Origin of the sequence: Amphritea sp., from assembly GCF_048266285.1 — a bacterium.
Lineage (GTDB): Bacteria > Pseudomonadota > Gammaproteobacteria > Pseudomonadales > Balneatricaceae > Amphritea.
Window position 1 is genome coordinate 607567 of sequence record NZ_JBLWZV010000001.1, and the last position, 57066, is coordinate 664632.

A 57066-nucleotide genomic window follows, 5' to 3' on the forward strand; every position below is an offset into this window, starting at 1 on the left:
GCATCTGTTACTTGACTTTGCCCATGAGCAAGGGTTGCAGCATGCCTTAAAGCAGCGCTTATTTGCTGCGTTTTTCAGTGAACGTAAAGATATATCTGATCGTGCCGTGTTATTGGCAGAAGCGGAGTGTGTCGGTTTAGCTCCGGTAGAGGCCGCATTAGCTTTAGATGACGATGAACGTCTCCAGCGGGTTGTTAATCTAGAGCGGCAATGGCAGCAACAGGGGATTTCAGGTGTGCCTACCGTGATCTTCAATCGCAGTAGTGCCATGACGGGCGCGCATCCCCAAAGCACCTATAAAGAGGTGTTAGGCGAGTTAGCGGGGCTTTAGTTAGCAAACCTAAACGGTTATCGGTGTTCTATCCAGTATTCTTAGTCGTTATCCTCGCGCTCGGTGTTGACTCGCCAGAGCGCGTTTTTGTTTCTATGACTTAATGGCCAAGTGGTTGGCGCAAGCTATTATCTAAACAACTTATCGGTGTCATTATCCATTCGTTTGGTGGCGCTTTTGAGTAGTTCTCTTAACCAGATGAGTCCCGGATCTTTGGAACGGTATTGATGCCATTGAATCGATTGGCGCATGGTCCCGATATCGAAGGGCAGTGGCTTGATCTCTAACGGTAGCACTCCCACCATTTTTTTGGCCAGCCGGGCATGGATAGTGGCGATATTATTGGTGCCAATCAATAAGGCGGGTAGGGAGGTCAGGCTATAAGAGGTCACGGCGACATCCCGTTGCACATCATATTTTTTGGTTAACACCAGTTCGATATGATCTTTGCGATCATCCGCTAAGCACATGACGATATGCCGGGCATCGAGATAGATCTCCTGCGTCAACGGCTGCTGGGCAAATTTACTTTGATCCCAGACTAAGCAAACAAAGTCTTCAGTAAACAGGTTCTCATAGGGGTTATAAGGCGAGACAAACTCTTCAGGAATGATCAGCAGGTCAGCTTCGCCACGCTCTAGATCTTTGTGAGGGGTGTTAATTTGCCGCAGGAAGTTGAAACGTGCTGTACTCGATTGCTCTTCCGCCAGCGCCAGCAAATGTGGAAAGAGCACCAACTGGGTGTAATCCGATACGAAAATACTAAAGGTTCGGTCGGTTTTATGTGGCTCAAACACAGGTTGTAGCAAAATTGTACTGTCAATGCGGCTAAGAATATCCCGTACAGGGTCTTGAAGACTCTCTGCTCGTGGGGTTATTTCCATCTTTCGCCCGACCTGAGAGAGAAGCTCATCGCCAAAATAATCCCGCAACCGTGAGAGCGAACTACTCACCGCCGAAGGACTCAGCATCAATTGTTCTGCTGTCTTGGTGACACTTTGCTGTTTTAACAGCGTATCTAGCACCACGAGTAAGTTAAGGTCGAGGTTTTTAAAACGCATAACGCTGGCTCCTGTTATTCCTATAGATGACTTAAATGGGTTGATCATTCGATGCCATCGAATCGTTGATTCATTCTAAACCGTTTTACTGAAAGGTCGACCCCTATTATTCTGGCAGTGTGTTGATTTACCCATTTAGTCGGTATTAGCAGGTTTATCCTGCTAGGCTTGCTTTAAGGTTGATCTGCCGGTCCTGATAATAAAAACAAGACTCCATTGATGGGGGAGTGACAAATGAAGATAGTTTCAACGAAAGGGGTGATCCCTTTCCGACCTACGGTTCTAGCCTGTGCCATACTTGCCTGCACCACTCAAGTTCATGCTTTTCAGATCGATACCGGTGATTCAGAACTGAAGCTTCGCTGGGATAATACCGTGAAGTACACCACCGCCTTTCGTCTTAAAGACCAGTCGCCAGGTTTGAATACGTCTCATGATGATAACCAAGATGATGGTGACCAGAATTTTGATAAAGGGTTAATTTCTAATCGTGTCGATCTATTAACCGAGTTTGATGGCTCTTATAAAAATCTCGGTTTTCGGGTGAGCGGTGCGGCCTGGTACGACGATGTTTATCATCAAGATACTGACAACGATAGCGGTACATCGAACCATACCCCTGCAAGTGAGTTTTCTGATGAGACAAAAGAGGTCATGGGTGGCGACACAGACCTCCTTGATGCCTTTGTGTATGGTCGATTTGATTTTAATGAGGGTACCGCGACGGTACGTTTAGGGCGCCACACTCTGCTTTGGGGTGAAAGCTTGTTTTATGGTGCCAACGGTATCGCCGGCGGCATGGCGCCAATCAATGTTGTGAAACTGCAATCGGTTCCCAACACCACCTTTAAAGATGCGGCGTTGCCCATAGGTAAACTGTCGGTTGACCTGCCTCTGAATGATCTCGTTTCTGTCTCGGGCTATGTTGGCTATGAATATGAAAAAACGCAGCTTCCGCCAGCTGGTTCATATTTCTCGGCGAGTGATGCCCTTGAAGGTGAGCGTATTGTTGTCGGTGGGCCTTTAGGCTTTGAACGTGATGCTGATATGGAGCCTTCCGATTACGGTCAGTATGGTTTGAATGTTCGTTGGTATGATGAGGATCTGGATTCAGATTTCGGCCTTTATGCTATTCGTTATCACGCATTCACGCCGAGTCAGAATAACTTAAGAGCAAATCCACCGTCGGGACCTGGGGCTCCAGATTTTGATTCTTATTCATGGGCTTACCATGAAGGTATTCGGGCATTCGGTGCCAGTATTGCCACCAGTATTGATAACTGGAGTGTTGCGGGTGAGATCTCCTATCGTGAGAATCAACCTTTGGCGAGTGGCCCTAATGCGCTTACCGTTAACCCTGTTCCGGGTTACTACACCTTCAATAATACCGATAACCCCGGATATGCGGTTGGTCGCACAGCGCATGCTCAGGTTTCATGGATCGCCAGTCTTGATCCAAACTTTATCTCTGATGAAACCAGCTTTATTGGCGAGATTGCGTGGAATACGCGGATCGGTGTCGATAAAAACGAATATTTGTTGAATCCCTTTTCCGACCGTTCGGCGGTTGGTATCAAGATGGTCTTTACACCAACCTATCGTCAGTTGTTTTCCGGTGTTGATATCTCCGTACCGGTGGGGGTGAGTTACACCCATGGTAAATCCTCAGCCCTAGGTAACTCATTTGGGGTTGATCGCGGCGGTGACTTTAATATTGGGGTCAATGCGCTGGTTCTGAATGAATGGAAAATCAATGCGAAATACGTCACCTATTATGGTCCAGAAGGCGGAACATTGATTGATGCGCCTAACCCATCGGGTACTGATCAGCCAACGGTTTCATATCGACAGAACCTCGCTGATCGTGATTTCTTCTCGCTTTCTATAAGTACTACCTTCTGATTACTCCGGAGAAACAATATGTATAAAAATAAAAACCGGGCTCTTAAAGCTATTTTTTCTGTGGCGGCACTTAGCTGTCTGTCAATGACGTCCGTGGCGGGGGTGACGGCAGAAGAAGCTGCAAGACTAAACACCGATTTGATGCCATTAGGTGGCGAAAAAGCAGGTAATGCTGCAGGGACTATTCCTGCCTGGACAGGCGGCTATAGCCAAGCTATTCCTGCAGCGGCAGATGGTCGTCGCGGCGATCCTTTCAAAGATGAAAAACCGCTTTATTCGGTGACAGCGCAAAATATGGGTGACTATGCCGATACCCTTAGCGACGGTGTTAAGGCGATGCTAAATAAGTATCCTGATACTTATCGTCTGGATGTTTATCCAACTCACAGAACGGCGATGGCGCCGCAGTGGGTTTACGATAACACGGCTAAGAATGCTGTTAATGCTTCTCTTGATGGACATGTGCTGAAAGGAGCCTACGGTGGTATTCCTTTCCCTATTCCCAAAACGGGCCTAGAAGTGATACGCAATCATACACTGGCTTGGCGTGGCTCTAGCTGGGAAGCGACGCTTAATCAGTATCAGATTACTAAATCGGGTAAACGAGTACTGACGACCGATGGTCATATTCGCCAACGTATGCCCTATTACTTTGAAGAAGAGGGGGCTGCTGAGAAGTTTAAAGGCTTCTTCTGGGAAGTTAACTTAGTTAACCAAGGGCCACCCATCCGTGCGGGTGAAATGATTGTCGGTCGTACTAACCTCGATGCGGATAAATCAGCAGCGTATGTGTATCTCACCGGCCAACGTCGGGTGCGTAAGTTGCCAAATGCATGCTGCGATACACCGACCCCTGCAACAGCGGGTTTGATGTCATTCGATGAGCTGAGCGTTTTCTCAGGTAGCACCGATACCTTCGATTGGAAGCTGCTGGGTAAGAAAGAGATGCTGGTGCCTTACAACAACAATAAAGCGCTGCAGTTTGCTGATGCCGAGATCGTCAATGGCCGTCATCTGAATCCTGATGCGGTACGTTGGGAATTGCACCGGGTTTGGGTGGTTGAAGCGAATGTTGCTGAAGGCAAGCGTCACCAAGCACCGCGTAGTATCTATTACATTGATGAGGATACCTGGCAGGCTCAGTTAGGCGATCGTTGGGATGCGAATGGTCAACTGTGGAAAACATTGTGGAAGTTCAACTATGTGATGCCTGATTTCCCCGGCACGATACAAGGTACCTTCGGTTACTACGATCTTCTCTCGAGCGAGGGTTATGTTGCCAACCTGTTAGGTGATCAAAAATATCAGTATCGCAAGACACCTCGTTGGAAGACTGACATGTTCACTGGTCGCGGTCTCGCCGCTCAGGGTGTGCGTTAAGTTATTCCGTTAATGCTGCAAGCGGTGGTGTTACCACTTAGCCACCGCTTTTATGAGCGAGTTTGATTGTCAATCTCGGTTGATGCAGTTAATGAAGTCCGTATAGGTAAAGCTTTTCTACGTCATGGCTATGTCATCGCCGGCTCTGTGTTGAGCCGGAGGGCGAAGCTTTACCTAAATGAATTTGAGATCAGCGTTAAGTCGTCTTTATGACGCTTCGCCTGAAGGCTTATTACTGCTTTTTGAGCTAGGTTTGCTCAGGGCAATGACTTTTAAAGGAGAGTTTATGTTCCGCTATTTTCCAACCAATTACCCATGGGATCTGTCTATCAACTTGGCGCTAGAGATGGGTGCGCGTATTGGTGAAGTTGAAGAGATGTGCGCGCCTCTTAAAGACGCCGCACAAGCACGTGATGCGGCGGGTTCTAAAGCTTTCCGGGAAAGCTGGGAGCGAATGGCCGATAAATTATGCAGTTTGGCTGTTGAGGATGAAGCCCGTGGCCGGATGATCTCCGCCGGTGATAAATATGGCCGGGCAGCGACTTATTATCTGACGGCTGAGCGTTTACAGGGGCACGGTACAGAAGGGCGTGAAGAGCTGTATAACCGTTTCCAAGAGGTATTCCTGAGAGGCCTTGAACTGTCTAAAGAGAATTGTCAGCGGGTAGAAATACCCTATGAGGGCAAGCATCTGTCAGCGCTCTATGTGCGTGCCGAAGGTGTAGAAGGCAAAGCGCCTATTCTAGTGCAGGTCAATGGTCTGGATTCCACCAAAGAGATGAAGTATCGCGTTGGGCTGCCGGCCTGGTTGGCAAAACGGGGTGTGTCATCGTTGATCGTGGATCAGCCGGGTACCGGCGAAGCACTGCGCTTACAGGGCCTCACCGCGCGTTATGACAGCGAGCATTGGGCGAGCCGAGTCGTTGACTGGTTGGAAAGCCGTGATGAGATTGACGCTCAACGGATCGGCATGGAGGGGGTTTCCTTAGGCGGTTATTACTGCCCTAGAGCGGTGGCATTTGAACCTCGATTTGCCTGCGGTGTTGTCTGGGGCGCGAATCATGATTGGCGTGATGTGCAGAAAAAACGCCTTGAGAAAGAGGGCAGCTTCCCGGTGCCGCATTATTGGGAACATGTTTGCTGGGTCTGGGGTGCCAAAGATATGGATGAGTTTATGGCGATCTCGTCAAAGGTTCACCTCGATGGCGTGTTGGATCGCATTAAAGTGCCATTCCTGGTGACCCATGGGGAGAAAGATTCACAGATTCCACTGCACTGGGCTGAACGCACCTATGAGCAATTGGTTAACAGTCCAAATCGTGAATTAAAGATTTTCACCGATCGTGAAGGCGGTGTGCAACATTCAAGTTTTGATAATTCCGCCAATGCCGGCGCCTATATCTCCGATTGGGTAGCTGAAACATTGGGCGGCCATACGGCCTAAGACAGAATTTAACGGAGAATAATAATGAAAATAGTCGGATTAGATACCGTTGTGTTCGGTGTTGAAGATATGGCTTCTTGTGCTCAATACCTTAAAGATTATGGTTTGATTGCGGTTGAAGAAAGCGCTTTGGGTGGTCGTTATGAAGCCTTAGATGGTACCGCGGTGGTGTTAGCTGATGCCGCCGATGATAGCTTACCCGCGGCAATGGAAAGCGGCTCGCAGCTGCGTAAAACCGTGATGGGGGTTGCAGACGAAGCGGCGCTACAAGCGATAGTCACCGAGCTCAGAAAAGATCGGGACGTGCGTCAGTTAGATGACGGTTCTTATGAGTCGGTCGATGATCTCGGTTTTGTCATCGGTTTTCAGGTGACGGTACGTAAAACGATTGTTAAGCCCGGTGAGATCTCTAATGCGCCCGGTGCGAGTGTTCAGCGCAACGTAAACACTCTAGGAGTGGATGTTGATGCTGAGCAGATCCGTCCATCATCACTGTCTCATATTGTTTACTTTGTCCCGGATGTTGCGAAAGCGGAAGCGTTTTATGTTGAACGGTTAGGCTTTCGTTGTACCGACCGGTTTGAAGGGGTGGGGCCTTTTCTACAGCCTGCAGGCATGTTGGATCACCATACTCACTTTTTGATCCCCGCGCCGCCGCATATGAAAGGGGTAGAGCATTTTACCTTTCATTTTTCGGGCCCTACCGAGGTTATTCAAAACGGTACTCGTTTCGTTGATAAGGGTTATCAGGCATTCTGGGGACCGGGCCGTCATATCTTTGGCTCAAACTGGTTCTGGTATTTCAACAGTCCTTTCGGTTGTCATATGGAGATGGATGCAGATATGGATCTGCACGATGCCACGTGGGAGCCCCGGGTTGCACACATGAGCGCCGATGCCTCTCAGGCCTTCCTATTACGGCACCGGACTAAATGGTCGCCAGGGCGAGATACACCACCCGAAGGCGACTATGCCTAATTGAAGATAACGCGCTACGCTGCAGGTTAAATATCTTTATTAATCTTTTTGATTAGTTTTTTAAAAGGCTCTTTGGGGGCCTTGAGTTTCAAGGGTTGTCAGAATGGAAGCACTGCAACTCTGCTAGACCTATAAAAATAATTATTGTTGGAGAAAGGCCGTGTTCTATATCTGCTTAGATGTTGCGGAAAGTGTCGATAATGCCCAGGCTGATCGCAGGGGAGAGTTGGCATGATTAAGACTGCGAGTAAGCGTGGTCACATCGCCCTGATGATGGCCCATTGTGCCGGTATGCTGGATTTGGTGGCTTTGCCTGTCTGGATCGGCACCTTAGTTCAATACTATAAGCTAGAGCCGCAACAGGCTGGAAGTCTAGCAACACTGTTCCTCTTTGGCGCTGTTATCGCCAGCATTACCTTAGCGCATCGCCTCCACAGTTTTAATGGCCGTTGGGTTGCTGTGATCGGCTTTGGTCTTGCGGCGCTCTGTTTTGCTGGGGTTTCGCAGACCAGTGAATTTTCGCTGATGGCTATTTTGCATGTGGCTGCCGGACTTTCTGTCGGGGCCGCCTTGAGCGTAACCCATGGCACCATCGCTCGGAGTATCAATCCTCATCGATTGTTTGCCATTGTCAGTGCCGCCTTGGGTGTCTTCTCTGTTATTTTCTATGCGGCCGTACCGAGCTTAGTTGCCGCCAGTGGCGGCGAGCTCCTGTTTGTTATTTTTGGCCTCGTTATGTTGCTCGCTTCACTGGTATCGGTGATTGCTTTTCCAACGGCTGATGCCCGATTGGATGAAGATGTGACGCTAGAGGGACAGCCGGTTAAAAATACGGTGAAGGTGAAAATACCCAAAGCAGTTTGGTTTGGTATTGTCGGTATCAGTGCGATGGGACTCGTGCAGGCGATGACCTTTAGCTTTCTTGAGCGCGTCGGTGATGCCAATGGTTTTACGGTGGCGGCCATTAGCGGTGTGTTAGTCACGCTGGGTATTGTCAATCTATTGCCAGCCCCTCTCGCAGGTCTGCTGCAGCATCGGGTCTCCGCCCGTTGGGTATTGATCCTAGGCCCAGGGCTTCAGGCGTTGATTTCGTTCGCCATTATGAGCACTCAGTCTTTTATGCTCTACGCGATCAGTGCTTCATTATTTGCCGGGGTCATTCTGTTTACTCATACCTTTGTGTTTGGTGTGCTGGCGCGACTCGATATCTCTGGTCGTGCTTTGGCCGCAACACCGGCCATGATGATGACAGGGGCGGGCATCGGGCCAATATTGGGCGGCTCATTAGTACAGGGGTTTGGTTATCAGAGTATTGGTATCGCGGCGATCTGTATCGCCGTGGTATCAACGTTTTGTTTCTCCCGTGTACATAGCTCTGAGAATACCCAATCGGTGCAGGAGCCTGCCGCATGACGCTTAATACTGACAAACGAATGTCCACATGGATGTCTAAACGGCTGTTCTCACTGCTGGTTTCCGGTGTATTGGCCGCCTTATTTGGTGCTATGCCAACGCAAGCAGCCGAAACAACGGATGCACTGGTGCGACCCGCCGTCACAACAACGCTAGGGCCTCGGGCCTTTATGCTCGGTGCAGCAAATGCCGGCGAGCGGTTGGTCGTGGCGGGTGAGCGCGGCATCATTCTCTTATCTGATGATAATGGTCATAGCTGGAAACAAGCGCCAGTGCCGGTGAGTGTTACGTTGACTACGGTGCGCTTTGCCGATCCTCTCAATGGTTTCGCTATTGGTCATGGCGGGACGGTGCTAACCACCCGTGATGGCGGTGAAAGCTGGACGGTTCGCCTCGATGGTAATGCCGCGGCTAAGGTTATACATGACGCCGCACAGGTCTCCGGGGATGAGCGTGCGATAGCGTCTGCAGAACGACTGGTCTATGACGGCCCGGATAAGCCAATGCTTGATATGGCGCTGATCAGTGCTGAGCAAGCGATTGTCGTCGGGGCTTACGGTATCGCCTTGAGTACCGACGATGGCGGACAAAGTTGGCATTCATTGGTTGATCGTCTGGATAACCCCGGCGATCTCCATATCTATACGCTGCGCCGCCATGGCGACCGCATCGTGATGGCTGGTGAGATGGGGATGGTTTGGCTCTCGGTTGATGGTGGACAGCATTATGACTTGCTGGAAACCCCCTATGAAGGGAGCTTCTTTACCGCCGAACTAATGGGTGACGAAACCATCATCCTAGCAGGCTTGCGCGGTAATGTTTGGCGCTCGGATGATAATGGTGAGGATTGGACCCAGGTGAAATCACCGGTTGGAGCAACCATTACCGCATCGATGCAAGATGATGATGGCCAGCTACTGATGGTTAATCAGGCAGGCATGGTTATGGCACTCAAAGGTGATCGGCTGGTGCCCGTAACGAAGCGACATTTTCCGCCGTTGAATAATCTTCTAGAGAAAGATAACGGAGACTTACTGATTGTTAGCGCTCGTGGCCTGATGTCGGTTCAATCTGGAGATTTGAAGTGAAACATAGCACCCCAATCGATATTTCACCGGATGACGTGTTTGATCCTAATTCCGGCACCCTTGTAGAACGGCTGTTATTTAACAACCGGATGATCGTTGTCATTATCTGCGCCATTATTACGGCGGTATTGGGATGGCAGGCACTGAAGCTGGATCTTAACGCCAGTTTCGAAAAAACCTTGCCGGGTACCCAGCCCTATATTCAGAACTACCTTGAATATCAGAACGAGTTAACGGGGTTGGGTAATGCCGTACGTATCGCGGTCGAAAACCCAACGGGTACTATCTATGACGCGCGCTATCTCGATACGCTACGTCGTATGAGTGATGATATTTTTGTCTTACCCGGCGTTGACCGCGTACAGATGAAATCCCTTTGGACACCCACCACCCGTTGGATTGGTGTCACCGAAGAGGGCCTTGAGGGCGGACCGGTGATTCCCGACGGCTATGACGGTTCTGAGGCTAGCTTAGCGCGTTTATCGGCTAATATAGCTCGTTCCGGCATCATCGGTCAGTTGGTTGCCATCGATGCGACCTCGTCGGTTATCTATGTGCCGTTATTAAGCACCGGTGCTGAAGGGAAACCTCTTAACTATGCAACCTTCGCCGGCGAATTAGAAACCCTGCGGGCTGAGTATGAGCAGGAAGGGGTGGTTATCCATGTTACCGGGTTTGCCAAGGTCATTGGTGATCTGATTGATGGGGTGCGCTCGGTCTTGGTGTTCTTTGCTATTGCCGTGGTCATTGCCGCCGTAATGGTGTTTGGCTTTACCCGCTGTATTCGTTCAACCCTGTTGGTGGTGATCGCCTCATTGATTGCCGTGGTTTGGCAGTTGGGCCTCTTACCGACGCTAGGTTATGTGCTTGATCCTTATTCGATTCTGGTACCGTTTTTAGTATTCGCTATCGGCATGAGCCATGGCGCTCAAAAAATGAACGGGATTATGCAGGATGTTGGCCGCGGCTTTAATAAATTAGTGGCTGCCCGGTTTACGTTTCGACGGTTATTCCTTGCCGGTTTAACCGCACTATTAGCCGATGCGGTTGGTTTTGCCGTACTGCTGGTGATTGATATTCAAGTTATCCGTGAACTGGCGATTGCCGCGTCCATCGGTGTGGCGGTATTGATCTTAACCAACCTGATTTTATTGCCTATTTTGCTTTCCTATGTGGGCGTTAGTCGTAGCGCGGCGCAACGCAGTATCACCAGTGAAAATAATGAGCAGTCTAAAGAGCAGGCGCTGTGGAATTTTCTTGATCAATTTACCCGTCGTCGGGGTGCCACCATCGCGGTAAGTGTTGCAGTGGTATTAGCTATTGCCGGTTTTGCGGCCAGTACGCAGCTTAAAATTGGTGATCTAGACCAGGGCGCGCCTGAGTTACGCGCGGATAGTCAATATAACCTCGATGTGGCTTTTATGAACCACCATTACGGAGCGTCTAGCGATGTACTGGCGGTGATGATTAAAACCCCAGACGGTGTTTGTTCTCAATATGAGACGCTTAATAAAGTCGATTCATTGGAGTGGCAACTACGACAGATCAAAGGGGTGGAAACAACCAACTCATTGTCACTGCTATCTCGCCGAGTGTTGTCAGGGCTAAACGAGGGGAATCCGAAGTGGTTTGAGTTTCTGCCTAACCAACCGATGCTTAACTACATTACCGCGGGTGCACCTCGGGGCTTGTATAACAGTGGTTGTAATCTACTAACACTGTATGTCTATCTGCAGGATCACAAAGCGGAAACGCTGACTCGCGTGGTCGATCATATCGAAGCCTTTGCCCAAGAGAATAATACCCCTGAGGTGCAATTTCTGTTGGCGGCGGGGAGTGCCGGTATTCAAGCGGCCACCAATATTGCCGTGAAAGATGCTTGGCGGCAGATGCTGTTCTTGGTGTATGGCGCGGTTATCCTACTGTCATTCATTACCTTCCGTTCGTGGCGGGCAGTGGTCGTCGCTGTTTTGCCATTGATGCTGACCTCTATTTTGGCCGAGGCATTAATGGTTGCGCTGGGCATGGGGGTTAAAGTGGCAACCTTACCGGTGATTGCACTGGGTGTGGGTATTGGTATCGATTATGCCCTTTATATCCTCTCGGTCACTCAGACACAGATGCGCTTCGGGGCGTCGTTATCTGAAGCCTACTTAAAAGCCCTGCGCTTCACCGGCAAAGTGGTCATGTTGACCGGTGTGACCTTGGCTATCGGTGTGGTGACCTGGGTGTTCAGCCCAATTAAGTTCCAGGCGGATATGGGGGTTCTGTTAGCCTTTATGTTCCTGTGGAATATGCTCGGAGCAATGATTTTATTGCCAGCCTTAGCGCACTTTCTGATGCGGCCTAAAGCCCGTGTGCCAGCCAATATCGAAGAGGCTGTTGAAGATATCAAGGTGCATGTATGAGCCAGCATCTGAATAATTTGGTCAACACTGCTGACGTGCTTACAGACAAGCGTAGTAACGGGAAGGGCTATTGATATGTATAAACATTTACTGGTTCCGTTAGATGACTCCATGCTCAGCGGTGCAACGGTTGAGCAAGCGGCAAGCTTTGCCCGGTCGATAGGGGCACGCATCACCTTTGTGCATGTGCGAGCCGATTTCGCGGGCAGTTCCGATGGTGCACTCATTGAAGTGATGAATCCGGATGCCTTTACCGAGGCCGCCTTGGGCAATGCTCAAGGGCTGTTGGCAAAAGCTAAATCGGCAGCGATTGCCGCCGGGGTTGATGCCGCGACGGTGATTCGGGTTGGCAATAAACCTGCAATGACAATACTGGAAGTCGCCACGCAGCAGCAATGCGATCTTATTTTTATGGCTTCCCATGGGCGGCGTGGGATCAACGGTATGATTCAAGGGTCTGTTACTCATAAGCTACTGCAAAACGCTACATTGCCTGTTTTGGTGTCTCAAGTTGAGAGTAATACTGAACTCAGTACGCAAGAGCAGGCGATCACCATCATTAAAAATGAGCATCGCGCATTATCTGCAGTAGTGAGAGGCTTGCAGCAACGCTTAACTGAGCTCGATGATGAACCCGAAGAAGCCGACTTTGCACTGTTAATGGCGATGCTGTTCTACATCGAAGATTATTCTGAACGGTTACATCATCCAAAAGAAGATGATTATCTGTTCACGGCTTTACGGCAACGAACGTCAGATTTCGGCGGGGTATTAGCTGAACTCGAGCAGCAGCATCAGCAGGAAACACCCATCATGGATAAGCTGCGCCAGCAGTTGGCGGATTATGTGGCGGGGCAGGAAGGGGCGGGTAATGCTTTTACCGAAACCCTTAATCGCTTTGCTGAACAGCAATGGAAACATATGGCCAGTGAAGAGCAACTGATTATTCCAGCCGCTCGAGAACACTTACTGCCATCTGACTGGGATGAGATTGCCCAAGCGTTTGCCGTGAACGGTGATCCTCAATTTAACGTCGATAAGCGGGCATCCTTTGAGCGGCTTTTTACCCGACTAATGAATCAGGTGACGGTTAATCATGACTAGGACGATCCCTCGCAATGCAGTCTTTCTCGGCCTTTCTCGGTTGATTCCCGAGGGACAGTCGCGCGGTTTCGATCCGGCAGACCAAGGACAAGATTCACTGTTTTTGGTCCGTGTTAAGGGCAAACTTTATGGCTGGCGTAACGCCTGTCCGCATATCGATGGTGCGCCGATGGCATGGCGTAAAGATGCGTATCTCAATGCTAAACGCACCCATATTGCTTGTCATGCCCATGGGGCATTGTTTGAGCCTGAGACGGGGCTCTGTATTCAGGGGCCTTGTTTGGGTAAACGTTTACAGGCAGTCGATGTAATAGAAGACGATAACGGTCAGGTGATGATCTGTCCGTGATAATAAGAATAAGGAGTAAAACAAATGGCAGCAGTTAACAAGGTACTGGTTATTGGCGGTGGCTTTTCAGGTATGGCAGCCGCAATTCAAATGTCAAAAGGGGGGATCGCTGTCGATCTCGTAGAGATCGATCCAGACTGGTCACCTTTAGGCGCAGGTATCACCATTAATGGGGCAACCCTGCGGGCATTACATACATTGGGTGTCTATGAGCAATTTTTAGCCGCCGGGTTTGCCTCCAATGGTGTTGATATTCTCACTGCAACAGGCCATCCGATTGCTACACTGCCAACGCCGCAGCCGATTGGCGCAGAGGTGTCAGGTGGTGGCGGGATTATGCGCCCTGCACTGGCCCGGTTGTTGGCCGATGCAACCCTCGAAGCGGGTGTTTCTGTCCGCTTGGGCTGTACCTACAAGGATATCACTGTGGACGATGATCAGGTGACTGTCAGTTTTACCGACGGCACGGTCTCTCACTATGATCTGGTAGTGGGTGCCGATGGTATTAACTCCAAGCTAAGGGAGCAATTCTTCCCCGAAATACCGACCCCGGAATATATTGGTCAGGGGGTTTGGCGCGCAGTGATGCCTCGTCCCGAGGGTATTGAACGTCCACGAATGTGGCTTGGTGAGCACATTAAGCTGGGTATTAACCCGGTATCCGCGAGCCAAATGTATATGTTTATCACCGAGGATCGGCCGACCAAAGAGCATATTGATCGGGCGACTTGGCCTGCGGTCTTTACCGGCCTGATGGATCTCTTCAGCGATCCGGTCGTCACCGCATTGAAGCCCTATGCGCTTAAACCCGAGAGCAATATTGATTATCGGCCGATGGCTAATTTGCTGGTGCCTGTGCCTTGGAACCGTGGCCGTTTAGTGATGATTGGCGACACTGTCGCCGCGACCACGCCTCATCTTGCTTCGGGGGCCGGTATTGGTATCGAAAGCGGTATCGTGTTGGGTGAAGAACTGGTGGCCAATGATGCATTGCAGCCAGCGTTGGACCAGTTCCATCAACGCCGTTGGGAGCGCTGTCGTATGGTGGTCGAGAACTCTGAACGGCTGTGCATGATTGAGATTGACGGCGGTGATAAAGCCGAACATTCGGCCATCATGGGGCAATCGATGGCTGCGTTGAGACAACCGATCTAACGCCAATTTACAGGCATTGTTGCTGATTGAACGATTTTTAGGAAATACTATGACGATTAAAACAAAAAAACGCTTCGTTGATCTGTCCATCTATCTTGAGAATGATGTGCTGTCTGATCCACCACCGTTGGCCCCCAAAATTACCTATCAAAAACATGCAGATACATTGCCTGAATTTATGGCGATGTTGCCCGGCACTGAAGCAAATGATTTTCCTGAAGGAGAAGCGGCCGCCGCTGAATGGGTGACATTGACCACCCATAACGGTACCCATCTCGATGCGCCTTGGCATTTTCATTCTACTCAAGATGCTAAAAATGGTGGTTCGCGGCCCTCGATTACCATCGATGAAGTCCCGCTTGAGTGGTGTTTTCAGCCGGGGGTTAAGTTGGATTTTCGGCATTTCCCCAATGGTTATGTAGTGACGGCGGCGGATGTTGAAGCCGAATTGAAACGTATCGATTATGAACTGCAACCACTGGATATCGTGATTGTAAACACCCGTGCTGGGACTCGCTATGGTGAGTCTGATTATGTGTCTACTGGCTGCGGCATGGGTTATGAGGCGACCATGTACCTGCTAGAGCGAGGGGTTCGGTTGACAGGAACCGATGCCTGGAGTTGGGATGCGCCATTTTCCTATACCGCCGAAAAAATTGCTGAAACCGGTGACAAGAGTTTGATCTGGGAGGGCCACAAAGCGGGCCGTGATATTGGTTACTGCCACCTAGAGAAAATGCACAATCTCGAAGTATTACCTCCCCATGGTTTTACCATTAGCTGCTTTCCTCACAAAATTCGAGGAGCCTCCGCGGGCTGGACTCGAGCTGTGGCCATTTTTGAAGAACAATAACAATGTATTGCGGAGCATATAGCATGATAAAAACAACCCGAAAACGTTATTCCGCTGTTAATACCGTGGTGCATTTGACAGCGGCATCACTGCTCTGTTTTTCGGCCACCAGCATTGCCGGTGAGGTGGCTAAAGCGGAACGCCCCAATATTCTGGTGATTATGGCTGATGATCTGGGCTACTCAGATATCAGTGCCTTTGGCGGTGAAATTGCTACCCCCAATATCGATGCGTTGGCGGCCAACGGACGTATTTTAACGAACTTCCATACCGCCGCGGTGTGTTCTCCAACGCGGGCGAGTTTACTGAGTGGTGTCGATCATCATTTAGCGGGCATCGGTAATATGGCCGAAGTGGTGGGGCTGAATATCCATATTAATAAGCCCTTTACTGCGCCTTGGGGTGAATCCAACAGTTATGATTTCAGTAATATCCCTGACGGTTATCAAGGGCATTTGAGCGACCGGGTAGTCTCGATGGCCGAATTGTTCCGTGATGCGGGCTATCAAACCTCAATGGTGGGTAAATGGCATCTGGGTTATCAGGTTGTGAAGCCTCAGCATCGAGGTATGTCTTGGTATCAAGTGCGTGAAGCGTCTTTGCCGCATAATCGTGGCTTTGAGAACACCTTTGCGATGATCAATGGTGCCGGAGCGCATTTTGCCCCACCTTCACCACCGACACCGATGGACAAAACGGTATATGAAGAGAATGGCCGTGTTTTTCCTTCTGAACAGTTACCAAAAGACTTTTACTCTACCATTACCTACACCGATAAGTTGATCAGTTATATCGATTTGAGTCGTGCTAACAACAAACCGTTCTTTGCCTATGCCGCCTATACGGCGCCCCATTGGCCACTGCAAGCTCCGGCAGAAGATATTGCCAAGCAAAAAGGACGTTACGATGAGGGCTTTGAAGTTATTCGGGATCGCCGTATTGCACGCATGAAAACACTGGGATTGATTCCTAAGGATTTCACGCCGAGCAGCCTAATTACGACCTCGGATAAAAACAAGCTTTGGGATCAGCTCAACGATGAAGAGAAAGCCCGTGAAGCACGCCTGATGGAAGTGTATGCCGCGATGGTGGCAAATCTGGACACCCATATTGGCCGTCTTATCAATCACCTGAAAGCGATTGGTGAGTATGACAATACCCTTATTATGTTTATGTCCGATAACGGTGCTGAAGGGGCGCCGCCGTTTGCTCCGCCGATTCCCGGCACTGAGATCGATAACTCGTTAGACAATATTGGTCACCCTGGTTCTCTGGCCGCTTACGGCATGCGTTGGGCTGAGGTGAGTGCGGCACCGTTCCGCCTGTTTAAAGGTTTCACCGGCGCAGAAGGCAGCACCAGTTCGCCGTTGATCGTACAGCTGCCCCATCAAAAAGGCGCTCTACCCACCAGTGATGCCCGTATGCATGTGATGGATGTTTTGCCAACGCTATTGGAGATAGCGGGTATCGAACAACCAGGACAAGAATATAAGGGTCGTCAGGTGCATCCCATTGAAGGTGTATCTTGGTTAAGCGCGCTGCAAAGCCCAGATAGTTTTGACGCAGTGAGAGCTGATGATGCGGTGCTCGCGGATGAATTAATGGGGGCGAGCTATGTGCTCAAAGGGCCTTGGAAGCTGAGCCAACAGCCGGACTTCTCATTGCGTCCAGTGATGCGTAAAACCGTGCCGCTGAAACTCTATAACCTAGATGAAGACCGGGGCGAAACCCGTGATCTGGCCAGTCAACATCCGGATATTGTTGCTGATCTGCAGCAAGCTTACCGCGCTTATATTGACCGGACTGAAGTCTTGGAACATGCACGCTCTGCGAGTGGTCGTTGAGGTTATGTATGCGCACTAAATATCTAACGGCAGCCGGCGTGGTAATGGCCTTTGTGACGGGGCTAGGGATCTACTCTGCCACTGCCCGAGTGTTGCCGGTAACTGCGGCTTTATCGCCGCAGGACTGTGATCGCTATAGTGGTCTTCCGCAGGGGTTCGGCGCGGATCCGTTAGCCGGTATGTTAGCGGTGCCTGCTGGGCATTTTACCCCTGGTAGCAATGATGGTTATGCCGATGAACGTCCGGCAGGGGCGGTTCAGATCGATGCGTTTATGATTGATCGTACTGAAGTGACTAATGCTCAATTTGCCGCCTTTATTGATGCCACAGGTTATATTACCGAAGCGGAACGGGAAGGCGGTGCGGTGGTTTTTCAGGCCCCTGAAGAGGGTGTGACGGTGCAATATAACGGTTGGTGGCGCTTTCAAAAAGGCGCCAACTGGCGTCATCCGGAAGGCCCCAACAGCCATCTAGAGGGACGGGATAATCATCCGGTTGTACAGGTGACTGAGAAAGATGCGCTAGCCTATGCTCATTGGTTAGGCCGTGAGTTGCCTAACGAAGCACAGTGGGAGTGGGCCGCATTGGGTGGTGGCGATCAGGAGCAACTCGAGCGTGAACCCCGCAGTGATGATGGCAAGGCTAGCGCGAACTATTGGCAGGGGGTGTTTCCCTATATCAATACCGCAGAGGACGGCTTTATTCATCGTTCACCGGTGGGCTGCTATCCGGCCAATGGCTATGGTCTCAACGATATGATCGGTAATGTCTGGGAATGGACGACCGATCCTTATCTTGGACCGCGGCAATACCACGGTAATGGTGATCCGGCCTCCATCCTCAGCAAAGGCGCGACCGATCAGGCTTATAAAGTCATTAAAGGCGGCTCGTTTCTCTGTGCTAAGGATTACTGTGTGCGTTATCGCACTTCGGCTCGGTACCCTCAAGAGGCCAATCTTGGGGTTGCCCATGTGGGCTTTAGAACGGTATTAAACCTTAAATCTGAACAGCAATAGCGAGAGCTTTGAAATGACATTACCTGAAATACATCGGTTGGTGACGGGTCATGATGAGGCTGGCAAGGCCATTGTGTCGATCAATGGGGCGCTACCAACGGTGGTCGAATTAACGGCCATTCCCGGCACGGTGTTTCATGAGGTCTGGGCGACTGAGGCTACCCCGGTGCTAATCGATAACGGAGCCGACCCAACCCTCGGTGATCTGTGCTTACCACCCCCGGTCAACGGTACGCGGCTGAGGTTTGTGGATATCCCGCCAGATACTGAGGCTTTTTTACGTCAGGGTGCTACGGTCATGAACGATGCTTTTACCCAGATCGGTGATGCTGACGCCTCAACCGTGGCAGCGGATTCTCCCCATCCCTTAATGCACCGTACTGAATCGGTAGATTATGGGGTAGTGATCAGTGGCGAGATGACATTGGTATTAGATGACTCCGAGGTGTTACTGAAGCAGGGGGCGGTGGTGGTTCAACGCGGCACCAATCATGCCTGGGCAAATCGATCGGCGCACCCCTGTCGTATGCTTTTTGTGCTGGTTGATGGTGAATATGATCCAGCCATCGCCGCTGCCTTGCCGCACGCTGAATAACCTAAGACTAACAACGCGATGATGTTGGCGGTTTACCCCTTCTCATCGGTAATAATAACAAAGGAAATACGATGAAATTTGCGACTTTAGCGAATGGCAGTCTTGATGGGCAATTGATATTGGTTTCAAAAGATCAGGCAACGGCGGTTGATGCCTCGGGTATTGCGTCTGATCTCCTGACGGCCGTACAGCAGTGGTCTACGGTGGAAGCGCCTCTGCAATCACTGTATGAGCAGCTTAATCGAGGTGAGCTGAGTGATAGCTTTACCTTTGATCCGAGTGCCTGCCTCGCACCACTGCCAAGAAGCCCGCAATGGCTCGATGCATCGGCGTTTTTGAATCACGGTAAATTAATGGAGCGGGCTTTCAATACGCCACCCATTCCTGATTTTGATACGGTTCCGGTGATGTATCAGGGGGCGAGCGATGATTTTCTCAGCGCCAGCGCCGATGTGCCGATGCCCAGCGAAGCTGATGGTATCGATTTCGAGGGTGAGTTCGGAGTTATTGTTGATGCGGTGCCGATGGGAGCTTCTGAGGCGCAAGCTCAGTCAACCATTCGGTTACTTGTACAGATTAACGATTGGAGTCTGCGAGCACTAGGGCCCCATGAGATGAAGACCGGTTTTGGTTTTTTACAGGCTAAACCCTCTTCGAGCTTTGCTCCCATTGCGGTTACACCGGACGAGCTAGGTGATGCTTGGGCCAATGGTCGAGTCAATATGCAGTTGCAGGTTCGCTGGAACGGCAAGCGTTTTGGCGAGCCGCATGGTCGTGAGATGAACTTCTCATTTGCTCGCCTCATTCAACATGCCGCCCGTTCACGTAAACTGACGGCCGGTTGCATTATCGGTTCCGGCACGGTGTCGAATGAATCCCGTGCAGCGGGCTCTGCCTGTGTTGCCGAGCGTCGCGTGATAGAAATCATTGATCAGGGCGGTGTTAAAACCGACTTTATGCGTTTTGGCGACCGAGTGCGTATGCAGGCTCTATATGACGATGGCCGTGAAGGCCCCTTTGGTGTGATTGATCAACGAGTGGTCGATAGCCACAACGATTAAACAAGTCCAGCACAGCAATTGAGAGGCAGCTATGCATATTGTGATTACTGGTGCGAATGGTTTTGTGGGGCACGCGCTGGCCCACCACTTGGCACAGCGCGGCGAATTGGGGGGCCGGCCAATTCGCCGCTTATCATTACTCGACCTGAGTTTTGATCAGTACACCCAGTCGCGGGTGCCGGTTGATCATTATGCCGGGGATTTGGCGGACACCCGTTGGTTGAATAGGGTGCTCGGCACCAGTCGACTGGATAGTGTGTTTCATTTGGCGAGTCTGCCCGGTGGGTTGGCCGAGCAGAACTATGCCCTCGCCCGGGCGGTAAATCTTGAAGCGACCCAAGGGCTGTTGGAATTGGGTAAACAGCAAGTTGAAGCTGGCGGACCGGCTCCTAGGTTTGTGTTTGCCAGCAGCATCGCCGCGTTGGGGGAACTCTCAGGCCATGTGACCGATGATACCCCTTTGCGGCCGCAACTGACCTACGGTGCGCAGAAGCTGATTGGCGAAATTATGCTGGCTGACTTCAGTCGGCGTGGATGGGTTGATGGTCGCTCGTTAAGGTTGCCCGGTATATTAGCGCGCCCAGCGGCCCCGACGGGGCAGTTATCTGCCTTTTTGAGTGATATCATCCGTGCGCTAAAGGCCGGGCAACGGTTTGTCTGTCCGACGTCTGCGAATGCGACTACTTGGGCGGTGTCCTTACCCTGTGCGGTGGATGCGCTAATGCAGGGGGCGATAATTGAGGCCGACAACTTGCCGAGCGGACGAGCATTAACCCTACCAACGCTCTGTTTTGCCATGCAAGATCTGGTGGCCGCGATCGGAGACGAGTATGGTACGCCGGTTGATGATTTGATTCAGTGGCAGCCGGATGAACGGGTCCAAGCCCTGTTTGGCTCGTTCCCAACACTAGACACAGCCGCTGCCGACCGGTTAGGGTTTCGCCACGATGGTGACCTCAAACAACTGGTACGACAGGCTTTAGTTGAAAGTGAAGCGGCTGGCGCTTAGACCGAGCGGCTAAGCGTTTGCCATAATATTTTTTATTAAGCGTTATTAGTTAAGTGTGATTAATTAAGTTTTGCCCGTTAAAAGTGATATGACCACCTAAATATATTTTGGTGTCAGATGCGGGCGTATGATGAGTACTCATAAAAGGAGGCAACGAATGTTGCAAGTGAAAGTTGCTAAGAAGAATAAAGAGTCAGAGCATATTGTCAGCTTTGATTTAGTTGCCCTCGATGGTCAAGCGTTGCCTGAATTTACCGCCGGTGCGCATATTGATGTACAGACACCGAACGGTCCAACCCGTCAATACTCTCTGTGTAGTTCGGTTACGGAGCGGGATCATTACCGCATTGCGGTGATCCTCGAAGCAGAATCCCGTGGCGGCTCGGCGGCTATGCACAGTGCGGTTAATGAAGGTGACCTGCTGACCATAAGTGAACCGCGTAACTTATTTCCGTTGGCAGAAAAAGCGACCAACTCGCTATTGATCGCTGGCGGTGTAGGGGTTACACCGATGATGTGTATGGCAGACGCCTTGCATCGTCAAGGTGCCGCTTTCAGTATGTATTACTGTGGCCGCAATAAGCAGCATATGGCGTTTGTGGATGACCTCTTAAGCAGTGACTTCGCCGACCGAGTTGAGATCCATGAAAATAACGGTATCGCCGAAAAACGTAAAGATATGGATGCACTCTTAAGCACGGTGTTAGCCGATACTCATCTCTATGTGTGTGGCCCCAATGGCTTTATGGATCATGTCTTGGATACGGCCCGCAAGCACGGTTGGCCTGAAACCCAATTGCACCGTGAATATTTCACGGCGCCGGTTACGGATGATGATAGTAGTGATGCGTTTGTGATTGAGTTGGTCCAGTCGGGTAAAGTACTCACTGTACCGGCTGACATGAGTGCGGCGGAAGTGATCTTGGAGGCAGGTATTGATCTATCGGTTTCCTGTGAACAAGGTGTCTGCGGGGCTTGCTTAACGGATGTTTTAGAGGGAACTCCAGATCATCGGGATAGTTTTTTGACCGACGAAGAACAGCAGGCAAACGATCAATTTACGCCATGCTGCTCCCGCTCACGTTCAGCCAAATTGGTACTCGATCTGTAATAGCTGATAAAGCAATGATAAGCATCGAAAAAGCTTCTCAATCGATGATCTTGATCGTAACGGTGCGTGACCGCTGAGTATCCGTTTTGTTGAACCTCGCCGAGGGTGAGGTTCGCTGTTTTTTCCGTGCTATCCCTTGGTTATCTGTTTAGGGCTAAAGGCTGCCGTTGGCTTGCTAAAACCAGGCTATCTTAGGTATTGACGCGGCTGTTCATTTACCCGTTATCAGCATCGTTAGCCGGTTCACGCTAATCTCCTCAATGTATTTTAACGCTATTGAAAACAATCACTTGTGCTCGTGTTAATAACGTGCGATTAAATAGATAAGCGGTAAGGTCAGCTGTATCCAGGCGCCGTTGACCATCCGATTATTAATGATGACGGTTTTGAGGAACATAGATGAACCTAGATAAAGCGAGAAGTCGCATCGCCAAGCAAGTTAAGAAAGGTAATAAAGGCTATCCGCAGATTGCGATTAAGTATGCCGGTGCCACGAAAGATTGTGCCACACAGGTTGTGATTGAGTTTACCTTAGAGGAGGGGGCATCGCCGCAGTCACAAACCTTTGTGGGTAAAACGGATGTGCGCGAGGATGAGGTAATCCAAACCACGGTGGTTAAAATTATCGAGCGGGCGAATGCCAATACAGTTATTGAATCCACAGAGGTGGCGTTAATTCGTTAATACAGTCATTGCCGAGGCGGCTCCGGTGAGCCGCTGCTCTTCGCTCAATGCTACCAGTGTCCATAGCGATTCATATCATAAACGCCGGCCTGTAGCGGTTCAGTACGTTGCATATAGTCTTTAAAACTGTGAAAGACACGCCAGAAGTGCGGGTTCATCCGGCCGACGCCCCAACGCTGCACAAACTGATTGAAACCTCGATCATCCTTGATGTGGCTAAACTGGGTCACAAACTCATCGACCTCACTCAGTTTTAGCTGCAATATCAGATTGGGGTAGCTGCCGATAGGGGTTGGCATAATGGTTAAACTATCGAGAGCTTCCTGGTAGCGTAATGATTCGCCTAACAGATAGGCGACACTGCTATGGCGACGATTGCGTAACAGGCTATAGGCTAGAAAATCAGGCTCTTGGGACTGCTTCCCGGACTCGTTATCTAGATTGATACGGATAAAGCTAACCTCGGGTAACCAGCGAATCCCCGCTAATTCGGCGGCAGGTTGCGCTGCGATTTTACTAAAAGCTCGGTTTATTGTTGCGCTTGGGGTGTCAGTGGTCTGATCGCAGGGGTCGCAACGGTTAATCAAATCACTATTGCCTGTCAGTAGCGGATATTTATTTAACAGGGTTTGCAGCAGTTCCTGTTTTGGATCATCACTGTGATAGACAATACCGCTAGGCGTATGGTTATCAAGGGCACGATAGGCAATTTTGGTTTTAAGTTTGGCGCTTGATTGATACCAGTTGGTATAGATTTTCTCACGGCTATTCGCGGGCATAAAACGCAGAAAGTTGGTCTCTGAACCATTGCGAATCAGGTCAAAATAGAGTCGTGTTTGTGCTTGGTGGGAGACACTGCCGAAGACATCGAAATTGACCACCAGTTCATAGTAGGTACGTTCTAATAAGGGGTAACCCATCACCCAAGTGGTTAGCGGAATTTCACCTCGCCAGCCTTGCACCACCGACGCGCTGTTGTGATGCCTGAACACCGTTAAAAAAGCATTCGGATTGCTGTGCTCCCCGTTCCATATTTGCGCTAGCGAAGGGCCAGCAGGAAAGGTCTGTTGATAGGCTTTTTCACGTAGACTCAGGTAGTGGTTGCGATCATCGCTGTAACTTAGCCATTCAGAGCCGAATTTCAGCAGTGAGGTTTTTTCACCGGGTAACCCAAGATAGGGGTTTACGCTAGCCTGATAGCTTTCGTCATTGGTGTAGTGTTCCTGCGCAGGGTTTTCAAACATCACCCAGAACTGATCTCGAATAACATTGGTGGCAATCTGCCCACGGCAGACAGGCCCGCGAATAAAGTTGCGCACAAAAAATTGCGCTTCATCTAAGAGAAAGCGATAGCGGAGTTTGGCCGGAATCGCCGCAAAGGTGAGAAAGGGATTCGAGCGGTCAGCAAACTCATAGCCGGGCAGCTCGGTCACATCCCAATCGATGGCCGCAAATAACTGTTGGTAGCGTTCCAGTCGGTTGGCATCAAACCGATAGGTGATATGTGTTTTGTGAACAATGGTGCCGGCAATGGGGGTGAGGCGATAAAAGAACTGTTTTTGCGCATCATCATTAGGCCGCACCGTCGAGACAATCTCGGGCGCTTCACCGCTGGGTGTATAGGAACGGATGAGTTGATAAAATTGTATATTGTTGGGCTGCTCTGCCGCTGAGGCTTGTAGGTAGAGATGGCCCAAGAACAGATGCTCATAAAGATACCGGGCGAGCAGTTGTGAGCGTTTATCGGGTTGATTAAGCCAGCGCTCCCAGCGCGTGATCATCTGTTGGTCTGCGCTGCTGATCTGGCGGGATTGGGAGTCGATATTGGCCCCTTGTTTTAGCCAGGTAGAGAGGGTTTGATACTCCTGAGGTGTCAAGCCAGACACCGCAAGCGGCATACCCCCGTGAGGGAATTGCTCGGCATAATCGTCAAATTCCCCTGGGGCTGGGCAGCTATTAACCCGATCAAATCCCAGTTCAATATCATCCGTTACTGGTTGGCCTGCCGGGAGTGGATTGTTATAACCGAGATCGATCATTTGTTGCATCAATGGGGCGGTTTTATCGTGTTGGTCGGTATAGTGAGATAACACCGAATAAAATCCCTTCTGACGCCATTGATCTGGGGTTTGGGCATCAATGTAGAGGCGTGTCGGGGTGATATCACTCAATCGTGCACCATCATAAACTCGTTGTTTCGATGCACCCCGTTCAAGGCCGTGATAGGACTCCATTTTTAGCTGACAGGGGGCGTCATAACAGGCATGGCAGGCGAGACATTTGGTATCTAAGATCGGTTGAATATCATCGGTAAAGCGGTAGCTTTGGTGCGCAGCTATGGCGGGAATGATCTCTTTATCTTGTTGGTCTGAGGCAGTGAGAAAAAAAAGTAGACTGGCAATCAGCAAAATGCCGGCGTAGGTCTTTAACCCTGTTGGTTTTTTCATGCGCGCTGTCAGCCTGCTAACTAAAAAACCAGAGTAACAAATAGCCCTAATACTTTATAGCGCCAATGAGTGAGCAAGGTTGTCACCCGTCAAGGGTTGTTTGAATCAGTTGATTAATAGATGCCTTTTTATGCCAAGGTTATTATTATGTCTATGTATGTTAAGTGTTTTTACGATTACCTGCTCTCTAGCAGGTCAGCCGAATAAGTATAGGGGCCCTATGAGCCACAGTCACCATGGACATAGTCATCATGTCAGCAATTACAATCGCGCCTTTGCCATCGGTATTGCGTTAAATATTATCTTTGTGGTGATCGAGGCGGTCTACGGCGTATTGGCAGATTCACTGGCGCTCATCGCCGATGCAGGGCATAACCTGAGCGATGTGTTTAGTTTGATGCTGGCTTGGGGGGCGAGCTATCTGGCGGGGCTTGCGGCAACCGAAAAACGAACCTATGGGCTACGTAAAGCCCCGGTATTAGCATCGCTTGCAAGTGCTATTTTACTGTTGCTGGCGTTGGGGGGGATTGCATGGGAGGCCATCAGCCGCTTCGGAAATCCCGCACCTGTCGAGGGGATGACGATGATCGTGGTGGCTGCCATTGGTGTGTTGATTAACACCCTGACTGCGCTGCTATTCTTTAGCGGTCAGAAGGATGATTTGAATATCAAGGGCGCGTTTTTACATATGGCCGCCGATGCCGTGGTCTCACTAGGCGTGGTAGTGGCGGGATTATTTATTTTGTTTAATGGCTGGTTTTGGATCGACCCGGTTATTAGTTTAATTATTGTCGCTGTTATCTTGGTGGGGACGCTGGGATTACTTAAAGATTCGATGAACTATGCTTTGGATGCAGTGCCCGACAGTGTTGATATCGCGGCGCTAAAACACTATATCAACGATTTAGAGTCTGTTGAGCGGATCCACGATCTGCATGTCTGGCCTTTGAGTACCACTGAAATAGCCCTGACGGTTCACTTGGTTGTGAATGACACAAAACTGGATAACCATTTTTTATGTCACCTACAACAGCACTTCCAAACACACTTCGATATCGCCCATAGCACTATTCAGATTGAGTCCTCTAGCGCAGAGCAGAACTGCATGCTGGATAATGACCATAAGCCGCAGCATGAGCATGAGCACAACTAGCGACTCAGGTGAGCTGTTTATTCGTTACACCGTCGTGAACACGGTGTCGAGTTGATGGTCGACTATCTGACTGGCGGGCGTCAGGGTTCTGCGCTGCCAAGGAATAAAGCCTAAAAACCAGCAGCGCCAGAACCGCACCGATGCCTGGGGGTTTTCTTGCAGTAACTGTTCAAGGGTTTGTGCTTTGCCTAGTTCAATATTCAATGCATCTTTAAAAACCAGGTGGACAAACTTGGAGCAGAATTGCCGCTCAGAGTCGAAATCAAAGCCTAAGTGATAGAGCCGGTTACTTAGCTTGTTGGCTAGTTTGGTCGATGACGTTTTTAGTTGCTCGATCTCGGTTTGAGTTAAGGGCTGTTTAAGGCGGCGTACCATCACTTCATTATTGCAGGTGCGGCTAAGAAATTTGTCCAAAGGGGTTTTACAGACCACCGGCACTTTGCTTTCAATGACAAACCATTGATTAGCTTCTTTAATCGCAAAGCCCACATGGGAACTCCAGCTACCGGTGCCCTTAGCCACCTGCTTATAGAGAAAGGCATCGATCGAGATGAACAGAATATCGCCTTCCTCAAGGGTGGCGGTTACCTGTTGTACCAGCGTGTTGTTTGTGTGTGTCATGTTCAACTCCATTGTTGTGCGTGTGTGGTGTCTGTTTCAATGGCGTTGATTCTGGAGAAGAGGGCGTTTTTAAACTAGGCCGCGATAAAAAGTAGTGTATGTTGATACCTTTAGATGCGAATCAGTGGATTTTTTTGGGGGGGGGGTAGCTATTAGCGTGTTGCTTGAAAATAATGCAGAAGCATAAAGCAAAGGCCCTTTTGGTTAGGCTGACCTTTGCTGTGCTCAATGCATGCCCAACCATGATCGGTAGACATGCAGGTTACTCGGTATTAGTTGAGATTTTTACTTAATACTTCGATATGTTCTGGGCCAATACCACAACACCCGCCGATCAATTCTGCTCCCAGTGCATGCCATTGCTGCGCCCATTGCAGATAGTTGCTAGGGGTTAAATCATCCCGTAACTCATCGAGTCCATCATTTGCAGTAGCATCTTTAGTTTGCGGTGGGAAAGCATTCGCGTAGGCCCCAACTTTAATGGCTCGTGCCTGTGCTGAGGGGGTATTGGCTAGCGTCTCTTTAGTCAGTTTAATCGCATCGGTGATGATTTCCGGCTGGCTACAGTTAAAGAGGATGGCATCTACACCGGCTTCGACCATAGCCTCAACGGCAGCCACCACCGTTTCACCGGAACGCAGTAAAGGCTGTTCGGTAACTTCTGCGTCTTCAAGCGTAAAGGAAACCCAGTAGGGCTTATGGGCGCTATCGATACGGTCAACCAGTGCTTTAACACACAGCGCTTCTTCAATGAGGCTTTGAGTTTCACTGAGCCACAGGTCGACATGGGGATTCATCGCCTGAATCAAAGGTAAGGCAATCGATTCGGCCTGTTCTGGTTGGTATAGGTCGGCGCGGTAGGAGCCAAATAGTGGCGGCAAGGAGCCCGCGACCAATACATCGCTCTGACCCGACTCGCTTACCGCTTGCTGAGCAACGATGGCGGACTGTTCTGCCAATGTGCTCGCCTGTGCTTTAAAACGGTCATCGCCAATATGGAAAGGAACTAGCGCGTAACTGTTGGTAATGATGACTTTCGAGCCAGCATCGATAAAGGCCTTATGGGCTTCTTTAACAATATCGGGTGCATCCATCATGGCTAATGCTGACCATTCTGGCTGTTTAAAGGGTGCGCCTCGACGTTCGAGCTCTCTACCCATTCCACCATCAAGTATCGTGACCATATTCATAGTGTCTGTTTCCATCGATTCAATATTGACGCAATTCTAGCGCCCCCGAGGGGGGATTCAAGGATTTATCCCGAATCCGACTATTTAGTTATTAGCCATTAAAAAAAGCGACCCTAAGCCGCAGATTAGATAACTACTAGGGCATTCCGCTTTTGGCTATATTAGTGTGACTATGGATTTTGTCGGCAGATATGATCCCCCTGTTTATTTGATATGAGTAGCCTGAATGAAACACAATGCCTCTGGGAATACGCCTGATCAGATGGGTGCCGCCACTAACGCTGTCTGGGGTGGTGAATCGGTTAAGTACCCTTACAATGCGACCCAAGTGCCGATTGTTACCAGTGCCGCTCACTGTTATGACGATATTGATCACTGGTATAACGTTGCCCTTGGCGAGGCCCCAGGATTTATTTATAGCCGTATGAGCAACCCTACGGTGGAAGCATTGGAAGCGAAGTTATGCGCCCTCGAACATGCCGAGTCAGCGGTTGCTTTCAGTAGTGGCATGGCCGCCATTAGTAGTGTGCTCTATACCTTTTTATCTAATGGCAAACGGGTGGTTTCAACTAAGGATAGCTACGGCGGCACGAATAAAATTTTTGAAGAGTTTTTGCCGCGCATGGGCGTCAGTGTCAGTTTGTGTGACACCGGTGATCATGACGAGATTGAGCGGCAGATTGCACAGGGCTGTGATGTGCTGTATCTCGAAACCCCGACCAATCCCACGTTGAAAATCATTGATATTAAACGCTTGGTTAAAGCTGCGCGTTCGGTAGGAGCTTTGGTGATCGCCGATAACACCTTTGCCACGCCGCTTAATCAGCAGCCGCTTTCTCTTGGGGTTGATCTGGTGCTACACAGTGCGACTAAGTTTCTCAGCGGGCATGGCGATGTACTTGGGGGACTTGTCTGTGGTGCTGAACCATTGGTGAGCCAGGTGCGTCATTATCGTGAGATTAACGGGGCGATTCTGGACCCGTTTGCGGCCTATATGATTATCCGGGGTATTAAGACGCTGGCGTTACGGATCCGCCAGCAGCAGAGCAGTGCCCAAATAATCGCTGAATATTTACAAACTGAACCGTTAGTGGCATCCGTGAACTATCCGGGATTATCCGATCATCCGCATCATGCGATTGCCTGCGAGCAGATGAAAGGGTTTGGTGCCATCGTGAGTTTTGTGGTGCATGGCGGCATGGATACCGTTAAACAACTATTGCCGCAGCTTAAATATGCTCACTGTGCAGGCAATTTGGGGGCGGTCGAAACCATTTACGGTCCTGCCAGAACCACCAGCCATGTGGAAAATACGCTAGAGGAGCGTTTAGCCCTAGGGATCTCCGAAGGTTTAGTGCGGATATCGGTGGGCATTGAAGAGATAGAGGATTTGATAGGTGATCTGCAACAGGCGTTTGCGCATGTGCGAAAGCAGCAAGCGTAACGATGGAGCAACGATAACGATTGACATAACATCGATTTTTAGCGGCGCTATGCGGGTGCTAAAACCAACGAAAGTCGTTAAAATAGCCGGCTTTCGAGCTGCTCCGGCTGGGTAGAGATTCGTCGATGATAAATAAACAGCTTCACAATGAGAGATGTTGATATGAAAAAGTGTATAGCGGCAGCCGCCATGATTTTTGTAGCAGGAACGGGGAGCGCATCGGCGACCGATCTATGGGATGAGTCGGCCCTAAATAAAGTATTGCAACGGGGTGAGTTGCAGGTCTGTGTCGAAGCCGGTTATATGCCGTTCGATATGCGTAATAAGAAAGGTGACATTGTTGGCTTTGATGTCGATATCGCTAAGTCGATGGCTAAAGCGATGGACGTGAAGCTGGACCTGCGCAATACCGCTTGGGATGGTATTATCCCCGCACTGCTAACGGGCAAGTGCGACATGATCATTTCCGGCATGACCATTACCCCAGAGCGTAACTTAAAAGTTAACTTTACCGACCCGTACATCGTGGTTGGTCAGACTATTTTACTGAACCCTGCGTTGAAGGATGATGTTAAAAGCTATAAAGATCTGAATGATGAGAAATATCGGGTCACCACTAAGCTCGGTGCGACCTCGGATTACGCCACTAAAAAGTATATGAGCAAAGCTAAATTGAATCTCTATGAAACAGAATCTGAAGCGGCTTTGGAAGTGATTAATGGCAACGCCGATGCCTTTGTTTACGACCTGCCATACAATGCTATTTATGCTTCTCAGAATATGGGCAAGGTGCTTCATCTTGATCAGTCCTTCACTTATGAGCCTTTAGGTATGGCGGTACGCAAAGGTGATCCTGATTTTCTCAACTTCCTGAATAATTACATCGCGCAGATTAAAGGCGATGGTAGTTATGATAAGTTCTACAAAAAATGGTTTGTCAACGATGCTTGGCTTAAAGCCGTTCAGTAAGCCTGAGTGCTAAGCCATAAAATCGTTCGGTTAAAGCATATCTTATTAGGTGGGGCGCGGTGATGCGTTACCCACCACCTCTTAGATCAGCGATCTTTAGCTGCGTGATAAATATTGGGGTTGAAATGATATTAGCGCATAGATAAAGAGCGTTGGTTTGGCGTCAATAATATTAGTGAAACGGTTTTGTGCTCATCATGACGTTAATGGTGATTCGAAGTAGTAAACGATGGGGAATAACTCTGTAATGCAAACGCAACGTAGCCAGTTTTTTTGGAAAGCGGTGTTTATCCTAATTATGCTTGGCTTAGGCTTTGGCATTTATGCGTCCAGTAAGAGCATTGATTACACTTGGCGCTGGGAACGTATTCCTCAGTATCTTGTCAGTGTCGAACCCTTAGAGATCCGCGCCCCCTTTGATGGCACGGTGATGACGGTTGATGAGCAGCATCAGCGTATCGTGATTGAATCGGATTATGGCGATGACCCTTTTGTGATTAAGGCGTTTGATCAGCTGAGCGTAGATGAGGGCGACAGTGTATTTGAAGGAGATATTGTCGCCGAACAAGCCCACTGGAACCTTGGCCCACTCGCATGGGGGTTGATTATGACCCTAAAGCTATCGGTTGTGTCATTAGTGTTCGCTATGATTATTGGTCTGTTTACCGGATTGGCGCGCATCTCTTCTAATCCCGCGCTACGCTATCTATCGATTACCTACATAGAGCTGGTGCGCGGTACCCCTTTATTGGTACAGATTTTCATCTTCTATTTCTTTATCGGTACGGTGCTCGATTTAGATCGTTTCACCGCCGGGGTGGCCGCATTAGCGGTATTTACCGGTGCTTATATTGCCGAGATCGTACGCTCAGGTATTCAGTCTATTAATCCGGGACAGATGGAAGCGGCCCGCAGTTTAGGGATGAACTATGTGCAGGCGATGATTTACGTGATTTTACCGCAGGCTTTCAAGCGGACCTTGCCACCGATGGCGGGTCAGTTTATCAATCTGATCAAGGATTCCTCGTTGGTGTCGGTGATCTCGATTACCGATTTGACTAAGGCGGGCCGTGAAGTGGTTAGCTCTACGTTTGCCCCCTTCGAAGTATGGTTTGCCGTTGCGTTGCTTTATTTGGTGTTAACCGGGGGGCTTTCTTGGGCCATTCAAAAGCTAGAAAAGAGGTTAGCTGCCAGTGACTAATGTAAGTGAAAATATTATCGTAGCTACCGCCGTCGATAAGATCTACCCCAATGGCTGCCATGCACTCAAACAGGTGTCGCTCACCGTCAAGCAGGGGGAAGTGGTGGTGATTATCGGCCCGAGTGGCTCCGGAAAATCGACTTTTTTACGCACTCTTAATCAGTTAGAAACGATCTCAGATGGTTCGATTGTCATTGATGGCTTTGATCTCACCAGCAAACAAACCAATATCAATCGCGTGCGTGAGAAAGTAGGGATGGTGTTTCAATCATTCAACCTCTTTCCGCACAAAACGGCATTAGGTAACGTCATGTTATCGCCTCTTAAGGTGCTGAAGAAAACTCGCCAGCAAGCGGAAGAAGAGGGGCGTGAGCTGCTGTATAAAGTCGGCCTAGCTGAACGCATGGATAATTTCCCCTCCCACCTTTCCGGTGGCCAGCAGCAGCGCGTTGCGATTGCTCGGGCGTTGGCGATGATGCCTGATATCATGTTGTTTGATGAACCGACCAGTGCGCTCGACCCGGAAATGGTCGGTGAGGTGCTGGATGTGATGAAAAACCTCGCTGCTGATGGCATGACGATGGTGGTGGTTACCCATGAGATGGGCTTTGCCCGAGAAGTGGCTGATCGTGTGGTGTTTATGGAAGAGGGAGAGCTGGTGTTTGAAGAACAGCCTGAACGCTTCTTTAACTCTACCAATACCCGTTTGCAGCGTTTTCTCGGACAGGTGTTGTCTTAAAGGCAGCTGGGTGACCGTGGTTCCGGTGATCTAAAGGAGGTGGCAGTGCACCATAAAGCGTTACCCCCATTAAATTGGCTCTGTACCTTTGAAGCCTCTGCGCGTTGTCTGAACTTTACCCATGCGGCCCGAGAACTCTGTCTGACGCAGGGGGCTGTTAGTCAGCAGATGCGCCTGTTAGAGGATCATATTGGCGTTACCCTATTTAAGCGTTTGCCGCGTGGGTTGAGCCTGACAGAGGAGGGGCAGTCGTATCTGCCGGTAGTGCAAGATGCGATCTCTCGATTAGCCGCAGGTACGAGTGAACTCTTTATTCAGCGTGAACAAACGCCCATTAAAATCCGCGGCAGTCTGTCATTTTTTGTTCATTGGCTGGCACCGCGCTTGACCGACTTCAAGGCCCGCTACCCACAAATCGATATCCGCTATATCAGTAATCTCTGGGTCAAGGATATCGATGATGAGGATGATTTAGAGATCCGTTGGGGCAATGGAGGCTGGCCGGGGCTGATTAATCATCGTCTGACCTGGGATAAGCTGTTTCCGGTCTGTTCGCCAGATTTAGCCGCCCGACATCCACTTCATGAGGTGGCTGATCTTGCTCAGCATACCTTATTGCATGTGCTCGGGTATGAAGAGGGTTGGGGTTATTGGTTGTCTATGGTGGGCGAGGAGCGAGTTGACCCCTCACGCGGCATGCAGTTTGATACCCTGCTGGCATCGCTGCGGGTTGCTGAGCTCGGTCAGGGGATTGCGCTTGGGCGCTCTTCGATGGTCGAAGACCTCTTGCTTGAAGGGCGCTTAGTGGCACCGTTGACTCATCGGGTCGAGGCCAGTGAGTCTTTTTACTTGGTGCGCCGTTCTGGCACCGAGTTACCTCCCGATGCCGAACTATTTGCCTCCTGGCTCGTGGAGCAGGCAACCCGTCCGGTTTACCACCTAAAAGGCACACTCAACGGTGAAGTGTTTTCCTAAGCTGCCGTCATAAGACCGGGCGGCACTAGATGATGGTGATGGCCTGCTTTTCCAACATTCGAATTAAACGGATCAGCGGCAGACCGATCAATGTGTTTGGGTCATCGCCCTCGAGTTTTTCAAACAGGGCAATGCCCAGTCCTTCGGATTTAAAACTACCGGCGCAGCTATAAGGTTGCTCAGTGTTAAGGTAGTTATCAATCATCGCCGGGGTCAGGTCACGAAAGTGTACATGAAAAGGCACGACCTCGGTTTGGCACTCGCCGGTACGACTATTCAGTAGGCTTAAGCCGGTAAGAAAGGTAATCCTTTGCCCTGATGCAGCGGAGAGCTGTTGGTAAGCGGTGCGGTAGTTGCCGGGCTTGCCAATGGTTTCGCCGTTAATGATGGCTGTTTGATCCGAACCGATGATTAATGCATCGGGGAAGCTTACTTGCAATGCTTGCGCTTTCTGGCGGGCCAGACGTGCGACATAGTCATTCGGGGTTTCGGTTTCCAGTCGAGTTTCGTCAATATCGGGCGAGACGGCTTGGTAGTTGAGGTTGAGCTTATCCAGAATGGCTTTTCTGAAAGGTGAACTGGACGCTAAAATTAGCTGTGTCATGCCCCAATTTCTCCAAAACAGTAGAGGTTATGTTAAGTTGCAGATATTAGCGTGTTTTTTTACCTTTTAAAGCCTTATTTCCTTTGACAGACGGGCTTTTGATCCCTAGAATTGCGCGCTTATGTCGAACGCCCCATTACCAAAGAAAATTGACCCGCGTAAGCTTGCTGATCGGGGAGTACGGATACAAGGTGACGCCGAGCTTGCTCTGCTGCCGAATCTGGCTACAATGCTGGCCGATAAGCAGGGTAAAGTATCAGTTGATCTGCAGTTTGATACTGATGAATTGCGCATCCGTACAATTAAGGGCACCGCTGACGCTAAGGTTTCTATGACCTGTCAACGCTGTCTTGAGCCAGTTGAGATCGAAGTCGAAGCTAAGTTCAATTTGGCTGTCGCTCCCACCGAGGAGCATGCAAAAAATCTACCCAGGTACTATGATCCTTTGATTGTAGCGGGAGATGATCTGGAATTGTTTCCAATGGTCGAGGAAGAGTTGATTTTATCGCTTCCTATCGTGCCATACCATGACGATTGCAGTGTGCAGACATCCTTCGGTGACGAGGTGACGACTGACAATGAAACTGATAAACCGAACCCTTTCAGTGTATTAGCCTCACTGAAGGCTGATAAGTGAAATAGGAGCTATATACCCATGGCAGTACAAAAGAGCAAAGTAACTCGTTCACGTCGCGGTCAGCGTCGTTCACACGATGCACTGGGCAACCCAACTCTTTCAGTAGAAGCAACCACTGGTGAAACTCACCGTCGTCATCACGTAAGTGCTGATGGTTTCTACCGTGGTAAGCAGGTTGTTGCACAGCAAGACGACGAGTAAGATTGTCTGACAGCATTTGCATCGCGGTTGACGCGATGGGCGGGGACTTCGGTCCCCGCGTTGTTATTCCTGCCTCAGTTGATGCGTTAAAGCGTCATCCTCGTCTGACTCTGCAATTAGTAGGTCAGCAAGAAGTTCTCACACCCCTGTTAAGTCAAGCGCTAGCTAAGAGCTCTGATAAAACACTGTCTTCACGTATCTCTACTATTAATGCTGAAAAAGTCATCGGTTGTGATGAACGGCCTTCCTACGCGCTGCGTAAACGTCGCGATACTTCAATGTATCGAGCGATTATGCAGGTTGCTGAAGGGCAGGCGCAAGCTTGTGTCAGTGCCGGAAATACGGGTGCATTGATGGCATTAGGGCGATTTACCTTAAAAATGTTGCCGGGCATTGATCGGCCCGCCATTATCACTGCGATTCCCTCTGTTGATGGTGTTAGCTATATGCTCGATCTAGGCGCTAATGTCGATTGTAGTGCTGAGCATCTATTGCAGTTCGCTATCATGGGGTCGGTCATGACTAGCGCCGTCGAGGGAATTGCAGCGCCGCGTGTGGGGTTGTTGAATGTCGGTGCTGAAGAGATTAAGGGGAATGAGCAGGTAAAGTTGGCATCCCGTCTTATTCGCGAACATGGTGGCTTGAATTACCATGGTTTTATTGAGGGCGGTGATATTTTCACTGGTAAAGTGGATGTTGTGGTTTGCGATGGCTTTGTCGGCAATATCGCGCTAAAGAGCAGTGAGGGGGTTGCGCGTTTGATCGGGCAGCAACTTAAGCGTAGTTTTAGTCGTTCGCTGCGGCGTAAGTTGATGGCGTGGTTAGCTAAGCCTGTTTTGGAAGAGATTCGGGCGCACATTGATCCGGCCCGTCGTAATGGTGCTAGTTTGTTAGGCTTGCAAGGGATTGTGGTCAAGAGTCATGGCTCGGCTAATCGTGAATGTTTTGGCTATGCGATCGATCAAGCCGTCGCCGAAGTGATAATGGATGTGCCCGGTAGTATTAATCGACAACTGGAATCACATATCACCGATAGTTAACGGAAATGCTTGATCTGTAAGACAATCGTTTTAATTCATTGCGAATCCTGTAAACTACGTCCTTTAAATTGTTATGCGTTTATCTGTATATTGAGGTAATAATGCCACAACCCCTCGCTTTTGTTTTCCCCGGTCAGGGCTCGCAACATCTGGCCATGCTAGCTGAGCTAGCAGCTGAACATTCTGTTATCCAGGAAACCTTCGCTGAAGCATCCGATGTGCTGGGATATGATCTTTGGGCATTGACTCAAGACGGTCCTGAAGTTGATCTAAATCAAACTGATCGTACCCAGCCTGCTTTGCTCACTGCGGGTGTAGCGTTATGGCGTCTCTGGCAACAGCAAGGCGGTGATCTGCCTGTGTTGATGGCGGGTCATAGTCTTGGTGAATATACAGCGCTGGTGTGTGCTGGTGCGATTGACTTCAAAGATGCGGTTAATCTTGTTAAGTTGCGTGGTGAGTTTATGCAGCAAGCGGTGCCTGCGGGTACGGGTGCTATGGCGGCGATACTCGGTTTAGCCGATGAGGCCATTGCGGCGGCCTGTGAAGCGGCAGCGGGTGATGAGGTTGTATCACCGGTTAACTTTAACTGTCCCGGACAGGTTGTTATTGCGGGCAATAAAGCAGCTGTTGAGCGGGCGATGGAAGGCTGTAAAGCGGCCGGTGCGAAGCGTGCAATACCGCTGCCGGTTAGTGTGCCATCCCACTGCGTACTGATGAAGCCTGCGGCTGAACAGATGGCCGCTGAGTTAAAGAATATAGATATTAAGCTGCCGTCGGTGCAGGTTATTCAGAATTTTACCGCTAAAGCGCCAACGAGTGTTGCTGAGCTGGTCGAAAATTTGTTGGCACAGCTGTATAGTCCAGTTTTATGGACGGACTCTGTACAAAATATGATTGAGCAGGGTGTTGAACGCACGGTTGAGTGTGGGCCTGGGAAGGTGCTGTCAGGGCTGAATAAGAAAGTTCAGCGCAGTCTGGTAGTTGCCGCCATTAATGACCCTGCAGGTCTTGAGAAGGCGCTGAGCGCTTAATCTCTGAATTAAAGGAAACAGATTATGAGTATCGAAGGCAAAGTTGCGCTGATTACCGGTGCTACTCGAGGGATCGGTAAAGCGATTGCGTTAGAGCTGGGGCGTCAAGGTGTTGTTGTTGTTGGCACTGCGACCAGTGATAAAGGCGCAGCTTCAATCACTGATTACCTTCAGGAAGCGGGCGTAAAAGGTGCAGGTTTATGTCTTGATGTAGGCTCAAGTGAGTCAGTTGATGGTGTACTAAAAGCAGTGCAAGAGCAGTTTGGCCCTGTTGCTATCATCGTCAATAATGCGGGTATCACCCGGGATAACATCATGTTGCGGATGAAAGAGGAAGAGTGGGATTCTGTGATGAATACCAACCTAACGTCCGTATATCGAATGGTGAAAGGCTGTTTGCGCGGCATGACCAAAGCGCGTTGGGGCCGTATTATTAATGTTTCATCAGTGGTTGCCTCTATGGGCAACGCTGGGCAGGCTAACTACGCTGCTGCTAAGTCGGGTATGGAAGGTTTCAGTCGGGCGCTGGCCCGTGAAGTCGGCTCCCGCAATATCACCGTCAACTGTGTGGCGCCTGGTTTTATCGATACCGATATGACTAGTGGGTTACCGGAAGAACACAAAGTAGCATTACAAAAACAGATTCCAATGGGTCGCTTAGGGCAGCCTGAAGAAGTCGCCGCTGTTGTTGGTTTTTTAGCCAGTGATGCCGGCGGATATGTGACCGGAGACACGATTCATGTCAATGGCGGCATGTATATGTCATAAAGTTTTCCCTGAGGAATTGTTTTTTCTGTAAAAGTGTTGATAATGAGCCGCAGCTCACTGGAGAAATATCGCCGTCAGGCTTGATCCATAGCGGCGGATTCTAATAAAATCCCTGTTCACATCTTCGGATGTGGATGTCGATAAACAATAGGAAGAGTTATGAGCAACATCGAAGATCGCGTAAAGAAAATCATTGCTGAACAGCTGGGTGTTAAAGAAGAAGAAGTGACTATCGATGCTTCTTTTGTTGAAGACCTCGGTGCAGACTCTCTGGATACTGTAGAGCTTGTTATGGCTCTGGAAGAGGAATTCGAAACTGAAATTCCTGATGAAGAAGCAGAGAAAATCACCACTGTTAGACTGGCAATCGATTACATCAACGCACACCAGTAATCGACTCACACCAGACTACCGAGAAGCCGCAACTATAGTGATATAGTGCGGCTTTTCTTTTGTTATACCGGTAACCCAGGAGGATTTTAATGTCTCGGAGAAGAGTCGTTGTTACAGGCATGGGTATGCTGACCCCGGTCGGTAACACTGTCCAGGAGACATGGACCAGCATTCTTAACGGTAAAAGTGGCGTGGCTAACATTACCCACTTTGATACGACGTCGTTCGGTACTCGTTTTTCTGCCCCGATTAAAGGGCTAGATCTTGACGGTTACATGACCTCGAAAGATGCACGGAAAATGGATCTGTTCATTCAGTACGGTATGGTTGCAGCGATTCAGGCTGTTGAAGATGCCGAGCTGGATGTGACTGAAGAGAATGCCCCCCGTATCGGTGTAGCCATTGGTTCGGGTATTGGTGGTTTGCCGATGATTGAGGCGACCCACGATACGCTTAACAAAAGCGGCCCACGGAGGATTTCACCGTTCTTTGTGCCTGGTAGTATCATCAATATGATCTCCGGTAATTTGGCGATTAAATATGGCTTTAAAGGGCCCAATATTGCCATTACTACGGCGTGTACAACCGGTACCCATAATATTGGTTTTGCGGCGCGGATGATTCAGAACAGCGATGCGGATGTGATGATCGCGGGCGGTGCCGAGATGGCAACCACACCTTTGGGTGTCGGTGGTTTCTCTGCTGCGCGAGCACTCTCGACCCGTAACGATGATCCACAGGCGGCTAGCCGTCCATGGGATCGTGATCGTGATGGCTTTGTGCTGGGTGATGGTGCGGGCGTTGTGGTGCTCGAAGAGTACGAATCAGCGAAGGCTCGCGGCGCTAATATCTATGCTGAACTCGTTGGCTTTGGTATGAGTGATGATGCCTATCATATGACCTCACCACCGGCTGATGGCAAAGGTGCTGCAATGTCGATGTCGAATGCTGTCAGAGACGCGGGCCTTAACCCTGAGCAAATTAATTACATCAATGCTCATGGTACCTCGACACCGGCGGGTGATATCGCTGAATCTAATGCCGCTAAACTGGTGTTGGGTAATGCAGCAGAGCAGGTGCGTATGAGTTCGACTAAGTCGATGATTGGTCATCTACTGGGTGCTGCAGGTGCTGTCGAAGCTATCTTCTCAGTACTGGCGATACGTGATCAGGTAGCGCCACCGACGATCAACCTGGATAACCCATCTGAAGGTTGTGATCTGAACTACGTAGCGCATACGGCTCAAGAGGCTGTTATTGAGGCTGCGGTATCCAACTCTTTCGGTTTCGGTGGTACCAACGGTACCTTAGTCTTCCGTAAGATCTGATGAGACGGGTGCGCTATCGGCGCACCCGCTTTTCTGTTTTTTATGCCGCCCACCACACTTATCAATGGTTTGCTTGAACAGTCACTTCCGGTTGCCGACCGGGGGCTAGCCTACGGCCATGGTTTATTTGAAACGATTACCCTGCAGCAGGGTCAGCCAATCGCTTGGCAGGCTCATTTTAACCGCCTCAAAGCGGGTGCTGAGCGTCTTTTCATCCCCTTAACGGATAATATCGAACAGATTTTATTAGCCGATCTAGCGATACTGCTGGCGAAACAATCTACCCAGCCTGAACGCCAAGTGCTCAAAATCACCGTTACTCGAGGTTGCGGTGGCCGTGGTTATGCGGTGGATGCTGGCGTATCGATCAATCGAATCCTGCAGCTGAATGCATTTCCTAGCTACCCTGATCAGCCATCGGCGAATGGTGTTGCGGTACGGCTGTGTCAGACGAGATTGGCGATTGCGCCACAACTGGCCGGCATTAAACATTTGAATCGCTTAGAGCAGGTGTTGGCGCGGTCTGAATGGTCGGCCCCCGACATTCGAGAAGGCTTAGTACTGGACACCGAAGGTTATCTAGTAGAAGGCACGATGAGTAATCTGTTCTGGTGTCGTGATGGGGTGCTCTACACCCCTCAGCTTGATCGATGTGGTGTCAAAGGCATTATCCGCGAACAGCTTATACGCCTCGCTAAACAGCAGGGTATCCAGTTAGAGGAGGGCTTGTTTACCTTGGGTTCGCTCTGTCAGGCGGATGAAGTCTTTGTCTGTAACAGTATTATTGCGATCTGGCCGGTGATTCAATGCACTCTGGCCGATCAGCGTCAGTCAAGGTGGCCCATTGGGCCGATTACCCAGTGTTTGCAGGCGAGCCTGTCTGCTGAAGGAATTTATTAGTGCGTAAAGTCGTTGTCTCTTTTCTGATTACCTTGCTGGTTGTAGTTGCACTTGCTTATGGCGGGTGGCGTTCTTTGCAGTCTTATCTAGATAGCCCGCTAAACCTATCGCAAGCAAAAATTGTGATGGTCGAGCCCGGCAGTAGTTTTAGTCGATTTGCCGGCCAACTTGCTGCTGAGGGTGTGTTAGATAAGCCCGACTGGTTCTCATTCTTTATCCGATTAAAGAAAGTGGGGCATCTACTGAAAGCGGGTGAATATGAGATTGTACCTGGTACGACCCCGCGTACGTTAGTGCTGCAGATGATAGAGGGTAAGACGCTATCCTATAAGTTTACGGTAATAGAAGGTCTTACTTTCAAACAGTTACGTGCCTCTCTTGAATCTAATCCTAATATCAAAAACACCTTCGCCGATAAGACCGATGCGCAAATAATGACTGCGTTGGGGCTGGAAGGAAAGCACCCTGAAGGGATGTTTTTGGCCGATACCTATCAGTTTCATCGTGGTATGAGTGATGCTGACTTGCTGAAACGGGCTCATGCGCTGCTACAAGCGGAACTTGATAAAGCTTGGCTAGGTAAGGCTAAAGCGCTGCCGTATTCATCAGCATATGAGGCTTTAATCATGGCTTCTATTGTTGAAAAAGAAACCGCTAAAGCGAGTGAGCGGCCGCTGATTGCTGGCGTATTTGTGCAACGTTTGAAAAAAGGGATGAAGCTGCAAACGGACCCTACCGTGATCTATGGTATGGGGGATCGTTATCAGGGTAATATTCGTCGGTCAGACCTTCGTAAGCCCACCGCATACAACACCTATACCATTAGTGGTTTGCCGCCGACACCCATTGCGATGGTCGGGCGTGATGCTATTCAAGCCGCACTGCACCCGGATGAGGGTAAGTGGTTATATTTTGTCGCCAAGGGTGATGGAAGTCATCAGTTTTCTGCTACCTTGAAAGATCACAATAAGGCGGTCCGAGAGTACCAGTTGCGCCGTCGTAGTGACTATCGCTCGAGCCCGGGAAGCTAAGGCTAAAGCCTAGCCTAATCATTGGATAATATGAGTGAAAACATGAGTTCAGGCCGTTTTATCACACTCGAGGGCACCGAAGGGGTAGGTAAGTCTACCAACTTGCGGTTTATAGAATCTGTTTTGCAGCAACATCAGATAGACTATCAACTAACCCGTGAGCCCGGCGGCACACCCTTGGCTGAAGAGGTGCGTGAGTTGCTGTTGGCCAATCGTGATGAAGTGGTGGCAGATGATGCCGAGCTGTTATTGGTGTTTGCTGCCCGGGCACAGCACCTGCAAACGGTGATCCGGCCAGCGTTGGATGCAGATCGCTGGGTGCTGTGTGATCGTTTTACCGATGCCACCTTTGCTTATCAAGGCGGCGGTCGGGGTTTAAGTAAAGAGATGATCACACTGCTAGAGACTATGGTGCAGCGTGGCTTGCAGCCAGATTTGACTATTTTGTTGGATCTGCCGGTCGAGATCGGTTTGGCACGCGCCCGTGAACGGGGTGAGTTAGATCGCTTTGAAAACGAACGCATGGCTTTTTTTGAGCAGGTGCGTAATGCTTATCTTGAACGTGCTGCTGCCGACCCGCAACGCTTTGCAGTTATAGACGCTTCTGGCACACTTGAGCAGGTGCAAGCGCAGATCGCTAGCGTATTGGAACACTACCTTCAGGAGCAAGCTCAGTGAGCGATGATCTTTGGCAAGACCGGGCGATGGTGCTGCCTTGGCTAAAAGGGCGTTGGGAATATCTACTGGAACTCAAAGCACAAAATCGTTTCCCCCATGCGTTGCTGATTAATGGCCCTGAGGGGATCGGTAAAGCCTGTTTTGCGATGGCCTTGGCAAACTATGTACTCTGTCGTGAGCCGCACAACGGTGTTGCTTGCGGTCATTGTCGTAGCTGTGAACTGACCGGCAGTGGCGGACATCCAGATCTCTATCAGCTCAAACCGGATGAGCCGGGCAAGCCGATTAAGATCGATCAAATTCGTGAATTAACCACATTTATTTACTCGACGGCGCAGCAGGGTGGCTATCGCGTAGTGATTCTAGATCCTGCCGACAGCATGAATATTAATGCTTCTAACGCATTGCTGAAAATGCTTGAAGAGCCGGGTTCGAATACCCTTATTATGCTGCTAACCCATCGGCTGGGGCAGATGCTGCCGACTATCAAGAGCCGTTGTCAGCGGGTTGATATGCCTCCGGCGGATCATGCTTTGGCGACCCAGTGGGTATCTACCCAGCTAGGGGTTGACGCTGAGGAAGCCGCTCAACTATTGGTGATTGCCCATAATTCCCCCCTGCAAGCGCTGGCCTATAAACAGGATGACCTGTTGGGCCTGCGCGCCAAGGTGTTAAAAGGGCTGGCAGATATCTTGAAAAACCGTAGCAGTTCGGTTGAGGTGGCGCAGTCACTCTATCGGGAAGATCTGGAATTGTTACTGGGTTGGATCTATAGCTGGGTTGTGGATATTGCTCGTGCGGCTGAGAGTGAGGCTGACCCGGATCTGTTGCGTCATACTGATGCTCGCAATATGCTTGTAGCGGTGGCGCGCAAGGTCAGTAGCCGTAAACTTTATGGCTTTGCTGATCAGGTGCAGGCGGCGCGTAAAGATTTGATGTTTCGTCGCAACCCCAATAAGCAGTTGTTAATGGAGAAGTTGTTAAGTGAATGGTATGCTTTACCTAGGTCTAACTAACTGTTCTGATACGATATACAGCAGCAGTCAGCAATAGTACTATGTAGCACATCTGAATCAGGATGAAATAAGTACGAGGGAGGCTATACGGCCCATGTCAGTTGTACCCCGCATGAGTCACGGGATTTTATCCCTGGCGATTGAGACCAAGGAAGATCTCTATAAATCATATATGCCGTTTATTAAGAACGGCGGACTGTTCATACCTACAACTCGCACTTATCAGCTTGGCGAAGAAGTATTTATGCTGCTGAGCCTGATTGATGAGAGTGATAAGATTCCCGTTACCGGTAAAGTTGTTTGGGTTACCCCAAGAGCAGCCCAGGGTGGCCGTATCCCCGGTATCGGTATTCAGTTGTCGCAGGATGATGCGACCCTGATCTCTAAGATAGAAACCTATGTCGCGACACTGCTTAATTCCGGCAGACGCACCAATACTATGTAATTCAGAGTTACCTCCCATGTTTGTAGATTCCCACTGTCACCTGGACAGACTGGATCTGTCCGTTCGCAATAATGATCTTCAGTTGGTGATGGACGCCGCTGCCGCTAAACAAGTCTCTCGGATGCTCTGTGTTGCCATCGAGTTACAACAACTCCCCGAAATGCTGCAAACCGTTAAACAGTTCGATAATGTATTCGCCTCGGCGGGTGTGCATCCTTTGCATGTGGCCGAAGGGATGCCAGAGATAGACGATCTTATCGCCTATGCAGCAGATCCTCGGGTTGTCGCTTTAGGCGAAACCGGTTTAGATTACTATTATCAGCAGGACACGATTGCGCAGCAGCAAGAAAGCTTTATACGTCACCTTAAGGCTTCAACGGCCACTCGTTTGCCGGTCATTGTGCATACCCGAGATGCCCGAGAAGATACTCTGTCGTTGCTGCGCCAATATGCAGACTCCGATGTGGGTGGGGTGTTGCACTGCTTCACTGAAAATTGGCAGATGGCGCGTGAGGCAATGGATCTTAACTATATGATCTCATTTTCCGGCATCATCACTTTTCGTAATGCGGCTGAGCTGCGCGAAGTGGTTCGCCAAGTGCCGATGGAGAATCTACTGATTGAAACGGATTCCCCCTATCTGGCGCCAGTACCATACCGTGGTAAGCCTAATGAGCCGCAGTATGTGGTGGAAGTGGCACAATGCGTGGCGGACATTAAAGGGCTGCGTATCGAAGAGGTGGCTGAAATAACCAGCCATAACTTTGAGCGAATGTTTAATAAAGTGGTTGCGACCGGTTAATGAGTACGCAGATGCCGCCGGTTAGTTATATCGAACCGGTTTATCGGCCACCCAGCGAAGCGAATTCACTGATTTTACAAGTCACCAATGGCTGCAGCTGGAATCGCTGTACCTTTTGTGAAATGTACATCGACCCACAGAAGAAGTTCAAGCCAAAGAGTGAAGCCGAGCTGCTCGAAGAGATTCGCCGCTGTGGTCAGCAGTTCCCCGGTGTTCGGCGGGTTTTTCTCGGTGATGGCGATCCGATGGTGTTATCGTTTCGTCGTTTAAAAACAATTCTGGACGCTATTCGTACTCATCTACCTAATGTGACGCGGGTCTCAACTTACGCGTTGCCGTCTAACCTGAAGCGTAAATCCGTCGAGGAGTTGCAGCAGTTGCGCGAACTCGGCTTAACCTTGATTTATGTCGGTGCCGAAAGCGGTGATGATGAGGTGTTGCGCTGTATCGATAAAGGCGAAACCTTGCAAACGACCGCTGAGTCTCTGCTAAAAGCCAAACAAGCCGGCATTAAAACTTCGGTTATGTTGATCAACGGCATCGGTGGGACGCGGATGAGCAAGCAGCACGCACTGTCATCTGCCAAGCTAGTTAACTTGGTACAACCTGATTATCTGGCAACGTTGGTGCTTTTTTCTCGGCGGGGTAATCAGCGGGTGGCTGAGGGATTTGGTGGCGACTTTACCGCACTGAATCAACGCCAGTTATTTGAAGAGATGGAGCTGTTTTTATCTCAGCTTAAATTGCAAAAAACCATCTTTCGCAGCGACCATGCCTCGAACTTTTTAGTGTTGAAAGGGGTGCTTAATCGTGACCTTGATACCATGCTGAGACAGTTGCGCAGAGCAATCGAAACGCCTGATCGAGTGTTTCTTCGACAGGATAGCCAACGAGGCTTGTGATCGATGACGCGGGTATCTAGGGTTTAAGGATATACTTAAACAGCATAACGATTTGTTCTCTAGTAGTAGTTACATCGTAAAATCGTTGTTTTATACTTTTGTCTAAGATAGTGCTTTCATAAGTATATAATAAAAAGGAATAGATGATGAGAAGACCGGTCAGGATTGCGGTAACGGGCGCGGCAGGCGCCATTAGTTATAGCCTATTGTTTAAAATTGCTGCTGGCGAAATGATGGGTAGGGATCAGCCGGTAATTCTGCAGTTGATTGAGCTACCGGGGGCGATGGAGTCGCTGCGGGGGGTTGCCATGGAGCTGGAAGATTGTGCCTATCCGCTGCTACACACCATCACCTTGCATGATAATGTGGAAGATGGCTTCTGTAATTGTCACTATGCCTTGCTGGTTGGCGCACGTCCTCGTGGGCCCGGCATGGAGCGCAGCGATCTACTGGAAGTGAATGCTGAAATTTTTGCTCGTCAGGGTAAAGCATTAAACGATTTTGCCAACCGCGATGTTAAGGTCTTGGTTACCGGCAATCCGGCGAACACCAATGCACTGATCGCTAGTCGTAATGCGCCTAAGTTAAGCCCCTCTCAGTTTACCTGTCTGACCCGTTTGGACCATAACCGTGCTAAAGGGATGTTGGCCAGTCAGTGCGGGGTCACAGCTCGTGATATTCAGAATATCATCATCTGGGGCAACCATTCGCCCACCCAGTACCCGGATCTTCATCATGCGACGGTATTTGGTATGCCGGCGATGGGGCAGATTGATACCGCTTGGTATCGAGATGAGTTTATACCCCGGGTGCAAGAGCGCGGTAGCGAGATTATTAAGGCGCGAGGATTGTCCAGTGCGGCATCAGCGGCGCAAGCGATTGTCGATCAGATGCATAACTGGACTCAGGGCACCGAACCAGGTGAGATCGTCAGTATGGGCATTATCAGTGATGGTAGTTATGGTATCGAAAAGGGTGTGTTCTTCTCCTTCCCAGTACGTTGTAATTATGGCCGCTATCAGATTGTCCATGGGTTAGATATCAGTGATTTCAGTCGCAAGCAGTTGACCGCCACCGAGCTAGAACTGTTAGAAGAGAAAGCGGTGGTTAATCATCTGTTGCCGAAAGAGACCGAAGAATCCCATATGAATCTGACTATCTGTCTTAAATCCGGCGTCACGCTCTACGCCGATGGTACCGGACCAAGCCCAGAAAGTAAGTTTCTTAATAACAACCGGGTGCTTTAATCTAGGTGTGATGATTCTAAGTATCGCAGTAAGCCCCGTCTGAGCAGTTTGCTCCGGCGGGGCTTTTTTTATAATGGATGGAAAAGCATGGTCGATATAATCAGTGTTGCAACTCAGGGACAGGGGTTGTACGAGTTTACCGAGGAGATCCATCGACTTGTGCGCCGTAGTGGTGTGCAAGATGGGTTGTGTAGTTTATTAATACAGCATACCAGTGCTAGCCTGACCATTCAGGAAAATGCGGATCCGAGCGCGCAACATGATTTAGAGAATTGGCTCAACCGTCTCGTGCCCGAGGGTGATCCGCTCTATACCCACTTATCAGAGGGGCGTGATGATATGCCTGCACATATTAAAGCGGCGTTAACCGCTACCACATTATCGCTGCCGATTCATAAGGGGCGATTAATGTTGGGAGCTTGGCAGGGAGTGTTTTGCTGGGAGCATCGTCACCATCATCAGCTTAGACAGATCGTCGTTCACATTGGCTGAGACGTAGATAAAATAAGGCCCGCTGCTGGGCCTTATATCTGAAGTGATAGGTGTTACTCGGACGAATCATCCGATTGCAGCTTAAAGCCGGCTAGCATCTTGTCGAGATCTAGTAGAATAATCAGTTGTTCTTCACGGTAGCAGACGCCTTGAACAAACTGTCGCTGGGTATCTTCGCGTAACACACCAGGAGCTCGGTCGGTTTGGCTTTCCGGGAGGTTGATGACCTCATCAACACCATCCACCAAAATGCCGATCACTTCCTGATCATCAAACTCAACAACAATAATGCGGGTGTTTTGATCGATCTCTTTGTCGTCTAGGCAGAATAGGGTGCGTGAACTCACCACGGTGACCACGCTACCGCGTAGATTGATGATGCCGAGTACGCCATCTCGTGCGCCGGGAACCGGTGTAATATCGGTGAAACGCAACACCTCTTTTACTTGCATCACATCGATAGCGTACATCTCATCGGCGATCGAAAAGGTCGCCCATTTGCGATAGTCTTCCTGGCTTTCGCCATTCTTTTTATGCAGATCATACACATTTGCACTAAGCTCTGCCTGAATCTGCTGTAGTTGTGCTGCTGCGTCTTCAAGACCCATAGAATGCTCTCTTATGCTATCTGTTTCAGCCAGCGTAGACTTTCAGTCGTGCTGACGGAAGGATTATATTCAAGACTAGTAATACCTGAGTATCCCATATCATCCAGAGCTTGAAAAATATTGCCGAAGTTTAGTTCACCAGTTTGAGGTTCGTGCCGCCCCGGCACATCGGCAAATTGTATATGGCCAATCTTATCGAGGTTGTTCCTCAGCGTGTGGATCAGGTTACCCTCCATAATCTGCATATGATAGATATCATACTGCAGTTTTATATTTGGGTGTCCTACCGCCTCAAATAATGCAAAGGCTTGTTGGCTGTTATTAACAAAGAAGCCGGGGATATCCTGAGTATTGATCGCCTCGACAAGCAACTGAATGCCTACTTCGGCCATCTCTTCAGCACAGAATTTCAGGTTGTCGATTAAGGTTTTTTCAATCAAATTAATATCACAATTAACGGGAGCTATACCTGATAATATGTTGATATTAGGGCAGTTTAGTTGTTTTGCATAGGCAATCGCTTGGACTACACCCTGACGGAATTCAGCCACCCGTTGAGGATGGCACGCGATACCGCGATCACCTTTCTGTGCATCACCGGCGGGCGCATTCAGTAGCACAATACGTTGATTATGTTGCTTGAGTAAACGGGCAATCTCGGTGGCGGCTAAGACATAAGGAAATTGAATCTCAACCTTGTTAAAGCCCTGTTCTGCGGCGGCGGCAAAGCGTTCCTCTAGAGGCACTTCGGTGAATAGCATACTTAGGTTAACGGCAAAATTAGGCATATAACATAACTCTCTGTTGTTCTTATCGATATGACTAAACCGATGTTTAGTTGTTGTTATGGTTTTTAGAGTAGGGTGATTGTGTTGCTTTATTGTTTAGCTGTCGATCGCCATTGTCGATTTCTAGTTGTAGTAGCAAGCCGCTGTGGTCGACCTCTTCTAAACCGTTATCGACCAGCTTTTGGTATTGCTGATAGGTCTGCTCGACCAGTGGTAATTTCAGTTGTTCGAGATGGGCGGTATCTAAAATGGTTCGCAGATCTTTAAGCTGCACCCGAGAGGTCGCGCCAGGATTGAATTCACGGTCGATCATCCGTTGTCCATGCAGTTCAAGAATGCGGCTGCCGGCAAAGCCCCCTAGCAACGCTTCTCGAACGGCAGCAGGGTCGGCTCCGCCTTCAGCGGCCAACAGCAGTGCTTCTGAAACCGCGCCTATGGTCACGCCGACAATGGCTTGATTGGCGCACTTAGCAAGCTGACCTGAGCCAGCCGGGCCAATATAGGTCGCTTTCCCTAGTGCTGAAAAGACTGTTTGGCAGTCTTCAAAGACGGCGGCATTACCACCGGCCATAATGGAAAGAGTTGCCTGTTCGGCCCCGGCAGTGCCGCCTGAAACCGGCGCATCAAGGTAATTGACCCCCTTGCTCTGCAGTTGTTCGGCGTGCTGGCGGGCCAGTTCGGGAGGGATAGAGCTCATATCAATCACCGTGCTGCCGGCTTTAAATTGCACAGCGGGTGTTGAATTAAACAGCACCTGATCTACGATCGGGCCGTTCTCTAGCATGGTGATAATGATATCGGCATCGGCGATTGCTTCAGCCGGGGTATTGGTAACCTGTGCCCCTAGGTGGGCCAATGCTTCCGCTTTGCTGCGGGTGCGATTCCATAAACAAAGCTGACAGCCTGCGGTTAATAAATGGCTGGCCATCGGGCGGCCCATCAAGCCGATGCCCAAAAAAGCGATCCGCATCTCTAGCACTCCATTATAGGCAATTAGTAGGTTTTGGTAGTCCGGCAATCTTGCTGGCTAATTTGGCTGGGCTGCCGGGAAAGAGGCTCATCAGGTAGATGCTTTTACCTTTATCGCTACCCAGTTCGTTAGCGACAGCTTTTATCAATGGGCGCATCGCTGGAGACATTTCGAACTGCTGATAGAATTGGCGCAGTACTCGTAGAATCTCCCAGTGGGCCTCTGTGAGCTGGATGGCTTCCTGTGCTGCGAGTTGTTCAGCGACTGCTTCATTCCAATCGTCGAGGTTACGTAGGTAGCCTTCAGGGTCAACAGGAATCGATTGGCCGTTAATCTGTAAATGCTGTGTGTTCATTGTATCGCTAGCCATATCAGAACCAACTGACCACTTTATGGTAGCGGCAACTCAATTCGACAAAGCCATTGTAGTCGATAGCGCCAAAATCTTGATTAAGGTCATGTAAGCCACGGGCCTGTGCATCATCTTTGAGCAGATAGCACTGCACCGCCTTAGGTAGGCGGGTGAAATGCTCAGCATAGGCGGGCACTGCGGCATAAACGCCATTTTCAATTAGCAGTAGGGCATCACCATCACTGATAGCGGATAAGCTATCTTGTAGCGCGCTGCTTTCTGAAGGCGTTTTATTAATCACATGGAGTGTCATCATCAGAAGCTCAATACCTGATCCTGCTGTTTGATCAGTGCGGCAATGCCGCTGGCATCAAGCAGGGTAATCTTTAAGTTAATATCGTCTGGGCGGATGCCTCGCTGGCTGAGAGCTTGGCGACAAACGTACAGTTGGTCGATATCGTACATTTCCAGCATCGCAAGATTCGCTGAAAGGTTTTTCTGACCTATAGCGCCCGCTTGGTGATCCGGTAGCAATTGCCATACCGCATCATCCATATATAGCAGACTCAGTGGTTGTTCAAATACCGATATAGTTAGGGCGACATCTAAAGCGTCTCGGGCGGCACTGCTACCGTAGGGCGCTTTACGATTAATGATCAGGAATGATTTTTTTGTCTCACTCATCTTTAAGCTCCAAACGTCACAACGCGGTCGGACACAATGCCGGCCTCGACCAGTTGGCCTAAACCTGACAGGGTAAAATGGGGGGCTAGATTGTGGCCGCCTTTTTCATAGCGCCGGGCTTCGCCTGCATCCAATACGCCGCGGCGCACTGCAGCGGCAATACAGACGACTAAGTCGAGTTGGTGCTGCTGTGCCAGTGCGGCCCACTCAGCTGGAATATTGGTTTCGTCCTGGGGTGGCGCGGCGAATGCTGAGCCACTATGGACACCGTCGGCGTAAAAAAACACCCGATGAATCTCATGTCCAAGCCCTAAAACACTGCGGCTAAACTGCAACGCGCTAGCGGATGCCTGAGTGCTATATGGTGCGCCGGTAATAACGATTGAAAACTTCATAATATATTGATTTCTGTAAACGAAAAAAGCCCTGCAATCTTATCAGGATTGCAGGGCTTTGTGTGTGCTTTTAAGGCTTAGCAGGGAGCGGTTTATTCGTCTTTAAGAAAACCGATCAAGCTTAGCAGGTGGATGAACAGGTTGAAGATGCTGGTATAGAGGCTCACAGTCGCCATGATGTAGTTGGTGTATGTACCGTTAACAATGTTGCTGGTATCGTACAGAATGAAGCCAGACATCAGCAGTACAACAGCCGCGGACAGCGCTAGATGCATCGCACCAATGTTGACACCAAACATCGGCAAGATCATCAAGGCAACCATCGCCACTAGGACAATAATCAGGCCGGCAGAGAGGAATCCGCCCATAAAGCTGAAATCTTTTTTGCTGGTAAGGACATACGCTGACAGACCTAAGAAGGTTGCGGCAGTCATACCCATCGCAGTCATGACGATTTCACCGCCGTTAGACATACCCAAATAACGATTCAGAATTGGGCCAAGGGCAAAGCCAAACAAGCCGGTGAAGGCAAACACTAACGGCAGTGCCGCCGCGCTGTTTTGTTTTTTCCCGATAACAAACGTCAGGATCATACCGATGATCATTGCGCCTAAAGCCATGAGCATCGGCGGGTTGATGATCATAGAAATACCCGCTGTCACTGCGCTGAACACCAGCGTCATAGATAGCAGCATATAGGTATTGCGAATTACCTTGTTGGTCGACAGTACAGATTGCTCTGAACGGACGGTCATTGTATCGATATTACGCATCTTATCCCTCTGGAAATTAAGGCGTTAGGTGCCATTTAAGTTTATCGGATAGGTTATATATATAGGTTTTTACCAGCATTTCAACCATACAGTGAATAGGTGTTAAAGCCTTTCGCCAGTTTATTGGCTTAACCGACCCTAATAGGGGGGATGTTCCCCGCCTTACGTTACATTGTTAACTTATCAGACACTTGTATCGGCGTTGGGTTCATAGGCAAGGCGATAATTTATTGTTAAGCTGCGCGCCTTGATCCGGCTAGGTAAGTTATAACGATGTACCCCATCCATATACTTTTTGAAGATGAGCATTATTTCGCAATTGATAAACCGGCGGGGTTGCTAGTACACCCGAGTCCGATTGAAAGGCGGGCACCAAATGCGATTGCGCTGATTCGCCAACAGCTGGGTATTAAAGCCTATACAGTGCATCGCCTTGATCGACCGACATCTGGGGTGTTGATCTTCGCTAAATCATCAGTGGCTGCGAATAAGCTTAATATCTGCTTTGCTGAACGGCGGGTACAGAAAACCTACCTCTGTGTCTGTCGAGGTTATACCGACGAGCAGGGGGTGATTGATTATCCGCTAAAAGAGATTCTTGATAAAGTTGCTGATAAGCGGGCTGATCCTAATAAGCCAGCCAAAGAAGCAGTGAGTGAGTATCGCCGCTTGGGCACGGTGGAATTGCCGATTCCAGTGAGCAAATACCCCGCTGCACGTTATTCACTGATTGAAGTGAAGCCCAAAACAGGCCGAAAACATCAGATTCGCCGCCACCTCAAACATATATTTCATCCTTTAGTGGGTGATACCCAGCACGGCGATGGTAAGCATAATACACTGTTTCGGGAGCACTTCGGGCTGGATCGCTTGCTGTTGATGGCAACACGATTGGAGTTTGTACATCCTTTTACCGAACAGCCGGTGATAATTGATGCGCCGGTCACACCTTGGGTCGATCAATTATTCAGTCAATTTGGCTGGCAGGGGCTTTATCCTGCACCTGAAATTACCGAGGATGACAACACTCTTGACTGAGTTGGATAAAATCTGCGGTGAATGAGCAAGGCGTTTTCACTATTCTAAGTCTCAATTTTAGGCCGTATTCTAAGACAGCGGCCTTATCCCCCAAATACTCGAATAAAACTGATGGTTTAATGCCTTTTTCTGCCTATTGACTATTTTTTCGGCGGCACAAATTGCGTATCCTTATCTCATAAACACTCACTCTCTCTCTCTACTACCCGTGATGGAATCACCTGAATGACCAACAACACCTCCTTTGCTGAGCGCCTGACCGCTCAGTCTGATCAGCTTAAAATCGGTATTATCGGCGCCATGGATGAAGAGGTCGAACTGCTGAAACAACGGTTGGAGGCACGGCAGGAATACACCATTGCTGGTTATAGTCTCTACACTGGCACCCTGCACGGGGTGGATGTTGTACTACTTAAATCGGGCATCGGTAAAGTCAATGCCGCTATCGGTACTACACTGATGCTGCAAACTTTTCAGCCAACCTGTGTTATTAATACGGGTTCTGCTGGCGGCTTCGCTGAAGAGCTAAACGTGGGTGATGTGGTGATTTGTGATGAAGTACGCCACCACGATGTCGATGTAACGATCTTTGGCTATGAACATGGCCAAGTGCCGGGCTTACCGGCGGGCTTTATGCCGGATAATTTTCTGGCCGATGTTGCTCAGCGCAGTATCGCGCAAATGGATGGCATCAAAACGGTCAAAGGGCTAATCGCGACCGGCGACTCCTTTATGAGCTGTCCAACGCGAGTAGCACAGACCCGTGAGCATTTCCCAACCATGAAAGCGGTTGAGATGGAAGCGGCAGCCATTGCTCAAACCTGTTATCAGTTCGATATTCCGTTTATTGTTATTCGTGCCCTGTCCGACATTGCCGGCAAAGAATCTAATCTATCATTTGATCAGTTTCTACTTGTCGCCGCTAAGCACTCGGCCCAGATGGTTATTGCTATGGTGCAGACCATTGCCAATGAAACCGTGAGCTGATTCGTTTAGCGATTAACTCACACGTAATACTGTTAAAAAATAATCATAAAGAGCAACACACTATGACTAAATCTTTCTATCCGCCGCAGCGCACTTTAATGGGGCCAGGCCCTTCTGATGTAGATCCTCGGGTTCTCGCTGCCTTGGCGCGACCGACCATTGGTCATCTTGATCCTGAGTTCATCCGTATGATGGATGAAGTTAAACAGATGCTGCAGTACGCCTTTAAAACCGAAAGCCCACTGACTATGCCGATTTCGGCGCCTGGGTCTGCCGGTATGGAAGCTTGCTTTGTTAACTTGGTTGAGCCAGGTGATAAAGTCATTGTCTGTCAGAATGGTGTATTTGGCGGGCGGATGAAAGAGAATGTGGAGCGCTTTGGGGCCACTGCGATTATGGTTGAGGACGAATGGGGCAAGCCCGTCGATCCTGCCAAAGTGAAAGCCGCCTTTGCCGCACACAGCGATGTGAAAGTATTGGCGTTTGTGCATGCGGAAACCTCAACCGGGGTGCTCTCTGATGCTAAAACTCTGTGTCAGATCGCTCGTAAACACGGCGCGTTGACTATTGTTGATGCGGTGACATCACTCGGCGGCAGTGAGATAGATGTCGATGGCTGGGGGATTGATGCGGTATATTCAGGCACCCAAAAGTGTCTGTCTTGCCCGCCGGGCATTTCGCCGGTTAGCTTTAACACCCGTGCGATTGAAGTGATTGAACAGCGTAAAAGCAAAACGCCTAGCTGGTTCCTCGATCAAAAATTGGTGATGGGCTATTGGGGTGGCGGCGCTAAACGTGCTTATCATCACACAGCGCCGGTCAACTCACTGTATGCGTTCCATGAGTCACTGGTCATGCTCGAAGAGGAGGGTTTGGAAAATGCTTGGGCCCGTCATCAGCATCATCACAATGCTTTGCGGGATGGGCTCGAAGCGATGGGTATCGGCTTTCTCGTTGAAGAGCCGTATCGTTTGCCACAGCTGAACTCAGTATTTGTCCCAGAAGGCATTGATGAAGCTAAAGTACGTAACCGCTTATTGGATGATTACAGCCTAGAGATCGGTGCAGGGCTCGGTGCGTTGGCCGGCAAAGTATGGCGTATCGGCTTAATGGGCAGCGCCTGTAATAAGAAAAATGTCTTACTCTGTCTGAATGCCTTAGAAAACACACTCTCGGCAATGGGTGCGGACATTAAAACGGGTAAAGCTATTCCCGCTGCTGAAGCGATTTATCGTCAGGGTCACTAAGTCCTTTGTTAACAAGGGCATTTGCATCTGCCTAAAGCCACCTCGCCAAGACGATAAATAATCGTTTCGGCGGGGGTGGCATCCTTACTCCGTATCCAGCATCTGTCGTACCGCTTTTATATTCGCGGGGTGATCCCACTCGCGGGCACCGACGATCTTTTCAATGAGTTCTCCCTTTTGATTGACCAGAAAGCTGGCGGGCATGCCGGCTATCTTGAGCTGTGAGAACGCAATGCCTTTGTCATCGAGATAAACCGGTAGGTCGAAGTTGAACGTCTGGTTGGCAAAAAACGCGTTTACGGTTGCTTGGCTTTGTCCTAGGTTAATGGCAATAACCTGAAATTCTTTCGGATCGAACTGCTGCTGGAGACGCTGTAAAGAGGGCATCTCTTCAACGCAGGGTGGGCACCAAGTGGCCCAGAAATTCACTAACACTATGCGTCCCTGATACTGGTTTAGATCAACCGCTTGGTTGTTGGTATCACTCAGCTGTAGCTGGTCATAAAACGACTCAGAGGCAAAGGAAGGACTAACGGCGAGGCTGCAAAGCATGACAATCAGAAGCTTGGCGCAGCGTCTTAGTGGCTGATAGCGTGCTTGAGGCGCTGTTTGGTAGGAGTAAATCACGCGGGACGGTGGCATTATTTGGCCCTGAAAATTAAAGGTGTTTGAATATATATCATTAGCATAGAATAGTCTGATCATAACAATAGTCAGCCTTAGGGTGGAGTGGGAAGCGTATGAAAGTTGCATTTATCGGCCTGGGAGTGATGGGCTATCCAATGGCGGGTCATTTGGCCAATGCCGGACATGAGGTCACTGTTTATAATCGTACGGCGACAAAAGCCGACCAGTGGTGTCAGGAATATAAAGGTAAAAGTGCTGTTACCCCAGCAGAAGCGGCCCGTGATGCCGAGATTGTCTTTACCTGTGTCGGGAATGATAACGACCTGAGATCAGTAGTTACCGGTTCTCAGGGTGTGTTTAGTAGTATGGCGCAAGGTGCCATTTTGGTTGATCACACCACCGCATCTGCAGAAATAGCCCGTGAGTTGGCCGTTGTTGCTGCAGAGCAAGGGCTGGAATTTATTGATGCGCCGGTGTCTGGTGGTCAAGCGGGTGCTGAAAACGGCGTGCTCAGTATTATGATCGGTGGTGAGCCTGCCATCTTCGATAAAGTGATGCCGGTGATCGATTGCTATGCAAAATCAGCTAAGTTGCTGGGGCCTGCCGGGTCGGGTCAGCTAGCGAAAATGGTTAATCAGATCTGTATCGCAGGATTGGTGCAAGGCTTGGCCGAAGGCGTGCATTTTGCTAAGCAGGCGGGGCTCGATGCCTCAGCCGTATTTGATGTAATCCAGCACGGTGCTGCGGGATCGTGGCAGATGAGCAATCGCCATCAGACCATGATCGATGATCAGTTTGATTTCGGCTTTGCCGTCGACTGGATGCGCAAAGACCTTAATATTACCCTCGACGAAGCGCGCCGTATTGGTGCCCAACTGCCAGTAACGGCGTTAGTCGATCAGTTTTATGCCGAAGTGCAAAAGCTGGGCGGTAACCGCTGGGACACTTCTAGCTTGGTTAAACGCTTGGAAAAATGAGGCGATTTGATTGATTCGGGTAAGCAACAGCGATGTGTTGAAATGTTGCTTACCTTAGTCAGGCGCTCGTGGCTGTCTGAAGCGATATATCGTAGTGCCGAGGAATAGATCTTTAGACTATTGTGCCTGAGAATGGATGCTCTATAATCGCGCCTAATAACTAAAAATATACAACCACATAAATTATCCGCATTTCATTATTGCGGTAACACATGAGGACAGTTCTATGGCCGATAAATACAGTATGATCTCTTTTGTACCGAGCATGGTAATCGTTGCAGCAATGGTAGTAGGTAGCTTCGTTGCTGTTCACTACCTACGTAAGTGCATGGCAAAAGATGCTGCTAAGGCAGCACAGCGCGCTGATTAATTCAGGCGTATTTTAAAAAAGCAGCCAGGAGCTGCTTTTTTTATGCCTGCCATTTATGCGATGGTTAATAATTAAGCTTTAAGGTTCCAATTATCGGGCACGATAAAACCGCGATCGATTTCTCGCCAAACGGTGGTGTTGGCTTCCCGCTGTAGTCGGGCGATCAATGTTGGGGTGGTGATCCCCTCTGTTCTTTCTACGAGTTCA

The 57066-nt window shown here is 49.7% G+C and carries 61 protein-coding genes (2 of these 61 cut by a window edge); 46 read left to right on the plus strand and 15 right to left on the minus strand.

Translation table 11 applies throughout. The annotated features are described in order from the left end of the window. Positions 1-331: the 3' portion of a DsbA family oxidoreductase gene (locus tag ACN0T0_RS02890; RefSeq protein ID WP_417223064.1), read on the plus strand. Its footprint begins 314 nt before the window's first position; only the last 331 of its 645 coding nucleotides appear in the window; the start codon falls outside the window, past its left edge; the stop codon is at positions 329-331. Positions 332-459: 128 nt separating this feature from the next. On the opposite strand, the gene ACN0T0_RS02895 is transcribed toward ACN0T0_RS02890, so the two are convergent. Continuing rightward, positions 460-1392, minus strand: a complete 933-nt coding sequence (locus tag ACN0T0_RS02895) for a LysR family transcriptional regulator (protein WP_417223067.1) — start codon at positions 1390-1392, stop codon at positions 460-462. 234 nt (positions 1393-1626) lie between these two features. On the opposite strand from ACN0T0_RS02895, the gene ACN0T0_RS02900 reads away from it, so the two are divergent. From ACN0T0_RS02900 to ACN0T0_RS02985, 18 genes are all read left to right on the plus strand, one after another. Next, positions 1627-3294: a DUF1302 domain-containing protein gene (locus ACN0T0_RS02900; RefSeq protein ID WP_417223069.1), complete on the plus strand. Its 1668-nt coding sequence runs from the start codon at positions 1627-1629 to the stop codon at positions 3292-3294. 18 nt (positions 3295-3312) lie between these two features. After that, positions 3313-4674, plus strand: coding sequence for a DUF1329 domain-containing protein (locus ACN0T0_RS02905; protein WP_417223072.1), 1362 nt, complete (start codon positions 3313-3315; stop codon positions 4672-4674). Positions 4675-4852: 178 nt separating this feature from the next. Beyond that, positions 4853-6118, plus strand: a complete 1266-nt coding sequence (locus ACN0T0_RS02910) for an alpha/beta hydrolase family protein (protein ID WP_417223074.1) — start codon at positions 4853-4855, stop codon at positions 6116-6118. Between the two features lie 24 nt (positions 6119-6142). Then, positions 6143-7096 carry a VOC family protein gene (locus tag ACN0T0_RS02915; protein WP_417223077.1) on the plus strand — a complete coding sequence of 318 codons (954 nt, stop codon included), beginning with the start codon at positions 6143-6145 and terminating at the stop codon, positions 7094-7096. Positions 7097-7327: 231 nt separating this feature from the next. Beyond that, complete coding sequence (locus ACN0T0_RS02920; protein WP_417223078.1) at positions 7328-8509, plus strand: MFS transporter; 1182 nt, start codon at positions 7328-7330, stop codon at positions 8507-8509. Continuing rightward, complete coding sequence (locus ACN0T0_RS02925; protein ID WP_417223079.1) at positions 8506-9597, plus strand: WD40/YVTN/BNR-like repeat-containing protein; 1092 nt, start codon at positions 8506-8508, stop codon at positions 9595-9597. The genes ACN0T0_RS02920 and ACN0T0_RS02925 overlap by 4 nt, the downstream gene beginning before the upstream one ends. Then, entirely contained in the window at positions 9594-12005 is a 2412-nt protein-coding gene (locus tag ACN0T0_RS02930; protein WP_417223082.1) for an efflux RND transporter permease subunit, read from the plus strand. Before ACN0T0_RS02925 ends, ACN0T0_RS02930 begins: the two co-directional genes overlap by 4 nt. A gap of 75 nt (positions 12006-12080) precedes the next feature. Then, positions 12081-13109: a universal stress protein gene (locus tag ACN0T0_RS02935; RefSeq protein WP_417223085.1), complete on the plus strand. Its 1029-nt coding sequence runs from the start codon at positions 12081-12083 to the stop codon at positions 13107-13109. Then, positions 13102-13458: a Rieske (2Fe-2S) protein gene (locus tag ACN0T0_RS02940; protein ID WP_417223088.1), complete on the plus strand. Its 357-nt coding sequence runs from the start codon at positions 13102-13104 to the stop codon at positions 13456-13458. The genes ACN0T0_RS02935 and ACN0T0_RS02940 overlap by 8 nt, the downstream gene beginning before the upstream one ends. Positions 13459-13482: 24 nt before the next feature. After that, entirely contained in the window at positions 13483-14613 is a 1131-nt protein-coding gene (locus ACN0T0_RS02945; RefSeq protein ID WP_417223090.1) for an FAD-dependent oxidoreductase, read from the plus strand. 49 nt (positions 14614-14662) lie between these two features. Next, positions 14663-15466 carry a cyclase family protein gene (locus ACN0T0_RS02950; RefSeq protein WP_417223093.1) on the plus strand — a complete coding sequence of 268 codons (804 nt, stop codon included), beginning with the start codon at positions 14663-14665 and terminating at the stop codon, positions 15464-15466. Positions 15467-15489: 23 nt separating this feature from the next. After that, positions 15490-17310: an arylsulfatase gene (locus ACN0T0_RS02955; protein ID WP_417223096.1), complete on the plus strand. Its 1821-nt coding sequence runs from the start codon at positions 15490-15492 to the stop codon at positions 17308-17310. A gap of 8 nt (positions 17311-17318) precedes the next feature. Continuing rightward, complete coding sequence (locus ACN0T0_RS02960) at positions 17319-18326, plus strand: formylglycine-generating enzyme family protein (RefSeq protein WP_417223099.1); 1008 nt, start codon at positions 17319-17321, stop codon at positions 18324-18326. Positions 18327-18339: 13 nt separating this feature from the next. After that, positions 18340-18921: a cupin domain-containing protein gene (locus ACN0T0_RS02965; RefSeq protein ID WP_417223102.1), complete on the plus strand. Its 582-nt coding sequence runs from the start codon at positions 18340-18342 to the stop codon at positions 18919-18921. 71 nt (positions 18922-18992) lie between these two features. Beyond that, positions 18993-19982: a fumarylacetoacetate hydrolase family protein gene (locus tag ACN0T0_RS02970; protein WP_417223105.1), complete on the plus strand. Its 990-nt coding sequence runs from the start codon at positions 18993-18995 to the stop codon at positions 19980-19982. A 31-nt stretch (positions 19983-20013) separates the two neighbouring features. Then, on the plus strand, positions 20014-20991 hold the full coding sequence (locus tag ACN0T0_RS02975) for an NAD-dependent epimerase/dehydratase family protein (protein ID WP_417223108.1): 978 nt from the start codon (positions 20014-20016) through the stop codon (positions 20989-20991). A gap of 157 nt (positions 20992-21148) precedes the next feature. Continuing rightward, entirely contained in the window at positions 21149-22102 is a 954-nt protein-coding gene (locus ACN0T0_RS02980; protein WP_417223111.1) for a PDR/VanB family oxidoreductase, read from the plus strand. A gap of 399 nt (positions 22103-22501) precedes the next feature. Next, entirely contained in the window at positions 22502-22786 is a 285-nt protein-coding gene (locus tag ACN0T0_RS02985; protein WP_417223114.1) for a hypothetical protein, read from the plus strand. A gap of 50 nt (positions 22787-22836) precedes the next feature. Here ACN0T0_RS02985 and ACN0T0_RS02990 read toward each other — a convergent pair whose 3' ends face one another. Beyond that, positions 22837-25233 carry a fatty acid cis/trans isomerase gene (locus ACN0T0_RS02990; protein ID WP_417223117.1) on the minus strand — a complete coding sequence of 799 codons (2397 nt, stop codon included), beginning with the start codon at positions 25231-25233 and terminating at the stop codon, positions 22837-22839. Between the two features lie 220 nt (positions 25234-25453). Here ACN0T0_RS02990 and ACN0T0_RS02995 point away from each other — a divergent pair, with 220 nt between their 5' ends. Continuing rightward, positions 25454-26386 (plus strand): cation diffusion facilitator family transporter, encoded by a 933-nt coding sequence (locus ACN0T0_RS02995; RefSeq protein WP_417223119.1) that lies wholly within the window; start codon positions 25454-25456, stop codon positions 26384-26386. Between the two features lie 24 nt (positions 26387-26410). On the opposite strand, the gene ACN0T0_RS03000 is transcribed toward ACN0T0_RS02995, so the two are convergent. Then, positions 26411-27007: a YiiX/YebB-like N1pC/P60 family cysteine hydrolase gene (locus ACN0T0_RS03000; protein WP_417223122.1), complete on the minus strand. Its 597-nt coding sequence runs from the start codon at positions 27005-27007 to the stop codon at positions 26411-26413. Positions 27008-27279: 272 nt separating this feature from the next. Further along, positions 27280-28197, minus strand: coding sequence for a homocysteine S-methyltransferase family protein (locus ACN0T0_RS03005; RefSeq protein WP_417223125.1), 918 nt, complete (start codon positions 28195-28197; stop codon positions 27280-27282). Positions 28198-28423: 226 nt separating this feature from the next. Between ACN0T0_RS03005 and ACN0T0_RS03010 the strand changes: the two genes are divergently transcribed. The 5 genes from ACN0T0_RS03010 to ACN0T0_RS03030 all read left to right on the plus strand — a co-directional run bounded on the left by ACN0T0_RS03010 (position 28424) and on the right by ACN0T0_RS03030 (position 33525). Further along, positions 28424-29641, plus strand: coding sequence for a cystathionine gamma-synthase family protein (locus ACN0T0_RS03010; protein ID WP_417223128.1), 1218 nt, complete (start codon positions 28424-28426; stop codon positions 29639-29641). A gap of 162 nt (positions 29642-29803) precedes the next feature. Next, complete coding sequence (locus ACN0T0_RS03015) at positions 29804-30610, plus strand: transporter substrate-binding domain-containing protein (RefSeq protein ID WP_417223131.1); 807 nt, start codon at positions 29804-29806, stop codon at positions 30608-30610. Positions 30611-30857: 247 nt separating this feature from the next. Next, positions 30858-31811 (plus strand): amino acid ABC transporter permease, encoded by a 954-nt coding sequence (locus tag ACN0T0_RS03020; RefSeq protein WP_417223133.1) that lies wholly within the window; start codon positions 30858-30860, stop codon positions 31809-31811. 13 nt (positions 31812-31824) lie between these two features. After that, a complete protein-coding gene (locus ACN0T0_RS03025) occupies positions 31825-32550 on the plus strand; it encodes an amino acid ABC transporter ATP-binding protein (protein WP_417223387.1) in 726 nt (241 codons plus the stop codon). 45 nt (positions 32551-32595) lie between these two features. Further along, positions 32596-33525, plus strand: a complete 930-nt coding sequence (locus ACN0T0_RS03030; protein ID WP_417223136.1) for a LysR substrate-binding domain-containing protein — start codon at positions 32596-32598, stop codon at positions 33523-33525. A gap of 25 nt (positions 33526-33550) precedes the next feature. On the opposite strand, the gene ACN0T0_RS03035 is transcribed toward ACN0T0_RS03030, so the two are convergent. Further along, entirely contained in the window at positions 33551-34129 is a 579-nt protein-coding gene (locus ACN0T0_RS03035) for a Maf family protein (protein WP_417223138.1), read from the minus strand. A 121-nt stretch (positions 34130-34250) separates the two neighbouring features. Here ACN0T0_RS03035 and ACN0T0_RS03040 point away from each other — a divergent pair, with 121 nt between their 5' ends. From ACN0T0_RS03040 to ACN0T0_RS03115, 16 genes are all read left to right on the plus strand, one after another. Continuing rightward, complete coding sequence (locus tag ACN0T0_RS03040; RefSeq protein WP_417223141.1) at positions 34251-34766, plus strand: YceD family protein; 516 nt, start codon at positions 34251-34253, stop codon at positions 34764-34766. 18 nt (positions 34767-34784) lie between these two features. Beyond that, on the plus strand, positions 34785-34967 hold the full coding sequence (rpmF, locus tag ACN0T0_RS03045) for a 50S ribosomal protein L32 (RefSeq protein ID WP_091358877.1): 183 nt from the start codon (positions 34785-34787) through the stop codon (positions 34965-34967). A 2-nt stretch (positions 34968-34969) separates the two neighbouring features. Continuing rightward, positions 34970-36007 (plus strand): phosphate acyltransferase PlsX, encoded by a 1038-nt coding sequence (gene plsX, locus ACN0T0_RS03050; protein WP_417223143.1) that lies wholly within the window; start codon positions 34970-34972, stop codon positions 36005-36007. A 101-nt stretch (positions 36008-36108) separates the two neighbouring features. Beyond that, entirely contained in the window at positions 36109-37041 is a 933-nt protein-coding gene (gene fabD / locus ACN0T0_RS03055) for an ACP S-malonyltransferase (protein WP_417223146.1), read from the plus strand. Between the two features lie 24 nt (positions 37042-37065). Next, complete coding sequence (gene fabG, locus ACN0T0_RS03060; RefSeq protein WP_215953060.1) at positions 37066-37809, plus strand: 3-oxoacyl-ACP reductase FabG; 744 nt, start codon at positions 37066-37068, stop codon at positions 37807-37809. 159 nt (positions 37810-37968) lie between these two features. Then, positions 37969-38202 (plus strand): acyl carrier protein, encoded by a 234-nt coding sequence (gene acpP / locus ACN0T0_RS03065; RefSeq protein WP_126160046.1) that lies wholly within the window; start codon positions 37969-37971, stop codon positions 38200-38202. An 89-nt stretch (positions 38203-38291) separates the two neighbouring features. After that, entirely contained in the window at positions 38292-39530 is a 1239-nt protein-coding gene (fabF, locus tag ACN0T0_RS03070; RefSeq protein WP_417223151.1) for a beta-ketoacyl-ACP synthase II, read from the plus strand. A gap of 42 nt (positions 39531-39572) precedes the next feature. After that, on the plus strand, positions 39573-40430 hold the full coding sequence (pabC, locus tag ACN0T0_RS03075) for an aminodeoxychorismate lyase (protein WP_417223154.1): 858 nt from the start codon (positions 39573-39575) through the stop codon (positions 40428-40430). After that, positions 40430-41461: an endolytic transglycosylase MltG gene (gene mltG / locus ACN0T0_RS03080; protein ID WP_417223156.1), complete on the plus strand. Its 1032-nt coding sequence runs from the start codon at positions 40430-40432 to the stop codon at positions 41459-41461. Before pabC ends, mltG begins: the two co-directional genes overlap by 1 nt. A gap of 42 nt (positions 41462-41503) precedes the next feature. Beyond that, a complete protein-coding gene (gene tmk / locus ACN0T0_RS03085) occupies positions 41504-42139 on the plus strand; it encodes a dTMP kinase (protein ID WP_417223159.1) in 636 nt (211 codons plus the stop codon). Further along, positions 42136-43155 (plus strand): DNA polymerase III subunit delta', encoded by a 1020-nt coding sequence (locus tag ACN0T0_RS03090; protein ID WP_417223162.1) that lies wholly within the window; start codon positions 42136-42138, stop codon positions 43153-43155. The genes tmk and ACN0T0_RS03090 overlap by 4 nt, the downstream gene beginning before the upstream one ends. A gap of 94 nt (positions 43156-43249) precedes the next feature. Then, the gene (locus ACN0T0_RS03095; RefSeq protein WP_417223164.1) at positions 43250-43600 is read left to right on the plus strand and encodes a PilZ domain-containing protein; all 351 of its coding nucleotides are present in this window, start codon (positions 43250-43252) and stop codon (positions 43598-43600) included. Positions 43601-43616: 16 nt separating this feature from the next. Continuing rightward, positions 43617-44402 (plus strand): TatD family hydrolase, encoded by a 786-nt coding sequence (locus ACN0T0_RS03100; protein ID WP_417223166.1) that lies wholly within the window; start codon positions 43617-43619, stop codon positions 44400-44402. Beyond that, positions 44402-45304 (plus strand): radical SAM protein, encoded by a 903-nt coding sequence (locus tag ACN0T0_RS03105; RefSeq protein WP_417223168.1) that lies wholly within the window; start codon positions 44402-44404, stop codon positions 45302-45304. Before ACN0T0_RS03100 ends, ACN0T0_RS03105 begins: the two co-directional genes overlap by 1 nt. Positions 45305-45450: 146 nt before the next feature. Next, positions 45451-46551: a malate dehydrogenase gene (locus ACN0T0_RS03110; RefSeq protein WP_417223171.1), complete on the plus strand. Its 1101-nt coding sequence runs from the start codon at positions 45451-45453 to the stop codon at positions 46549-46551. A gap of 87 nt (positions 46552-46638) precedes the next feature. Further along, the gene (locus tag ACN0T0_RS03115) at positions 46639-47043 is read left to right on the plus strand and encodes a secondary thiamine-phosphate synthase enzyme YjbQ (protein ID WP_417223174.1); all 405 of its coding nucleotides are present in this window, start codon (positions 46639-46641) and stop codon (positions 47041-47043) included. Between the two features lie 53 nt (positions 47044-47096). On the opposite strand, the gene ACN0T0_RS03120 is transcribed toward ACN0T0_RS03115, so the two are convergent. The 8 genes from ACN0T0_RS03120 to ACN0T0_RS03155 form a co-directional block, all read right to left on the minus strand. Further along, positions 47097-47582, minus strand: a complete 486-nt coding sequence (locus ACN0T0_RS03120) for a chemotaxis protein CheW (protein ID WP_417223389.1) — start codon at positions 47580-47582, stop codon at positions 47097-47099. An 80-nt stretch (positions 47583-47662) separates the two neighbouring features. Continuing rightward, a complete protein-coding gene (locus ACN0T0_RS03125) occupies positions 47663-48439 on the minus strand; it encodes a hydroxypyruvate isomerase family protein (RefSeq protein ID WP_417223176.1) in 777 nt (258 codons plus the stop codon). A gap of 46 nt (positions 48440-48485) precedes the next feature. Next, positions 48486-49409: an NAD(P)-dependent oxidoreductase gene (locus ACN0T0_RS03130; protein ID WP_417223179.1), complete on the minus strand. Its 924-nt coding sequence runs from the start codon at positions 49407-49409 to the stop codon at positions 48486-48488. Between the two features lie 13 nt (positions 49410-49422). After that, complete coding sequence (locus tag ACN0T0_RS03135) at positions 49423-49779, minus strand: TusE/DsrC/DsvC family sulfur relay protein (RefSeq protein WP_417223181.1); 357 nt, start codon at positions 49777-49779, stop codon at positions 49423-49425. A gap of 1 nt (position 49780) precedes the next feature. Further along, positions 49781-50077, minus strand: a complete 297-nt coding sequence (gene tusB, locus ACN0T0_RS03140) for a sulfurtransferase complex subunit TusB (protein ID WP_417223184.1) — start codon at positions 50075-50077, stop codon at positions 49781-49783. Further along, a complete protein-coding gene (gene tusC, locus ACN0T0_RS03145) occupies positions 50077-50445 on the minus strand; it encodes a sulfurtransferase complex subunit TusC (protein ID WP_417223186.1) in 369 nt (122 codons plus the stop codon). Before tusC ends, tusB begins: the two co-directional genes overlap by 1 nt. 2 nt (positions 50446-50447) lie before the next feature. Then, positions 50448-50840, minus strand: coding sequence for a sulfurtransferase complex subunit TusD (gene tusD / locus ACN0T0_RS03150; protein WP_417223188.1), 393 nt, complete (start codon positions 50838-50840; stop codon positions 50448-50450). Positions 50841-50932: 92 nt separating this feature from the next. Further along, positions 50933-51613, minus strand: coding sequence for a Bax inhibitor-1/YccA family protein (locus ACN0T0_RS03155; RefSeq protein ID WP_417223190.1), 681 nt, complete (start codon positions 51611-51613; stop codon positions 50933-50935). 273 nt (positions 51614-51886) lie between these two features. Here ACN0T0_RS03155 and ACN0T0_RS03160 point away from each other — a divergent pair, with 273 nt between their 5' ends. From ACN0T0_RS03160 to ACN0T0_RS03170, 3 genes are all read left to right on the plus strand, one after another. After that, a complete protein-coding gene (locus ACN0T0_RS03160; protein WP_417223192.1) occupies positions 51887-52651 on the plus strand; it encodes a pseudouridine synthase in 765 nt (254 codons plus the stop codon). Between the two features lie 225 nt (positions 52652-52876). Further along, the gene (mtnN, locus tag ACN0T0_RS03165) at positions 52877-53638 is read left to right on the plus strand and encodes a 5'-methylthioadenosine/S-adenosylhomocysteine nucleosidase (RefSeq protein WP_417223195.1); all 762 of its coding nucleotides are present in this window, start codon (positions 52877-52879) and stop codon (positions 53636-53638) included. 62 nt (positions 53639-53700) lie between these two features. Beyond that, positions 53701-54885: a pyridoxal-phosphate-dependent aminotransferase family protein gene (locus ACN0T0_RS03170; RefSeq protein ID WP_417223197.1), complete on the plus strand. Its 1185-nt coding sequence runs from the start codon at positions 53701-53703 to the stop codon at positions 54883-54885. Positions 54886-54969: 84 nt separating this feature from the next. Here the strand turns inward: ACN0T0_RS03170 and ACN0T0_RS03175 are convergent, their stop codons facing one another. Beyond that, on the minus strand, positions 54970-55527 hold the full coding sequence (locus ACN0T0_RS03175; RefSeq protein WP_417223200.1) for a TlpA disulfide reductase family protein: 558 nt from the start codon (positions 55525-55527) through the stop codon (positions 54970-54972). Between the two features lie 98 nt (positions 55528-55625). On the opposite strand from ACN0T0_RS03175, the gene ACN0T0_RS03180 reads away from it, so the two are divergent. Continuing rightward, positions 55626-56489, plus strand: coding sequence for an NAD(P)-dependent oxidoreductase (locus tag ACN0T0_RS03180; protein ID WP_417223202.1), 864 nt, complete (start codon positions 55626-55628; stop codon positions 56487-56489). 226 nt (positions 56490-56715) lie between these two features. Next, positions 56716-56859 carry a hypothetical protein gene (locus tag ACN0T0_RS03185; protein ID WP_417223204.1) on the plus strand — a complete coding sequence of 48 codons (144 nt, stop codon included), beginning with the start codon at positions 56716-56718 and terminating at the stop codon, positions 56857-56859. A 71-nt stretch (positions 56860-56930) separates the two neighbouring features. On the opposite strand, the gene ACN0T0_RS03190 is transcribed toward ACN0T0_RS03185, so the two are convergent. Further along, positions 56931-57066 carry the end of a DUF1853 family protein gene (locus ACN0T0_RS03190; protein ID WP_417223206.1) on the minus strand. 812 nt of this gene lie beyond the right edge of the window, so 136 of the gene's 948 nt are visible here — the last part of the coding sequence; its start codon lies off the right edge, out of view; it ends in the stop codon at positions 56931-56933.

Coding starts and splice junctions, on each gene's coding strand:
- ACN0T0_RS02895 (WP_417223067.1), bottom strand. CDS start 1,392: ATGCGTTTTAAAAACCTCGACCTTAACTTACTCGTGGTGCTAGATACG.
- ACN0T0_RS02900 (WP_417223069.1), top strand. CDS start 1,627: ATGAAGATAGTTTCAACGAAAGGGGTGATCCCTTTCCGACCTACGGTT.
- ACN0T0_RS02905 (WP_417223072.1), top strand. CDS start 3,313: ATGTATAAAAATAAAAACCGGGCTCTTAAAGCTATTTTTTCTGTGGCG.
- ACN0T0_RS02910 (WP_417223074.1), top strand. CDS start 4,853: ATGAATTTGAGATCAGCGTTAAGTCGTCTTTATGACGCTTCGCCTGAA.
- ACN0T0_RS02915 (WP_417223077.1), top strand. CDS start 6,143: ATGAAAATAGTCGGATTAGATACCGTTGTGTTCGGTGTTGAAGATATG.
- ACN0T0_RS02920 (WP_417223078.1), top strand. CDS start 7,328: ATGATTAAGACTGCGAGTAAGCGTGGTCACATCGCCCTGATGATGGCC.
- ACN0T0_RS02925 (WP_417223079.1), top strand. CDS start 8,506: ATGACGCTTAATACTGACAAACGAATGTCCACATGGATGTCTAAACGG.
- ACN0T0_RS02935 (WP_417223085.1), top strand. CDS start 12,081: ATGTATAAACATTTACTGGTTCCGTTAGATGACTCCATGCTCAGCGGT.
- ACN0T0_RS02940 (WP_417223088.1), top strand. CDS start 13,102: ATGACTAGGACGATCCCTCGCAATGCAGTCTTTCTCGGCCTTTCTCGG.
- ACN0T0_RS02945 (WP_417223090.1), top strand. CDS start 13,483: ATGGCAGCAGTTAACAAGGTACTGGTTATTGGCGGTGGCTTTTCAGGT.
- ACN0T0_RS02950 (WP_417223093.1), top strand. CDS start 14,663: ATGACGATTAAAACAAAAAAACGCTTCGTTGATCTGTCCATCTATCTT.
- ACN0T0_RS02955 (WP_417223096.1), top strand. CDS start 15,490: ATGATAAAAACAACCCGAAAACGTTATTCCGCTGTTAATACCGTGGTG.
- ACN0T0_RS02960 (WP_417223099.1), top strand. CDS start 17,319: ATGCGCACTAAATATCTAACGGCAGCCGGCGTGGTAATGGCCTTTGTG.
- ACN0T0_RS02965 (WP_417223102.1), top strand. CDS start 18,340: ATGACATTACCTGAAATACATCGGTTGGTGACGGGTCATGATGAGGCT.
- ACN0T0_RS02970 (WP_417223105.1), top strand. CDS start 18,993: ATGAAATTTGCGACTTTAGCGAATGGCAGTCTTGATGGGCAATTGATA.
- ACN0T0_RS02975 (WP_417223108.1), top strand. CDS start 20,014: ATGCATATTGTGATTACTGGTGCGAATGGTTTTGTGGGGCACGCGCTG.
- ACN0T0_RS02980 (WP_417223111.1), top strand. CDS start 21,149: ATGTTGCAAGTGAAAGTTGCTAAGAAGAATAAAGAGTCAGAGCATATT.
- ACN0T0_RS02985 (WP_417223114.1), top strand. CDS start 22,502: ATGAACCTAGATAAAGCGAGAAGTCGCATCGCCAAGCAAGTTAAGAAA.
- ACN0T0_RS02990 (WP_417223117.1), bottom strand. CDS start 25,233: ATGAAAAAACCAACAGGGTTAAAGACCTACGCCGGCATTTTGCTGATT.
- ACN0T0_RS02995 (WP_417223119.1), top strand. CDS start 25,454: ATGAGCCACAGTCACCATGGACATAGTCATCATGTCAGCAATTACAAT.
- ACN0T0_RS03000 (WP_417223122.1), bottom strand. CDS start 27,007: ATGACACACACAAACAACACGCTGGTACAACAGGTAACCGCCACCCTT.
- ACN0T0_RS03005 (WP_417223125.1), bottom strand. CDS start 28,197: ATGAATATGGTCACGATACTTGATGGTGGAATGGGTAGAGAGCTCGAA.
- ACN0T0_RS03010 (WP_417223128.1), top strand. CDS start 28,424: ATGAAACACAATGCCTCTGGGAATACGCCTGATCAGATGGGTGCCGCC.
- ACN0T0_RS03015 (WP_417223131.1), top strand. CDS start 29,804: ATGAAAAAGTGTATAGCGGCAGCCGCCATGATTTTTGTAGCAGGAACG.
- ACN0T0_RS03020 (WP_417223133.1), top strand. CDS start 30,858: ATGCAAACGCAACGTAGCCAGTTTTTTTGGAAAGCGGTGTTTATCCTA.
- ACN0T0_RS03035 (WP_417223138.1), bottom strand. CDS start 34,129: ATGACACAGCTAATTTTAGCGTCCAGTTCACCTTTCAGAAAAGCCATT.
- ACN0T0_RS03040 (WP_417223141.1), top strand. CDS start 34,251: ATGTCGAACGCCCCATTACCAAAGAAAATTGACCCGCGTAAGCTTGCT.
- rpmF (WP_091358877.1), top strand. CDS start 34,785: ATGGCAGTACAAAAGAGCAAAGTAACTCGTTCACGTCGCGGTCAGCGT.
- fabD (WP_417223146.1), top strand. CDS start 36,109: ATGCCACAACCCCTCGCTTTTGTTTTCCCCGGTCAGGGCTCGCAACAT.
- fabG (WP_215953060.1), top strand. CDS start 37,066: ATGAGTATCGAAGGCAAAGTTGCGCTGATTACCGGTGCTACTCGAGGG.
- acpP (WP_126160046.1), top strand. CDS start 37,969: ATGAGCAACATCGAAGATCGCGTAAAGAAAATCATTGCTGAACAGCTG.
- fabF (WP_417223151.1), top strand. CDS start 38,292: ATGTCTCGGAGAAGAGTCGTTGTTACAGGCATGGGTATGCTGACCCCG.
- pabC (WP_417223154.1), top strand. CDS start 39,573: ATGCCGCCCACCACACTTATCAATGGTTTGCTTGAACAGTCACTTCCG.
- tmk (WP_417223159.1), top strand. CDS start 41,504: ATGAGTTCAGGCCGTTTTATCACACTCGAGGGCACCGAAGGGGTAGGT.
- ACN0T0_RS03095 (WP_417223164.1), top strand. CDS start 43,250: ATGTCAGTTGTACCCCGCATGAGTCACGGGATTTTATCCCTGGCGATT.
- ACN0T0_RS03100 (WP_417223166.1), top strand. CDS start 43,617: ATGTTTGTAGATTCCCACTGTCACCTGGACAGACTGGATCTGTCCGTT.
- ACN0T0_RS03105 (WP_417223168.1), top strand. CDS start 44,402: ATGAGTACGCAGATGCCGCCGGTTAGTTATATCGAACCGGTTTATCGG.
- ACN0T0_RS03110 (WP_417223171.1), top strand. CDS start 45,451: ATGAGAAGACCGGTCAGGATTGCGGTAACGGGCGCGGCAGGCGCCATT.
- ACN0T0_RS03115 (WP_417223174.1), top strand. CDS start 46,639: ATGGTCGATATAATCAGTGTTGCAACTCAGGGACAGGGGTTGTACGAG.
- ACN0T0_RS03125 (WP_417223176.1), bottom strand. CDS start 48,439: ATGCCTAATTTTGCCGTTAACCTAAGTATGCTATTCACCGAAGTGCCT.
- ACN0T0_RS03130 (WP_417223179.1), bottom strand. CDS start 49,409: ATGCGGATCGCTTTTTTGGGCATCGGCTTGATGGGCCGCCCGATGGCC.
- ACN0T0_RS03135 (WP_417223181.1), bottom strand. CDS start 49,779: ATGGCTAGCGATACAATGAACACACAGCATTTACAGATTAACGGCCAA.
- tusB (WP_417223184.1), bottom strand. CDS start 50,077: ATGATGACACTCCATGTGATTAATAAAACGCCTTCAGAAAGCAGCGCG.
- tusC (WP_417223186.1), bottom strand. CDS start 50,445: ATGAGTGAGACAAAAAAATCATTCCTGATCATTAATCGTAAAGCGCCC.
- tusD (WP_417223188.1), bottom strand. CDS start 50,840: ATGAAGTTTTCAATCGTTATTACCGGCGCACCATATAGCACTCAGGCA.
- ACN0T0_RS03155 (WP_417223190.1), bottom strand. CDS start 51,613: ATGCGTAATATCGATACAATGACCGTCCGTTCAGAGCAATCTGTACTG.
- ACN0T0_RS03160 (WP_417223192.1), top strand. CDS start 51,887: ATGTACCCCATCCATATACTTTTTGAAGATGAGCATTATTTCGCAATT.
- mtnN (WP_417223195.1), top strand. CDS start 52,877: ATGACCAACAACACCTCCTTTGCTGAGCGCCTGACCGCTCAGTCTGAT.
- ACN0T0_RS03170 (WP_417223197.1), top strand. CDS start 53,701: ATGACTAAATCTTTCTATCCGCCGCAGCGCACTTTAATGGGGCCAGGC.
- ACN0T0_RS03175 (WP_417223200.1), bottom strand. CDS start 55,527: ATGCCACCGTCCCGCGTGATTTACTCCTACCAAACAGCGCCTCAAGCA.
- ACN0T0_RS03180 (WP_417223202.1), top strand. CDS start 55,626: ATGAAAGTTGCATTTATCGGCCTGGGAGTGATGGGCTATCCAATGGCG.
- ACN0T0_RS03185 (WP_417223204.1), top strand. CDS start 56,716: ATGGCCGATAAATACAGTATGATCTCTTTTGTACCGAGCATGGTAATC.